The 57,671-nt window shown below is 49.7% G+C and carries 41 protein-coding genes and 2 tRNA genes (1 of these 43 cut by a window edge); 28 read left to right on the top strand and 15 right to left on the bottom strand.

What is annotated here, in order from left to right; translation table 11 throughout:
• Positions 1-22: 22 nt before the first annotated feature.
• Positions 23-1,831: an FAD-dependent oxidoreductase gene (locus HRI97_RS09130; protein ID WP_253725156.1), complete on the bottom strand. Its 1,809-nt coding sequence runs from the start codon at positions 1,829-1,831 to the stop codon at positions 23-25.
• Positions 1,832-2,032: 201 nt separating this feature from the next.
• Here HRI97_RS09130 and HRI97_RS09125 point away from each other — a divergent pair, with 201 nt between their 5' ends.
• From HRI97_RS09125 to dsdA, 4 genes are all read left to right on the top strand, one after another.
• Complete coding sequence (locus tag HRI97_RS09125) at positions 2,033-3,481, top strand: Na+/H+ antiporter NhaC family protein (RefSeq protein ID WP_253725155.1); 1,449 nt, start codon at positions 2,033-2,035, stop codon at positions 3,479-3,481.
• A 31-nt stretch (positions 3,482-3,512) separates the two neighbouring features.
• Positions 3,513-3,653 (top strand): hypothetical protein, encoded by a 141-nt coding sequence (locus HRI97_RS09120; RefSeq protein ID WP_253725154.1) that lies wholly within the window; start codon positions 3,513-3,515, stop codon positions 3,651-3,653.
• Positions 3,650-4,234 carry an alpha/beta fold hydrolase gene (locus HRI97_RS09115; RefSeq protein ID WP_253725153.1) on the top strand — a complete coding sequence of 195 codons (585 nt, stop codon included), beginning with the start codon at positions 3,650-3,652 and terminating at the stop codon, positions 4,232-4,234. Before HRI97_RS09120 ends, HRI97_RS09115 begins: the two co-directional genes overlap by 4 nt.
• Before the next feature lie 64 nt (positions 4,235-4,298).
• Positions 4,299-5,648, top strand: a complete 1,350-nt coding sequence (dsdA, locus tag HRI97_RS09110; RefSeq protein WP_253725152.1) for a D-serine ammonia-lyase — start codon at positions 4,299-4,301, stop codon at positions 5,646-5,648.
• 37 nt (positions 5,649-5,685) lie between these two features.
• Here dsdA and HRI97_RS09105 read toward each other — a convergent pair whose 3' ends face one another.
• Entirely contained in the window at positions 5,686-6,240 is a 555-nt protein-coding gene (locus HRI97_RS09105; protein ID WP_253725151.1) for a cupin domain-containing protein, read from the bottom strand.
• Between the two features lie 216 nt (positions 6,241-6,456).
• On the opposite strand from HRI97_RS09105, the gene HRI97_RS09100 reads away from it, so the two are divergent.
• The 5 genes from HRI97_RS09100 (at position 6,457) to HRI97_RS09080 (ending at position 13,478) form a co-directional block, all read left to right on the top strand.
• Positions 6,457-8,421, top strand: coding sequence for a TRAP transporter permease (locus tag HRI97_RS09100; RefSeq protein WP_253725150.1), 1,965 nt, complete (start codon positions 6,457-6,459; stop codon positions 8,419-8,421).
• A 328-nt stretch (positions 8,422-8,749) separates the two neighbouring features.
• A complete protein-coding gene (locus tag HRI97_RS09095) occupies positions 8,750-9,859 on the top strand; it encodes an IS110 family RNA-guided transposase (RefSeq protein ID WP_253725149.1) in 1,110 nt (369 codons plus the stop codon).
• A 47-nt stretch (positions 9,860-9,906) separates the two neighbouring features.
• Positions 9,907-10,893, top strand: coding sequence for a TAXI family TRAP transporter solute-binding subunit (locus tag HRI97_RS09090; protein ID WP_253725148.1), 987 nt, complete (start codon positions 9,907-9,909; stop codon positions 10,891-10,893).
• 151 nt (positions 10,894-11,044) lie between these two features.
• Positions 11,045-12,136: a leucine-rich repeat protein gene (locus HRI97_RS09085; protein ID WP_253725147.1), complete on the top strand. Its 1,092-nt coding sequence runs from the start codon at positions 11,045-11,047 to the stop codon at positions 12,134-12,136.
• A gap of 169 nt (positions 12,137-12,305) precedes the next feature.
• Complete coding sequence (locus tag HRI97_RS09080; protein WP_253725146.1) at positions 12,306-13,478, top strand: alpha/beta hydrolase; 1,173 nt, start codon at positions 12,306-12,308, stop codon at positions 13,476-13,478.
• A gap of 103 nt (positions 13,479-13,581) precedes the next feature.
• Here HRI97_RS09080 and HRI97_RS09075 read toward each other — a convergent pair whose 3' ends face one another.
• Positions 13,582-14,256 (bottom strand): Crp/Fnr family transcriptional regulator, encoded by a 675-nt coding sequence (locus HRI97_RS09075; RefSeq protein WP_253725145.1) that lies wholly within the window; start codon positions 14,254-14,256, stop codon positions 13,582-13,584.
• A 229-nt stretch (positions 14,257-14,485) separates the two neighbouring features.
• Here HRI97_RS09075 and hcp point away from each other — a divergent pair, with 229 nt between their 5' ends.
• From hcp to HRI97_RS09035, 8 genes are all read left to right on the top strand, one after another.
• Entirely contained in the window at positions 14,486-16,123 is a 1,638-nt protein-coding gene (gene hcp / locus HRI97_RS09070) for a hydroxylamine reductase (protein WP_253725144.1), read from the top strand.
• 186 nt (positions 16,124-16,309) lie between these two features.
• Positions 16,310-20,869 carry a 2-hydroxyacyl-CoA dehydratase gene (locus HRI97_RS09065; protein WP_253725143.1) on the top strand — a complete coding sequence of 1,520 codons (4,560 nt, stop codon included), beginning with the start codon at positions 16,310-16,312 and terminating at the stop codon, positions 20,867-20,869.
• A gap of 20 nt (positions 20,870-20,889) precedes the next feature.
• Positions 20,890-22,251 carry a DUF8515 domain-containing protein gene (locus HRI97_RS09060; protein WP_253725142.1) on the top strand — a complete coding sequence of 454 codons (1,362 nt, stop codon included), beginning with the start codon at positions 20,890-20,892 and terminating at the stop codon, positions 22,249-22,251.
• Positions 22,252-22,388: 137 nt separating this feature from the next.
• Positions 22,389-24,485: an elongation factor G gene (locus tag HRI97_RS09055; RefSeq protein ID WP_253725141.1), complete on the top strand. Its 2,097-nt coding sequence runs from the start codon at positions 22,389-22,391 to the stop codon at positions 24,483-24,485.
• 188 nt (positions 24,486-24,673) lie between these two features.
• Complete coding sequence (locus HRI97_RS09050) at positions 24,674-25,135, top strand: hypothetical protein (RefSeq protein ID WP_253725140.1); 462 nt, start codon at positions 24,674-24,676, stop codon at positions 25,133-25,135.
• A 207-nt stretch (positions 25,136-25,342) separates the two neighbouring features.
• Positions 25,343-25,756: a hypothetical protein gene (locus tag HRI97_RS09045; protein ID WP_253725139.1), complete on the top strand. Its 414-nt coding sequence runs from the start codon at positions 25,343-25,345 to the stop codon at positions 25,754-25,756.
• Positions 25,757-25,896: 140 nt separating this feature from the next.
• A complete protein-coding gene (locus HRI97_RS09040) occupies positions 25,897-26,580 on the top strand; it encodes an HAD family hydrolase (protein WP_180485405.1) in 684 nt (227 codons plus the stop codon).
• Positions 26,581-26,629: 49 nt separating this feature from the next.
• On the top strand, positions 26,630-30,901 hold the full coding sequence (locus tag HRI97_RS09035) for a SpiroCoCo family coiled-coil protein (RefSeq protein WP_253725138.1): 4,272 nt from the start codon (positions 26,630-26,632) through the stop codon (positions 30,899-30,901).
• A 98-nt stretch (positions 30,902-30,999) separates the two neighbouring features.
• Here HRI97_RS09035 and ispF read toward each other — a convergent pair whose 3' ends face one another.
• Together ispF and HRI97_RS12645 are read right to left on the bottom strand one after the other, a co-directional pair.
• Complete coding sequence (gene ispF, locus HRI97_RS09030) at positions 31,000-32,181, bottom strand: 2-C-methyl-D-erythritol 2,4-cyclodiphosphate synthase (protein WP_253725137.1); 1,182 nt, start codon at positions 32,179-32,181, stop codon at positions 31,000-31,002.
• Positions 32,182-32,207: 26 nt separating this feature from the next.
• Positions 32,208-33,254, bottom strand: a complete 1,047-nt coding sequence (locus HRI97_RS12645; protein WP_366793970.1) for a CarD family transcriptional regulator — start codon at positions 33,252-33,254, stop codon at positions 32,208-32,210.
• Positions 33,255-33,552: 298 nt separating this feature from the next.
• Between HRI97_RS12645 and HRI97_RS09020 the strand changes: the two genes are divergently transcribed.
• Positions 33,553-35,634, top strand: a complete 2,082-nt coding sequence (locus HRI97_RS09020; protein WP_253725136.1) for a DEAD/DEAH box helicase — start codon at positions 33,553-33,555, stop codon at positions 35,632-35,634.
• Between the two features lie 45 nt (positions 35,635-35,679).
• Here the strand turns inward: HRI97_RS09020 and HRI97_RS09015 are convergent, their stop codons facing one another.
• Positions 35,680-37,131, bottom strand: coding sequence for an NFACT RNA binding domain-containing protein (locus HRI97_RS09015; RefSeq protein WP_253725135.1), 1,452 nt, complete (start codon positions 37,129-37,131; stop codon positions 35,680-35,682).
• Positions 37,132-37,170: 39 nt separating this feature from the next.
• Positions 37,171-38,484 carry a cyclic nucleotide-binding domain-containing protein gene (locus HRI97_RS09010; RefSeq protein WP_253725134.1) on the bottom strand — a complete coding sequence of 438 codons (1,314 nt, stop codon included), beginning with the start codon at positions 38,482-38,484 and terminating at the stop codon, positions 37,171-37,173.
• A 141-nt stretch (positions 38,485-38,625) separates the two neighbouring features.
• On the opposite strand from HRI97_RS09010, the gene HRI97_RS09005 reads away from it, so the two are divergent.
• From HRI97_RS09005 to ilvB, 3 genes are all read left to right on the top strand, one after another.
• A complete protein-coding gene (locus HRI97_RS09005) occupies positions 38,626-39,795 on the top strand; it encodes an ISAs1 family transposase (RefSeq protein ID WP_253725133.1) in 1,170 nt (389 codons plus the stop codon).
• Positions 39,796-39,871: 76 nt separating this feature from the next.
• The gene (locus HRI97_RS09000) at positions 39,872-42,007 is read left to right on the top strand and encodes a methyl-accepting chemotaxis protein (protein ID WP_253725132.1); all 2,136 of its coding nucleotides are present in this window, start codon (positions 39,872-39,874) and stop codon (positions 42,005-42,007) included.
• Between the two features lie 9 nt (positions 42,008-42,016).
• Positions 42,017-43,759 carry a biosynthetic-type acetolactate synthase large subunit gene (gene ilvB, locus HRI97_RS08995; RefSeq protein WP_253725131.1) on the top strand — a complete coding sequence of 581 codons (1,743 nt, stop codon included), beginning with the start codon at positions 42,017-42,019 and terminating at the stop codon, positions 43,757-43,759.
• Positions 43,760-43,826: 67 nt separating this feature from the next.
• Here ilvB and HRI97_RS08990 read toward each other — a convergent pair whose 3' ends face one another.
• On the bottom strand, positions 43,827-45,167 hold the full coding sequence (locus HRI97_RS08990; RefSeq protein WP_253725130.1) for a GntP family permease: 1,341 nt from the start codon (positions 45,165-45,167) through the stop codon (positions 43,827-43,829).
• A gap of 77 nt (positions 45,168-45,244) precedes the next feature.
• On the bottom strand, positions 45,245-46,069 hold the full coding sequence (locus HRI97_RS08985) for an MBL fold metallo-hydrolase (RefSeq protein ID WP_253725129.1): 825 nt from the start codon (positions 46,067-46,069) through the stop codon (positions 45,245-45,247).
• 173 nt (positions 46,070-46,242) lie between these two features.
• Between HRI97_RS08985 and HRI97_RS08980 the strand changes: the two genes are divergently transcribed.
• The 4 genes from HRI97_RS08980 to HRI97_RS08965 all read left to right on the top strand — a co-directional run bounded on the left by HRI97_RS08980 (position 46,243) and on the right by HRI97_RS08965 (position 50,246).
• Positions 46,243-47,310 carry a methionine ABC transporter ATP-binding protein gene (locus tag HRI97_RS08980; RefSeq protein ID WP_253725128.1) on the top strand — a complete coding sequence of 356 codons (1,068 nt, stop codon included), beginning with the start codon at positions 46,243-46,245 and terminating at the stop codon, positions 47,308-47,310.
• Complete coding sequence (locus tag HRI97_RS08975) at positions 47,307-48,011, top strand: methionine ABC transporter permease (RefSeq protein WP_253725127.1); 705 nt, start codon at positions 47,307-47,309, stop codon at positions 48,009-48,011. The genes HRI97_RS08980 and HRI97_RS08975 overlap by 4 nt, the downstream gene beginning before the upstream one ends.
• Positions 48,012-48,115: 104 nt before the next feature.
• Positions 48,116-49,039, top strand: a complete 924-nt coding sequence (locus HRI97_RS08970; RefSeq protein ID WP_253725126.1) for a MetQ/NlpA family ABC transporter substrate-binding protein — start codon at positions 48,116-48,118, stop codon at positions 49,037-49,039.
• 13 nt (positions 49,040-49,052) lie between these two features.
• Entirely contained in the window at positions 49,053-50,246 is a 1,194-nt protein-coding gene (locus HRI97_RS08965; RefSeq protein ID WP_253725125.1) for a M20 metallopeptidase family protein, read from the top strand.
• A 59-nt stretch (positions 50,247-50,305) separates the two neighbouring features.
• Here HRI97_RS08965 and HRI97_RS08960 read toward each other — a convergent pair whose 3' ends face one another.
• From HRI97_RS08960 to HRI97_RS08945, 4 genes are all read right to left on the bottom strand, one after another.
• The gene (locus HRI97_RS08960) at positions 50,306-51,676 is read right to left on the bottom strand and encodes a GntP family permease (protein WP_253725124.1); all 1,371 of its coding nucleotides are present in this window, start codon (positions 51,674-51,676) and stop codon (positions 50,306-50,308) included.
• 349 nt (positions 51,677-52,025) lie between these two features.
• Positions 52,026-53,027 carry a 4-hydroxythreonine-4-phosphate dehydrogenase PdxA gene (gene pdxA / locus HRI97_RS08955; RefSeq protein WP_253725123.1) on the bottom strand — a complete coding sequence of 334 codons (1,002 nt, stop codon included), beginning with the start codon at positions 53,025-53,027 and terminating at the stop codon, positions 52,026-52,028.
• 113 nt (positions 53,028-53,140) lie between these two features.
• Positions 53,141-54,436, bottom strand: a complete 1,296-nt coding sequence (locus tag HRI97_RS08950) for a four-carbon acid sugar kinase family protein (protein WP_253725122.1) — start codon at positions 54,434-54,436, stop codon at positions 53,141-53,143.
• 13 nt (positions 54,437-54,449) lie between these two features.
• Positions 54,450-55,220, bottom strand: coding sequence for a DeoR/GlpR family DNA-binding transcription regulator (locus HRI97_RS08945; protein WP_253725121.1), 771 nt, complete (start codon positions 55,218-55,220; stop codon positions 54,450-54,452).
• A 223-nt stretch (positions 55,221-55,443) separates the two neighbouring features.
• Between HRI97_RS08945 and HRI97_RS08940 the strand changes: the two genes are divergently transcribed.
• Positions 55,444-55,695 carry a GlsB/YeaQ/YmgE family stress response membrane protein gene (locus tag HRI97_RS08940; RefSeq protein ID WP_253725120.1) on the top strand — a complete coding sequence of 84 codons (252 nt, stop codon included), beginning with the start codon at positions 55,444-55,446 and terminating at the stop codon, positions 55,693-55,695.
• Positions 55,696-56,234: 539 nt separating this feature from the next.
• On the opposite strand, the gene HRI97_RS08935 is transcribed toward HRI97_RS08940, so the two are convergent.
• Positions 56,235-56,308, bottom strand: a tRNA-Val gene (locus tag HRI97_RS08935).
• A gap of 131 nt (positions 56,309-56,439) precedes the next feature.
• On the opposite strand from HRI97_RS08935, the gene HRI97_RS08930 reads away from it, so the two are divergent.
• Together HRI97_RS08930 and HRI97_RS08925 are read left to right on the top strand one after the other, a co-directional pair.
• Positions 56,440-56,525: transfer RNA gene (locus tag HRI97_RS08930), tRNA-Leu, on the top strand.
• A gap of 9 nt (positions 56,526-56,534) precedes the next feature.
• Positions 56,535-57,398, top strand: coding sequence for a TatD family hydrolase (locus tag HRI97_RS08925; RefSeq protein ID WP_301338884.1), 864 nt, complete (start codon positions 56,535-56,537; stop codon positions 57,396-57,398).
• Between the two features lie 85 nt (positions 57,399-57,483).
• Here HRI97_RS08925 and HRI97_RS08920 read toward each other — a convergent pair whose 3' ends face one another.
• A protein-coding gene (locus HRI97_RS08920) for a hypothetical protein (RefSeq protein WP_253725118.1) crosses the window boundary here: on the bottom strand, positions 57,484-57,671 show its final stretch. Its footprint extends 1,060 nt past the window's final position; 188 of the gene's 1,248 nt are visible here — the last part of the coding sequence; the start codon falls outside the window, past its right edge; its stop codon occupies positions 57,484-57,486.

Here is a 57,671-nt window from a genome sequence, read left to right as displayed (position 1 = left end):
ACAGAGCGTATTTTCGGATTATTTATTTACCTGCGTTTTTTGCAGCGCTTTCACCCGCGATGCGTCCCGAACCGATCGCCCATGAATTCATCATCGCGGTCATCGAGTCGCGGCCGTTTGCACCGCCTACAACGCTTCCGGCTCCGTATAAGTTTTTAACGGGTTTTCCGCCTGAGAGCAGCTGCATGGAAGCATCGGCTTTTAAACCGCCCAAGGTCGTGGAAAAGCGCGGACGCTGTTCTACGATGTAGTATGTGCCGCCCGATGCAAGAGCGACGGGGTTTTTCTTGCCGAATTCGGGATCGGCTCCCTTTGCACAGTTGTCGTTGTATGTTGCGACGGTTGTCTGCAATGCTCTTGCGTCTATGCCCATAGTTTTTGCCAGCTCGTCAAGATTTGCGCTCTTTGCGATTACGGGTTTGCCGTCGTTTGAAATATTGTACCAATTGTCGATATCGCTTTCGGATGCGACGAGTTTGTCTTCAAGGCTCTTTGCCACGTATGCGCGGTATGCATCTTCGTCCATTAAGAGATACAGGATTTTGTCGCTCTGCGCTACGGTCGCTTCCGTCTGTGCCGCGAGCGTTCCCGTTTCATTTACGACGCGAACACCCTTTGTATTTACGTATATCGTTCCGTGCCCGTTGGAAGCGGCCGTAGAAGATGCCGTCGCCGCAAGCGCTCTTCCGGGAGTTGTTTCTACGCCCTGTGCGTAGACTTTTACGCAGTCGAGGTTAATCGTATCTATGCCGATCGCTTTTGCCATCGTAAAACCGTCTCCCGTGTCCGTACTGCGTCCGTAAAACATATACCCCGTGAGGGTATTCGGAAGAAGCTTCGCGTTCGCTCCGTAACCGCCCGAGGCGATAACGGTGGAAGCCGCTTTGATCGTAATTTTCGCGCCCGATTTGTCGCTTGCCGTAACGCCTTTTACTTCTCCGTCTTCGAAGATGAGGGATTCACCTTTTGTTTCCAAAAGCAATGTTCCGCCGAGGTTTTCAAAATTTTTTTGCATTGCGGCAAAGAATGCCGGAGAGCGTCCTACAACGCCGATCTGTCGGTTAGCCGAATGATCGGGGTATTGTGTTGCGGCAACGTTGTACGGCACTTTCATGTCGTCGATGAGCCAGTCTACCGTTTTGCCGATGGTTTTGGTGATCATGGAAACCAAAACGGGATCGTTTACGTTTTTTCCTATACGCATGATATCGCTGTATGCCAGTTCCGGAGAATCTTTGGTTTCTTTTAACTGTTCTCTTTGGAATTTCGAACCGGTCGCGATGAGCGTGCCCGCATTCAGAGCGGTGTCGCCGCCTACCTGTCCGTTCTTTTCGATGAGGATAACCTTTGCTCCCAGCTCTTGTGCCCGTGCAGCCGCGGTTATACCGCCGCCTCCTGCTCCGATGACGACGACATCGCATTCGAGCGTTTTGTCTCCCTCGTTTGCTTTGGAAACCTCTTTAGCGTAATTGCTCGGCTGTCCGCCTGCCTGTTCGATCGCGTTCTGTACGGCCGTTTTAATTGCATAAGAAGTGATCGTCGCGCCGCTTACGGAATCGACGTTTGTAGAATTGTTTTTTACGATCGCTTCGGAAACTTTTGCGATAGCGTTTTCACTTACGCCTGCCGTTTCAGTGTGCTGCGTTACGGCTACCGACGTGATGGCGCCTTTTACAAAATCGACTTCGACGGTGAGCGGGCCGTTGTGGGCGATTGCGGTGCCGGTATAAGTGCCGTCTTTCGCCATGCCTTTTTTTCCTCCGCAGGATGATAAGGCCGCCGCTAAAAATACAATGCCCGAAATACAGGCAATGATACGGAATTTTTTCATATAACCTCCAATAAAAAATAACTATATCTATGAATTATAAAAGATTTCAATAACCGGTACAATCAATTTTTTATTTCCCCTGTTGAAAAAAATATTTGTTGACAATCAATAAAACACGTGTTAATCTATACTTGACGTTGTTAAGTATTACTCGTTTTGCAAAACTTGCTTATACATGAACATTGTAAAGGAGGATTTTCTATGAGTGAGAAGAGGCTTGAATTCATCGGCGGAAACGGAATTTCTTTATTACCGTTTATCGTATTTATCGTAATTACGATAGGATTATCGTTTGTCAATGCAGCAGATCTCAATATGATGATTGCATCGGGGGTAATCGGTTTAATCATCGGTATGTTGTTCTGTAAAAACAAAGATATGTATTGGGAACGAATTCTTGTAGGTTTAGGCGATAAAATGGCAATGACAGCCGTTTTAATCTGGCTTATCGTCGGTATATACGGTACGATTTTGCGAAAAGGGCAGTTGGTAGAAGGACTTGTATGGTTGTCCGTCAGGCTCCATTTGTCCGGTTCCGCATTTTGTGCCACTGCATTTTTATTTTCTGCAGCTTTTGCTTTAGCGACAGGAGCCGCTTTCGGAACGGTTGCCGCAATGACACCCATTTTATATCCTGTCGGAGTGATCATGGGATGTAACCCTGCCGTGCTCGGCGGCGCGATTATTTCCGGTGCCTTATTCGGGGATAATATTGCACCGGTTTCCGATACGACAATCGTTTCGTCTACAGGACAGCTATACAGTAAACGCTCAGGATCCGCTGAAATCGGCGGGACAGTACGAAATAGGGTAAAATATGTAATTCCTGCGTTTATCATTTCGATTATACTATATTTTATTTTTGGAGGGGCGGTCGGTTCTTTAAGAATCGGTACGGCTGTTGCAGAAACGCTGGTGGCAAGTCATCAAAACCCTGCAGGCCTTTTAATGTTGATACCTACGGTTATCGTTATCGGTATGGCTGTCAAAGGGCATAACTTATTTGTTACGCTTCCCGTCGGAATCATTGTTGCAACCGGAGTAGGATTGATCGCAGGTCTTTTTGGATTCAATGATCTGTTCAGTATTCAGAACGGAATCGTTTCCGGTGCCCTTCCTGCAGGGGTTGCCGGAATGTTGAATGTTTGTATCCTTCTTATGGTTATCGTTTCAATGGGAGATTTATTGATTTCAAGCGGCTATATGGAAGAACTTGTTGAAAAATTGTCAAAGAATATTAAAACAACAAGACAAGCGGAATTTTTAATATTTCTATTTTCAACCGCTTTTTCGGTTTTAATCAGCGCCATCAATACGATACCGAATATCTGCGCTTCGCCGTTGGTCAATGCGTTGGGCCAAAAAGCAAAATTGCATCCGTATCGCAGAGCAAATTTTTTGGCTGTTGCCTGCGATTCATTTAATGCATGTATGCCTTTCGGCGGTTCCGTATTGCTTTTATTGGGCTGTATCAAAACGCTGTCGGCCGATGCTTCATACATTACCGTTCCGGCACCGAGCGATTTTTTGGCAACTTGTTTTTATCCGTGTATTTTATGGGTCGTCATGTTTGTTGCGATTTTGACCGGCTGGGGTCGTATTTACGAAGGCGAAAACGGCGAGCCCGTTAAAACTATGCCGAACGACTAATCCGAATTATGAGAACTATGAGGAGCGTTTTATGATCAAAGCAAAAATTATAAACAGCCGCGGACAAGATATGGTTTGTTTGATTGAATATAAAAATGAAAAAGATAGGGGTAAAAAAACGATCATTTACAAGCACGGTTTTTGCGGAATAAAATTACTCCTCATAGAATGATGGTAAATCTCGGGCATGATCTCGTGGAAGAAGGCTACACCGTCGTTCGTTTCGATTGTGCCGGTGCGGGCGACAGTGAAGGCGATTGGACATACATGACAATTTCCGGTGAAACCGAAGACTTCAAGAAAATTCTTCACTGGGTAAAAGACGTATTGACTCCGGAAAAAACAATGATACTCGGATATAGCATGGGCGCTCTTGAAACCGCCCTTTGCTGTAGAGAAATTTTGCTGGACGGAATATTATTTTGGAGTCCTGTCAGCAGAGCATACGAATGTTTTATGCATTTGCTCGGAAAAGAACGATTTACCTACGGTATGGCGGGGAATAATGTGGATTTTATGGGTGATAGAATCGGAAAAGAATTTTTTCGAGATATAAAAGACAATCCGTTGGACGGCATAGCTGCAATTAAGGATTTTGAAAAGCCCGTATATTTTATTCACGGTGATGCGGATACCGATGTTTTACCCGAAAATTCCGAACGCTATATGGAAGTGCTGCCGCATGCCGAACGTAAATTCGTGCGGGGCGCGGGACACGGTTACGACGGTTGGGAAAAGCAAGACGACCTTTAGAAATATTCGAAAGAGTATATCCGTAGAATTATGAAATAAACTATAAACATCAACAGGGATCGACATGGACATTACGGAATTAATTAAAAAAAATCCTATCATAAAAAATATCTCCGAAGGGGAAGAAGTCTGCTGGATTAATCCAAATGCAACGAATTTCAAATCGGCAATAGAAAACCTTTCAGTACATGAGGCCGATATAGACGATGCGGAAAAACGCTTACAGAGATTTTCATCGTTTATTCAAACATGTTTTCCGGAAACTGCCGAAACGAACGGACTGATCGAATCTCCGTTACAAGAGATCGGTGCGATGAAAAAAAGATTGCATTGCGATTACGGCGTTCGAATTTACGGAAAATTGCTGCTCAAAAGGGATAGCGATTTGGCTGTTGCCGGTTCCGTTAAAGCGCGAGGCGGTATATACGAAATTCTTAAATATGCTGAAGATCTTGCCCTTCAGCACAATAAGATACACGTAAACGATGATTACTCGAAATTTGCCGATTCTGCGATGAAAGCCTTTTTTTCAGAATACACAATCCATGTCGGTTCCACCGGGAACTTAGGTCTTTCTATCGGAATTATCAGCGCAGCGTTAGGCTTTACCGTTTTTGTTCACATGTCTGCCGATGCGAAACAATGGAAAAAAGAACTCTTGCGCTCGAAAGGCGTCAATGTTATCGAATATGCAGGAGACTACGGCAAAGCTGTCGAAGAAGGAAGACGACGCGCCGCTTCCGATCCGAAAAGCTACTTTGTCGATGACGAAAATTCAAAAAACTTATTCCTCGGTTATGCGGTTGCGGCAAAAAGACTAAAAAAACAATTGGAAGAAAAAAACATAAAAATGGATTCGGATCATCCGCTTTTTTTGTTTATTCCCTGCGGCGTCGGAGGCGCTCCGGGAGGACTGACATTCGGGATAAAACATATATATAAAGATAATGTCCATGTTTTCTATATTGAACCGACCCAAGCATGCTGCATGTTGCTGGGATTGATAACAGGTATGCACGATCGAATCTGTGTTCAAGACGTACATCTGTCGGGTAAAACGGAAGCTGACGGCTTAGCTGTCAGCAGACCGTCAAAATTCGTCGGTAAAACAATATATAAAATGGTAGCCGGTGAATGTACGGTAAAGGATGAAAGACTGTACCGATACATGAAAGCGCTGTCGGATACCGAAAATATTTTTATCGAACCGAGTTCCTGTGCGATATTTGAAGGCGTAGTTCAGCTGGCAAAATCGTCTGTTTTTCAAGATTACCTCGCAGAACAAAGATTATCCGATAAAATGGAAAACAGTATCCAAATTGCATGGGCAACCGGAGGACGTCTCGTACCGGAATCGGTTAAAAACGAATACTATAAAAAAGCATCCGATTTGGAACATCGATCAAAAAGTTAAAAAAGGCAGCTGCATAAAGCGCATCCGGTCTAAGTTTTTAAAACGACGGTGGTGAAACGGCAAAAATGACTTCCACTTTTTTGTCGCTTTGATTAAACCATTTGTGACGGGTTTGCGGAGGAATACGAACGGCATCTCCCGAATGAAGCTGATAGCTTTTTCCGTTTATATATACCGACACGCAGCCTTCTATGATATATGCCGTTTCTTCTCCTTTATGCGAATATTCCTTATCCGACGAAACCGTTTGGGGAGGAATCGTCATAAGTACAAATTCGATCATTCCGCGCGTATTCGGTGTCAATAATCGATAATCGACTTCCTCGCCTTCTTTTCCGATTACATGGTAATTTCCTTTTCTTACGATCAGTTCATCTTCCATCGAAGTATTTTCTTGAAACAATGCATAGAGTGGAAAATCTAATGCTTCTGCAATTTGTCGGAGCGTATTGATAGAAGGATTGACGTTATTATTTTCTATCTGACTAAGCATAGAAGCCGTAACACCGGTACGGGAAGCCAATTCCCGCAAACTTATGCCCTTCATATTTCTGTACTCTTGGATTTTTATACCGAAATTAAAATCTTGCATACATTCCTCATCTGTTTTCAAAATATAATACATTTTATAAGAAAAATTAAGACCAGAACATCTGTCCTTTCACATCGTAAGAATTGCGGAGCGGCATTATGTGTACGGCATCGTATAGGCGCGTGCCGCGTTTTCAAGATTACGCGTTTTCAAAATCATTGACTTTTCCGATGTATGTTTATACAATCGACCGCATACAAACTTTTAGGAAGGCGTATGCCGAAATCGACCGAAGCTGCCCTTGCGCAAAAATTGCTTGAAGACACGGATACCGATTCCCGAACCAGAGTGTATACCGGTCCGACGGAAAAGATCATTACGGTTTTGCTCTGCGTTTGGGTCGTCTTTCAGCTCTATTTCAATACCGTCGGAGTGATGAGCGCCGTAAACCTGCGCGCGTTTCACAGCATCTTTTTACTTTTGTTCGCGTTTCTGTTATATCCTGCAGCAAAAAAAGAAAACAGAAAGCGCCGCTTTCCTCCCGTCGTCGATTTTTTTCTCATCGCTTTTGCTCTTTTTACGTTCGGTTATTTTATACTTCACTATACGGCGGTCGCTCGAGGCGGCGGCCGCGTTACGCCGTTTCAAATTGCAGTTGCCGCTCTTGCGCTTGCCGTCGTTTTTGAAGCGGCCCGCCGCACTTCGGGAAATCTTGCCTTTCTTGCGGCGCTCTTTCTTGCGTATAATTTTTTCGGGAAATATATTCCGGGGCAGCTCGGACACAACGGCTTTACGATAAAGCGCGTACTGGTCACGCAGTTTTGGGGCACTCAGGGAATCTTGGGCGTCGGAGTCGGTGTGTCTGCGACGTATATTTTTTTATTCGTCGTCTTCGGCTCTTTTTTAAAGCACAGCGGTTTTTCAAAATTCATCAATGATTTTTCTTTGACGCTCGTCGGGCGTACGCCGGGAGGGCCTGCAAAAGTCGCCGTCTTAGCCTCCGCCCTCATGGGCATGATAAACGGATCGGCCGTCGCAAACGTCGCAACAACCGGTACGATTACGATTCCGCTTATGAAGCGGACAGGCTATAAAAAAGAATTCGCCGCGGCGGTCGAAGCGACGGCGAGTACCGGCGGCCAATTCTGTCCCCCGATCATGGGCGCCGTCGGCTTTGTCATGGCGGAATTTTTAAACATAAGCTATACGACCGTCATGCTCGCGGCGATCGTGCCCGCGTTTTTGTATTACTTGGGAATTCTGCTCGCCGTTCACTTTGAAGCGAAGCGCATGGGACTTCCCGGTCTTTCGAAAGAGCACATTCCCGATGCCGTAAAAGTGCTGAAAGAGCAGGGGCATCTCGTGCTCCCGCTCGTGCTGCTTATCGCGATGATGGCGAAGGGATTTACGCCGCTTCTTTCGGCAGTCGCTGCGATTTTCGCGGCCGTCGGCGCGAGCTGGCTCCGAAAAGACACTCGCATGACACCCGATAAAATAATCGCCGCCTGCGTCGAAGGCGCGAAGGGTGCCGTCGGAGTGGGTGTGTCCTGCGTTATCATCGGTGTCATTATAGGAACCGTGACGCTGACAAGCCTCGGCCTAAACATGGGCTACGTGATTTTGAACGTCGTACCGAACAAGAGCATCTATTTAACGGGGCTCCTCGTCATGGTTATGTCGACGATATTGGGGATGGGTGTTCCGGGCGTGGCGGCCTACGTCATCGTGCAGGCTGTCGCCGTTCCCGTTTTAATAAAAACAGGCGTACTTCCGATAGCGGCGCACTTGTTTTGTCTCATCTATGCATGCCTTTCGAATATCACGCCGCCGGTCGCAATCAGCTGTTACGTTGCAGCCGGCATCGCAGGTTCGGATCAGCTTAAAACCGGACTGCTTGCCGTGCGGATAGGGCTGGTCGGATTTTTGATTCCGTTTTTCTTTTTGGCAAATCCGGTGTTGCTCATCGGAAGCGGAAGCGCGCCTCTTGCGATGAGCCTCTGGTCTGTGTTTACGGCATCGGTCGGAACGGTCACGCTCGTCGCGGGGCTTGAGGGATGGCTTTTGCGCCGCGCATCCCTTTTCGAACGGCTCTCTCTCATCGCGATCGCCCCTCTTTTGCTCTATGCGGGCGTCGTCTCCGATGCGATCGGTTTTGCGCTCCTCGCTGCGGTGAGCATTTATCAATATGTAAAAAACCGAGTGCCGGCGAAAAAGATTTCCGATTCGGAAAAGCGCTCATAAGCGGAGTTGCTTAAGAATACGGTTACGCGGATGATAGTGCGCTTGCATGTGTTCTGCAAAGCGCGCGGTTGAATTTTTTGAAAATTTTTTGGTTTTTTATAGGAGGTATGATAAAAAGGAAAACGAACAAGTGGTAATGTGATAAGCTGAACAAAGAAAGAGTTCAGCGGGAACCAGGCAAGAGTTCGACATATTTAGTGGAGGCTATGACCTTCGGTTAGGAGAATGAAGAGCTATTGCCGCACCATACGATAGTCGTAAGAGACTGAATGGGAGAATGGGACACATTACCGAATAGACTTTCCGCTGAGTGAGAACGGAGGTCAAGATGACAGTTTACATTGGCGTTGATTTGCACAAAACACAGTTTACCGTGCATGAGCGGACAGAGGAAACGGTTGAAAGCTTTGAGCAGATCAAACAGTATCCGACGACAGAAGTTGGGTATGCGGCATTTCTTGCGAGAATAACGGAGTACAAGATAGGCGGTTTCACTGTGAAAATCGGAGTTGAATCAACCGGCAACACAAGATTCTTCAAGGCTCAGGTAGAAAAAGTGGGAGCGCACGTGACGGTAATCAATACGTTGAAATTCAAGGTAATCAACGAATCGACGAAGAAAACCGACAAGCATGATGCTTCGACGATTTCAGAGTTTCTATCAAAGGATATGCTTCCGGAAAGCTATCTGTGCAGTAAGGGAACGGAAAACTTGAGACGGCTTTTGAAATCAAGGGAGCGGCTGGTTCATTCGATTGTCGGACAAAAGAATGAAATTCATGCGCTTCTGGTGAGTATGGGGCTACAGGATGAAAGTCGAAGCCTCCAAAGTAAAAAAGGGCGCCAGGAAGTTCTGGACACCCTGTCGTCGCGTAGCGACCTCGTGCTCGAAGCACAATCAGTAAAACTGATGATTGAAATTATAGAGCAGATGAGCCAATCGGTCAAGCTGATTGAAAAGCAGTTAAGCGAATTAACGAAAGACGATGAAATGGTTAGTCGTCTTATGACGATTCGAGGCTGCGGAAAAATCACGGCATGGATAATCCGCTCGTACACAGAAGATATAGGTAGGTTTGCCAGTGCGAAGAAATATGCGGCCTTTTGCGGGCTTGTGCCATGGGTACAGGATTCAAATGAAACGGTGAGACATGGCAGAATAACCAAGCGCGGTCCTCAGGAATTGAGAACGGCGTACGTACAGTTGGTGTTGGGAATTCGTCGTTGCAAGGATACTTCGGGATGGAGGATCATGCAGCGACTGGATTATATGAAAAAGAACAAAGGCAGCGGCAAATCGATTGTTGCAGCTGCAAGGAAGATGGCAGAAATCGTGTGGGCGTTGCTCACGGAAAAACAGGACTTTGATTCAACAAAGATGATGGGCAGATATAAACCTATGAGTCTTGCTGAACAAGCCCTCGTTGCCATGAATTAAACAGCTTAGAAAGTCACCTTGTTCATTGACTTTTTATGGGAGTTGTTATGAAAAACGTATCTATGAAGATCGGTTTTGTTGTAATTTTTGCGGCTGCCGTACTTGCAGGCTGCAGCGGGAAAAAAACTGCGGCGGGCGGACACGAAAAAGTGACGATTAAATTTCCGACGGCATCCGCGTCGGGCGCGCTCTATGCGGTAGGAGCCGCGATCACAAACGTGTGGGACACGAAGATCGATTTTGTGAGCGCGTCGAGTCAAGCGTCGAACGGCGGCATCGACAACCTCAATCAGATCGCCGACGGAGAGTCGCAAGTGTCGATCGCCGTGAGCTCGAACTGCTGGCAAAGCTATAACGGCACCGACAGCTTCGATGGCGCTGCGAATAAAAATCTCCGCATCATTGCGGGTTTGTACTTTAATCCGAATCAGGTCGTCGTTACAAAAAAGTCCGGCATCGCATCTCTTTCCGATATCAAGGGTAAACATTTTGCCGTCGCCGCTGCGGGATCGAGCGTTGAAGGCGAATGTAAAAACCACTTTACCGCGGCGGGCTTGAATTATCCGTCCGATATTCAAACCGAATACATCGCGTTCGGAGATGCTGCCGATATGCTCCAAAACGGTACGCTCGACGGCGCATGGATTATGAGCGGCATTCCCGCAGCCGCCGTTTCTCAGGCCTGCTCGTCGGGATGCAATCTCGTCGGAATCGAAGACGATATTTTGGAAAAGCTTCGTTCATCTTATCCGTGGTATGCGCGCTATACGATTCCCGCGGGAACCTATCCCGGACAAAACGCCGATGTCGGAACGACGGCTATTAAAATGTTGATGTTTTGCAATTCGACGCTCGACGATGAAACGGTGTATATGCTTACGAAAACCTTTTGGGAAAACGTCGACGAGCTCGGAAACGCGCAGCGTAATTTAAAAGGCTTGACGGCGCAGGATGCGGTAAAAGACATTGCAGGGTTGCCGCTGCACGAAGGCGCGAAGCGCTATTACCGCGAAATCGGCGTTTCCGTCGATTGACGGGACGGCGAGATATAAGCATACATTGATACAACGTACGTTTGCAAAGCATTTGGAAAAAAATTAAAAATGCGTTATATTATAAAAATACGATACGGCGCCCGTAAAGCGGGTGTGTTATCTACATTCAAAACAATACCAGGAGGTGTTTATGAATACGAAAAATTCAAGACTGTATACAAAGGTATACAAGGGTTGGGTATTGCTCGGCAGTATCCTGTTGGTTCTATGCGCGTTGACCGGCTGTAAAGGCCCTTCTGACAGCGAGGGCGGCACACCCGTTGTGACTTATTACCATGTAATGACGGATGCCCAAAACGGTACGCTTACGGCGGTGCCCGCAATCCCTTCGGACGGCAAAGTTTTGAAAAATACGGAAATCGAATTTACTGCGGCTCCTAATCTGACTTACGAAGTTCGTTCATGGGAAATTTCGGGCGGACAAAAAATATCCGGCGGAGACCCCGGTGATGTTAAAGCGAAGATAAAGGTTACTTCGGATGTTACGGTACGCGTTATAATCGGTAAGGCGTATACGAGAGTTGCATACAGCGATTTGGCGACACATCTTGCAAGCGCTTCTTCGACCGAAGTCAACTATATCGAAATAACGGGAACCATACCGGCGACGGATTTAAAAGGCAGTTTCGATACAGTTGACGATGTTGCCGTACACGGTGAATTAGGTAAACGATTGAAGGATTCCGGTAAAAAGATCGCTCTTAAATTGCCGGCAAATATTGCGGCGGGGACATCCATGGAATACTGTTTTGGGGGGTGCACGAATCTGGTTTCCGTTGAAAATATTCCCTCCGGTGTTGTTAATTTGATGGGAAGCTTTGAAGGTTGTACAGAGTTGACGGGAGCGCCGAGCATTCCGAACGGTATTACAACGATGCAGGGTTGTTTTAAGAAGTGTATCAGTTTGACGACGGCACCCGCCGTACCGGAAAGCGTTACGATTCTCAGTTTTTGTTTTATGAAATGTACGGAATTAAAAACCGCGCCCGTCGTTCCGGCTGCAGTCAATACGATGTTTCACTGTTTTAACGGCTGTTCGAAGCTCCCATCCGTTACACTCAAATGTAATTACCATGCAGGAAAGTTCAACGACGCCTTTTATAAGTGTCCCGCTTTGGGTGTGGGCAGTATTACCGTACCGAAAGGAAAGCTGAGCGCTTATACCGCCGCCGCTTCGGTTATGGGGACGACTGAGGACAAATTCAAAGAAGCGGCCGACTGAACGCGGCTGAAAACATAGTTTACAAAATCGCGCGGCATCGGAGTTCGAAACTTCAAACGCCGCGCGATTAAAGATTTTGGGCATCTCAAAAAACCGCCTTGAGCGATTTTTTTCGAAAATTCGGCATCGATCGATTCCTTTGCGAACCGGTCGGCGTTTGGGAGAAACTGTGATTCAATTTAAAGTCGGTTTATATAATTTAAACAATGATGCAAACTATAATTATCAGCTTAACAGGCTTATCAACTGGGACGGAGGCGACTTGGACGAAACGGCTGCGGTGTCACACGACATTCGTACGCACGACGACTGGAAACATACGCTCATCCGCTTGGGAGACAATGCGCTCAAAGAAGGCAGAACCGAAAACGCGATCGCTTATTACCGCATGAGCGAATTTTTTATGTCGGACGGAGACGGCGACAAGCTTGCGTATTATAAAAAAGCCGTCGATTTGTTTTACACGTACTATGCCGATTATTTTTCGTCGGGTACGGTTGAACGCTTCGACGTTCCGTTCGGTTCGATCCGTCTTCCGGTTATGCATGCAAAAGCCGGCGTGGACGCTTCGCATAAAACTCCGAAAGGGACGATACTTTTGCACGGCGGAAACGACAGTTATTTTGAAGAGCTGTTTTTTCCTATGCTGTATTTTGCCGAAAACGGTTACGATGTGTATCTTTTTGAAGGGCCGGGGCAGGGCGGCGTTTTGCGCGTGCAGGGAGCGACTTTTACGCACGAATGGGAAAAACCGGTTACGGCGATCGTCGATTATTTCGGCTTGGACGACCTTGTTATCGTCGGCGCTTCGTTGGGAGGGATGCTTGCGCCCAGAGCCGCCGCATTCGAAAAACGCATTAAGCAGGTTATCGCATGGTCGGTGTTTCCGAATTTTTTACACGTATCTCTCTCCGATTTACCCGATACGATGCAAAATTTTTTTAAAACGCTGCTGCGTCTTCGCTTAAAGGGCATTATAAACGCCGTCTTGTACGGCCACGCAAAAAAAGATCCCGCTTTACAATGGGCGCTCAATCACGGCATGCACGCATACGGCGTAAAAAGCCCGTACGAGTGGATACAAAAAATGAACGATTTTCAAATGCTCGATATTGCGGACAAAATCGATCAGGACGTATTGATTTTGCAGGGCGCAAAAGACCACTTTATCGATTGGCATTTATACCGAGAAGAAATCGATGCGCTCACCGGTGCAAAATCGGTAACGTTCAGGCTGTTCACCGACAAAGAAGCGGCGTCGAACCACTGTCAATGCGGAAACACCCGCCTCGTGCTGGACACTATGCTGGGCTGGCTGGAAACCGTACGCACATCAGGATGAGTCTGTTCCGCCTGTATTATCTTCCGTAAGGTGCGCCGATCGATTCCTTTGCGGACAGGTCGGCGTTTTTTGCGAAAACGGAATTCGCGTTTTAGAATCGCGTTTATTTTCCCTGTGACTTCGTTTTGTTCAGCACGAAGTGATTTTTTCGAAACGTGATGAGACCGTCGTTTTGCATTTTTCCGAGTTCTTTCGAAAGCGCCGTCCGTTCGAGGTTGAGATAGTCGGCGAGCTGCTGTCGGTCGAAGGGAATGTCGAATTCGGTGCTTTTCTTTTTCAGTGAAATGAAATTCAGATACGACAGGAGTTTTGCGCGGCTCGTTTTGCGCGCGGTGTGAAAACTCCGCTCCGACAGCGCGATGTTTTTGCGGACGGAAATCGCAAGGAGATTCGACAAAAGTTTTACGAGCCACGGCTCTCCGCTTGCCGCCATGCTCCGTACGGCACCGATTTTAAAAAATACGATACTGCTGTCTTCGTTTGCGCACGCATCGACGAGGAGTACGGTGTTTTCCAAAAGCGCATAGGTTTCGCCGAAAAACTGTCCCTTGCCGATGTAACCGAGTATCGTGCGGTTGCCCCACAGATCGTTGTTTTCGATGATGACGCTTCCCGAAAGCACCATGCCCATCGTATCGGTCGTCTTTCCCGCATGAAAGATGATTTGGCCTTTTTTATATGCGCGCTCGCATACGCCCAGCGCCTCGGCCGCGCGCGCCGTTTCTTTTTCGTCCATGCCGTTGAAGATTTTCAGCGAACGAAGCATCGCCGTATCCACTTACGTCTCCTGCGCCGTATTTCCCGATAAAATCAATTTCGAGTTTAATAAAACTCGCCGTTCAATCCGGTAAAATCGATATAAAACCGGCGTGGTTTTTACCACATCATTCCGCGCCCCATTTTAGTATACTCGAACTGTAAACGCAAGCGTTTGGACTGTAAGGCAGGGCAACCGCAGCGGAAATGTGTATGTACGAAATTATACAGAAGAACAAGGAGTGTCTTGTATGGATGCTAAGATGTTTTGTTTCCAATGTCAGGAAACTGCGGGCGGCAAAGGCTGCACCGTTTCGGGTGTCTGCGGTAAAAAGCCCGATGTGGCGGCGATGCAGGATTTGCTTATCTATGTGACGAAGGGGCTTTCGTGCGTAACGACGAAGATGCGCCAAGCGGGGCTTCCTGTAAGTAAAGACGTCAATCATCTCGTAACGCTCAATTTATTTACGACGATTACGAATGCGAACTTCGACAGAGAGTCGATTATTAAGCGGATCGAAGAGACGCTTGCTGTGACCGAGCGTCTTTTGCCTTCAGTATCGGGCGGGGAGGGTCTTCCGGAAGCTGCGACATGGAAAGGCGATGTTTCGAGTTTCGATGCGAAAGCTTCGACGGTCGGCGTTCTCGCTACGAGCGATGAAGACGTTCGCTCTCTGCGCGAACTCATCATATACGGTTTGAAAGGGCTTTCGGCGTATTCGAAGCATGCGAACGCGCTCTTGCAGGACGACGAAGAAGTCGATGCCTTTATTCAAAAGGCGCTTTCGAAAACGCTCGATGAAAGTCTTTCGGTCGACGATCTCGTCTCCCTTACGCTTGAAACGGGAAAATACGGCGTTCAGGGTATGGCGCTTTTGGATAAAGCGAATACGGGCGCGTACGGAAATCCCGAAGTGACGACGGTCAATATCGGTGTGCGGAAAAATCCCGGCATTTTGATTTCGGGGCACGATATGAAAGATATGGAAATGCTTTTGGAACAGACGCAGGGGACGGGCGTCGACGTGTACACGCATTCCGAAATGCTTCCGGCGAATTACTATCCCGCATTTAAAAAATATCCGCACTTTGTCGGAAACTACGGAAACGCGTGGTGGAAACAAAAAGAAGAATTCGAAAAATTTCACGGACCCGTTTTGATGACGACGAACTGTGTCGTGATTCCTCCCGACAGCTACAAAGATCGCTTGTGGACGACGGGCGCGACGGGTGTTCCCGGCTGCCGTCACATTCCCGGTTCTTACGGCGAAAAAAAAGATTTTTCGGCGATCATCGAACAGGCGAAAAGCTGCGAGCCGCCGGAAGAGATCGAAAGCGGAACGATCGTCGGAGGATTCGCGCACGAGCAGGTTTTTGCGCTTGCCGATAAAATCGTCGCTGCGGTAAAATCCGGTGCGATCAGAAAATTCATCGTGATGGGCGGCTGCGACGGAAGGATGAAGTCGCGCGAATACTATACCGAATTCGCAAAGCGGCTTCCGAAAGACGTCGTCATTTTGACGGCGGGCTGCGCAAAGTACAAATACAATAAATTGAATCTCGGCGATATCGGCGGCATTCCGCGAGTTCTGGATGCGGGGCAGTGCAACGATTCGTATTCGCTCGCGCTCATCGCGCTCAAGCTCAAAGAGATTTTCGGTCTCGACGATATCAATAAACTGCCGCTCGCGTTCAATATCGCGTGGTACGAGCAAAAGGCCGTCATCGTACTCCTTGCGCTTTTGTACCTCGGCGTAAAAAACATTCACGTCGGGCCGACGCTCCCGGCGTTTTTGTCGCCGAATGTTTTGAACGTGCTTGTAAAGAATTTCGGTCTTGCGACGATCGGCACCGTCGACGACGATTTGAAATTGTTTTTGGGCGAATAAATCGAATACCGTGCGATTCGCTTGCGCCTTATGCGCGCGGCGGATCGCGCGGATCTTTTTCGGTACCGTATGGCGCATAGGATCGCACCTGCCGTCAATTTGTAAAATCGTTCAACTTGCCTATTTTATGCTTTACTACTATTATAATAGAGAGAGCTAAAACGGGAGAGAATTAACAAGGAATTTATGGCAGTAACACAAAGTGCTTTACATAATGAATTGCTTCCGATCCGTATCGGCATCGATGTCGGCTCGACGACCGTAAAGATCGCCGTACTCGACGACGACGATACGCTCATATACAGCGCCTACGAACGTCACCGTGCCGATATCCGCAGTACGATCATATCCGTCGTAAACAAAGCTCTCGATTTTCTCGAAAAAAATATCGCGGGAGGAGCGGAGCGGGCGGTTACCGTCAAAGTGACCGGTTCGGGAGGATTGTCCGTGTCGCAGTGGCTTTCCGTTCCGTTTATTCAGGAAGTTATCGCGGCGACGACTGCCGTCAAAACGATTATACCGCTCACCGATGTCGTCATCGAACTCGGCGGCGAAGATGCGAAGATTACGTATTTTAAAGGCGGGGTCGAGCAGCGCATGAACGGTACGTGCGCGGGCGGTACCGGCGCCTTTATCGATCAGATGGCCGCTCTCCTTGAAACGGACGCCGACGGTCTCAATACGCTTGCAAAAGACGCGCACACGATCTACCCGATTGCCGCACGTTGCGGCGTTTTTGCGAAAACCGACGTGCAGCCGCTCATCAACGAAGGCGCCCGCCGCGAAGATATCGCCGCATCCATTTTTCAAGCCGTCGTCAACCAAACGATTTCCGGTCTTGCGTGCGGAAAACCGATACGCGGTCATGTCGCGTTTTTGGGCGGCCCGCTTCACTTTATGGATCAGCTGCGTGAACGCTTTATCGTTACGCTGAAATTAAAAGACGACGAAATCATCGTCCCGGAAAATTCCCAGCTTTTCGTCGCGCAGGGCTGCGCGTATTCGGCCGACCGCCGCTATTCGGGTATGCCGGATTTTGCTTTTCCGACGGTTGCCGATTTCAGAAGCAGCCTTTCGAACCTCGTCGGTGCGGAACTGAGCGAAGTGCAGCGCTTGGAGCCGCTGTTTAAAAGTCAAAGCGATCTCGACGAATTTGTCAATCGGCATGCAAAAGAAAAAGCGAAGCGCGGTGATTTGGATTCTGTCAAAGGTCCTGTTTTTCTCGGCCTCGATGCGGGTTCCACGACGACCAAAGCCGTGCTTATCGATCAGGAAGGAAGGATCCTGTGGGATTTTTATGCGGCGAACGCGGGCAATCCCGTAGACCTTGCCGTCAAAGTTTTAAAAGGCTTGTATGCGCGGCTTCCGAAAGACGTGTACATCGCGCGTGCGGTTTCGACCGGTTACGGAGAAGCGCTCTTTCAGGCGGCGCTCAACGTCGATGCGGGCGAAGTCGAAACGATAACGCATTTCCGCGCGGCGGACTTTTTCGTGCCGGGCGTCGAATTTTTGCTCGACATCGGCGGGCAGGATATGAAATGCCTTCGCATGAAAGACGGCGCCATCGTTTCCATTCAATTGAACGAAGCCTGCTCTTCCGGCTGCGGCAGCTTTCTCGACAACTTTGCGCGCACGATGGGTATGGATGTACGCGAGTTCAGCAAAAGGGCGCTGCTCGCCGAAAAGCCCGTCGACTTGGGAAGCCGGTGCACCGTATTTATGAACAGCCGCGTCAAACAGGCGCAAAAAGAAGGCGCATCCGTCGCCGACATCTCCGCGGGTCTTTCGTATTCGGTTATTAAAAATGCGCTTTTCAAAGTTATTAAATTGCGCAAGGCGAGCGACATCGGCACGAAAGTCGTCGTGCAGGGCGGTACGTTCAACAACGACGCCGTGCTGCGCGCGTTCGAAAATATTTCGGGCGTGCACGTATTCCGTCCCGATGTTGCAGGTCTCATGGGCGCTTACGGTTCGGCGCTCATCGCCTACGATCAGTGGCTCGACCTTTCGGCTCCGAAGCCCGAAGAAGGGCCGGACGCTCCTCGTCATGAAATCCGTTCGGGCATCGCCACGCTTTCGGATCTTGAGTCGTTCAGCGTCAAGCTCGATCTCCGCCGCTGCGGCAAATGCCAAAACAACTGCCTTTTGACGATCAACACGTTCTCTACCGGCGGCTTCGAGCGAAAGTTCGTAACGGGCAACCGCTGCGAGCGTGGAGCCGAACTCGACGGCAATGTCCTCGACGCGAGCAATAAAAAAGCGACGAATATCGAAGCGGGAAAAGAAGCGAAGCTTCCGAATATGTTCGCGTGGAAATACGCGCGGCTTTTTAACGATTACGTTCCGCTCCGCGCCGAAGATGCGCCGATGGGAGAAGTCGGTATCCCGCGCGTACTCAATATGTACGAAAATTATCCGCTGTGGTTTACGTTTTTCACTTCGCTCGGTTTCCGCGTGCGCCTTTCTTCCCGATCGTCGCGTACGGTTTACGAAAAAGGGCTTGAAACGATTCCGTCGGAGTCGGTGTGCTATCCGGGAAAGATTTCTCACGGACACGTCGAAAGCCTTTTGCAGCAGGGCATAAAATTTATTTTCTATCCCTGCGCGCCCTACGAACAGCAGGAAGATTCGACTGCGGGCAATCACTATAATTGTCCCATCGTCACAAGCTATCCCGAAGTGCTGCGCAACAATATCGATTCGCTGAGGCAGGACACTTCCATTTTGTACATGGATCCGTTTTTGCCGATTTACGATAAAGACCGTCTGGCCGTGCGCTTGGCCGAAGAGCTTATCCCGCACTTTCCGGAATTGACGAAAGAGCGCATCTCGCGCGCGGTCGACGAAGCGTGGGCGGAACAGGAAAAGTTTCGGCGCGATACGGAAGAAAAGGGTGTCGAAGCGATCGAAGAAACGATCAGGCGCGGCGCAAACGGCATCGTGCTCGCAGGCCGTCCGTATCACCTCGATCCCGAAATCAATCACGGCATTCCCGAACTGATAAACGATTTGGGACTTGCGGTCTTTACCGAAGACAGCGTCGCGCATTTGGGCAGCATCGAGCGGCCGCTTCGCATCATCGATCAGTGGACGTATCATAATCGATTATACCGGGCGGCTTCCTTTGTCGCCGGCATGCCGAATCTCGAACTCGTGCAGCTCACGAGTTTCGGCTGCGGGCTGGACGCGGTTACAGCCGATCAGGTTGATGAAATCATGCGCGCAAAGGGACGCATGTATACGCTTATTAAAATCGATGAAGGTGCGAACTTGGGCGCGGTACGCATCCGCATCCGCTCGCTCATCGCCGCGGTAAAGGAGCGCGAGAGGCGGCATCAAAAGCCCGTCGTAAAGAGCGCCGCGTACCGAAAGCAAGTGTTTACGAAAGAGATGAAGTACACGCACACGATCATCGCTCCTCAGATGTCGCCGATCCACTTCCGCCTCTTTCAAAAAGCCTTCGAATATTCCGGCTATAAATTCGTCGTACTCGATGCGGTCGATCCGCACGCCGTCGACATAGGTTTGAGATTTGTCAACAACGACGCGTGTTATCCGTCGATCCTCGTCACGGGGCAAATGATAGCCGCTCTCGAATCGGGCAAATACGATTTGAATCACACATCCCTCATCATTTCGCAGACGGGAGGCGGCTGCCGCGCGACGAATTACATCGGCTTTATCAGGCGCGCTTTAAATGATGCGGGCTGGGGTCACATCCCCGTCCTTTCGCTGAACGCGAACGGTCTCGAACAAAATCCGGGATTTAAAGTGACGCTTCCTCTCCTCGAACGGCTCATCATGAGTTCGATGATAGGAGATGTGCTCATGCGCGTTTTGTACCGGACGCGCCCTTACGAAAAAGTGCAGGGCTCGGCGAACGCGCTGTACGAAAAATGGAACGGCAGGGCGGAGATTCAGCTGCGCTCCCTTTCGGTCCGCGGTTTTCACAAACTTGTCAAAAACATCATCGACGATTTCGATGCGCTGCCGCTTTTGCCGATCAAAAAACCGCGCATCGGCATAGTCGGAGAAATCCTCGTCAAATTCCATCCGACGGCGAACAATCAGATCGTCGATACGATCGAGCGCGAAGGCGCGGAAGCGGTTATGCCCGACATGGTGAACTTTTTCCTGTATACGTTTTCGACCGGCATTTTCCGTCACGAAAAACTCGCGTTCCCGAAAAAGACCGAAACGATTGCGCGCCTTCTCGTGTGGTTTACGGAGTCGTTCAGAAAGCCGATTGAAAAATATCTCCGCAAAAGCCGGCGCTTCGACGCGCCCGAAACGATATACGAGCAGATGAAAAGCGTCGACGACATCGTCCAGCTCGGAAACATCACGGGCGAAGGCTGGTTCCTCACGGCGGAGATGGTCGAACTCATCAAAACGGGAGTGCCGAGCATCGCGTGTGTGCAGCCCTTTGCCTGTCTTCCGAATCACGTTACCGGAAAGGGTATGATAAAAGAGCTCCGCCGGCGCTTTCCCGGTGCGAATATCAGCGCGATCGATTACGATCCGGGTTCGAGTGAAGTCAATCAGCTCAACCGTTTAAAGCTTTTGCTGTCGAACGCGCCGATCGGAAAGCATCCCGACGAAAACGAAGAGGGTATGATCGTGATGAGTGACGGCTCTCTCGTAAAGCCCGAAATACGTTTTGCCGAAGGGGCCGTAAGCTTTACCGATTTCGAACCCGTTGCAGCAGGGAACCGTCCTCCGGTGCTTGCGCCGGTGCATGCATGAGGGGATATAGAGGAGGAGCAATGCGCAGTGCTGCCGGAAAATTATTAATTTTACTGTCATTCGTCTGGGGGGCGGTGAATGTGCTTTTCGCTCAGACTCTTGTCCCCGATTCGTCCGACATACGAAAAGAACTGCGCGAAACGTGGTTTGAAGCTCCGCTTTCATCCGTCAGAGAAAACCGTACCGAAGTGCGTACGGCAAAAGACGGAAACCGCTTTCAGATCCGCCTCGAAGAAACCGATACGACTTTTTCCGTCGTCGTCGCTCCCCGCACGGAAATGCCGGTCGACGTATACTCCGAAAGCGGCAAAACGACGGCGGTGCAGGACATCTATTCGTCGTCGGCGCCGGGCAGCTGGCTCCTCGTTCGGGATAAGCGTTCGGGAAATCCGATTTGCGTGCGCTGTTATTTTGCACCCGACAGCGGCGTGTACGTCCAATTTTCTCCGCACGGAAAAAGCGCGTACGGAGATTTTGTCATTTTCGGAAACTATTGCGCGTGTCAAGTTCCGACGGGTCTTCCTTTCGAGCGCTTTTACGCGATGTCGTTTTCCGATGTCGTAAATCTCACAAAGCATACGCTTCCGTGGCGCTATACCGTCCGGCGAGACGGCGCATACGATACGACCCTTTCGATGATACGGGTCATCCGTTCGCGCCTTGCGAATCTCGTCTATGCCGACGATGCGATGTACGACGAAAACGGAAATCCCGTGTCGATTTTAACCGGCGCGCCCCGCCGCATGCACGCCGAAGATGCGGGTAAAATGTCGCTCTCTTCCGCGGGCTTCGTCAAATGGATTGCCGACGGCATCGTCTATCCGATGACGAGAGGCGGACTCAAGCGGCGGCCGCTCCTCGAGCCGACGGTGAGCTGCGATCCCGTAGGTTTTCAAGGCATAGTTTCGGAACAATACAATATATCCTTTGCGCTCGACTGGACGCGCAATTTGGCTGCGGCAGTGTTTTCCGTCGCGACGGGCAAAACCTACCGGTATCCCGAATCGGGCGTCGATATGACCGAAGATCCGTTTGCCGCGGAGATGACGGCGGACGGCGTAAAGAATACCGTCGGGTACGTTAAAGATTCAGGCTATCCCGCGTCCGCACTCGCTTCTCTTTTGTACGTCTTTGCAGCCGAATATCCCGGTGAATGCTACCTCGCGGCGATTCGCGAAACCGATCGCAAAAGAATTCCCGAAGTGCACGCGTTCAATCAATGCGCGATTTTCTTTCCGTATTTCGACGACGCCGGAAAATTTCAGTGCGCCGTATTCCGAAACAATGCCGAATCGACGCTTGGAGAATTCTCGCGCATGTTTCAAGGCGATTTTATCCATCTCGTGCGCGTGCGTACGACGGCGACTTTCAATCCTCAGTAAGACCTTTTCGGATTTCAGCGCCGCCTCACAGTAAATCGTCGGTCTCCCGCAATCTCGATAAAAAAATTATTTGCGTTTTCACAAATACCGTAGTACAATATTCGTATATATTTATAAAAATTGGAGGAAAATGCATCATGAAGGTCTACACAACCGATAAGATCAGAAATGTTGCCGTTCTCGGACACGGGGGGGCGGGAAAAACGACGCTCGTCGAAGCGATGTGTTATTTGAGCAAATTGACGACGAGGCTCGGCCGCGTTGAAGACGGAAACACCGTCAGCGATTTTACAAAAGAAGAGCAAAAGCGCGGCATATCGATCAGAACGTCTCTCGTTCCCGTCGAGTGGAACGATTATAAATTCAATATCCTCGATACTCCCGGTTATTTCGATTTTTCCGGCGAAGTGGACGAAGCGATGAGCGTCGCCGACGGCGCGATCATCGTCGTGTCGGGTAAATCGGGCATCGAAGCCGGCACCGAAAAAGCGTGGGAACTGTGCGAAAAATATCATCTGCCGCGCATGTTTTTCGTAACCGATATGGATATCGACGACGTTTCCTACAGAAAAGCGATCGAAGATTTGACTGCGGTGTACGGCAAAAAGATCGCACCGTTCAATATGCCGATCCGCGACGACGGCAAGTTTACCGGTTACGTCAACGTCATCCAGCAAAAAGCGTTCCGCTATAAAGCGATCGGCGTCGTCGAACCGACCGACATACCCGATTATTCGAAAGAGCACTTGGCCGCCTATCACACGATTTTGATGGAAGCGGTTGCCGAAACGTCGGAAGATTTTATGGAACGCTTTTTTGCGGGCGAAGAATTTTCCGAAACGGAAATACGCGAAGCGGTGCGTCTTTCCATACAGGACGGCTCGATCGTACCGGTGTGCATGGGGTCGGGTACTGCGGTGCACGGCGTGTATAACCTCATGGACGATATCGAAAAGTATATGCCGGCGGCGGAAAGCCGCAAAGTGTCCGGCATCAATACGAACACGAACGAAATTTTCAAAGCTAACTTCGACGTGCTCAAGCCGAAGACCGCTTTCGTATTTAAGACGATTGTCGATCCTTTCCTCGGCAGATACAGCCTTATTAAAATCCGTTCCGGCATCTTTAAAACCGACGATCTCGTCTACAACGCATCGACGGCTTCCGAATTTAAAATCGGAAAGCTTTACATCATGCAGGGTAATAAAACGACGGAAATTTCCGAACTCCATGCCGGCGATTTGGGCGCCGTCGCAAAGCTGGGTGACGTAAAGACGGGCGACACGCTTTCGACGAAGGCGACGCCGATCCAGTATCCGAAACAGGATCTTCCCGTTCCGTATACGTACCTGCGCTATCACGCGGTCAATAAAGCCGACGTCGATAAAATCTCGCAGGCGATGGCAAAAATTTCCGCGGAGGATCCGACGTTTAAAACGGTCAACGATTCCGTCAACGGACAGATGCTCATGTACGGCATGGGAGATCTGCACCTCGACGTCATTCAAAGTATTTTGAAAGACGAATATAAAATCGATTTGCGGATCGAAAAACCGAAAGTCGCATTCCGCGAAACGATAAAAAAGAATTCCGACGTCGAACACAAATATAAAAAACAAACCGGCGGGCACGGGCAGTACGGCCACGTCAAAATGCGCTTCGCTCCGACCGGCGATTTTACAAAGCCGTACGCGTTCGATCAAAAAGTCGTCGGCGGCTCCGTGCCGAAAAATTATTTTCCCGCCGTCGAAAAAGGCATCGCCGAATCGACTGTTCGCGGTCCGCTTGCCGCTTACCCCGTCGTCGGCGTGCAGGCGACGCTCTACGACGGTTCGTATCATCCGGTCGATTCGTCGGAAATCGCATTTAAAACCGCAGCGAAGTTTGCGTTTAAAAAAGGCTTTATGGAAGCAAGCCCCGTGCTGCTCGAACCGATCGTCAATTTAAAAGTCGTCGTCCCCGATGCGTATACCGGAGACATCATGGGAGATTTGACGAAGCGGCGGGGCCGCGTGCTCGGTATGAATCCCGCTCCCGGCGGTAAACAGATCATCGAAGCCGACGTTCCGCAGATGGAACTTTTCGATTACTGTACGGGACTCCGCTCCATGACCGGAGGACGCGGAGAGTACAGCTATGAATTCGCGCGCTACGAACAGGCGCCTTCAGACATTCAAAGCAAAGAAGTCGCTGCGCGTGCCGAAAAAGCCGCAGCCGGATTCGCAGAAGAGTAGGGGATATGTACCGCCGCGTGCGGTATTTTCAGAAACGCAAACGGAAAAACCGTTTAGGAACTGTCCGAAAGTTTCGATTTTCGGACAGTTTTTTTACCGGAATCGGGCTTGAACATTACCCTAACGATAAAAAAGATGCTTATAAATAAGATAACTTTATCTGCGGCGGGAAACAATTCGGAGGAAAAATGAAAAAGCTTTTGTTATTGATTTTACTGGCAATCGGATGCAACGGCATCTTTGCCAATGAGTATGAACCTGAAAAAATATTTGCGGAAGTGAACAATGAAGTCGCCCTGTTTTTTAAAGACATGATCATAAAAGATCTGGGCATTACCGCCGTTCAAACAAACATCATCCCGAATGAAAATGCGGATTTAACAATCGCTTCGGCGAATAATAAAAAATTTCACATTACGGGATTAAAATGCACTTCGATGGTGCAGGCGCTTGACGCGAGCGGCGGCGAATTCGCATATACGGTTACTTTGTATAATGTAAAAAAATCGGCTCTGAAAAAATTGAACAATGCGATAAAAAAGAACCGTATACGGTTTTCAAAAATGCTCGACGTGATCGACGAAAAAGATCTTGATGCTGAAATGCACGGAACGCAGGAAGCTCCGGATCCTCAATGTTTTCTCGGCTGAGGAATGTGCAGGTGTACGATATTTTCGTGACGACCGAAGAAAATAAAGATGTTCATCTGCAAGTCTACGCGGAATATTTTCAAGATGCAAAAGATTTGTAAGGGTATTTTGCCGCATGACAATTTGTAAACAGTGTGCGATGTATGTGTGCGAGGTTTAAAATCGTATCGTGAAATATGAGTGTAATCGATTTAAGATTTTTGCAAGATGGAATTAATAATTATTATCGTAATACAGATCGTTTTTTACATGCTTACCGCTTTTGTTAAAGCAAAAAAACGGTCAAAAGGAAATATACGCAATGTGCTGCTCGGAGTGCTGCAAGCCCTTGTATTATACGTATCGATTTTGGTGATCGTAAAGATAATCGATATACGACTGGAACAAAGATTAAACTCGTTTGATTTGGACGGCGACGGTTTTTTCGGAGGCGCTGAAATAACTCCGGAACAGCAAAAAGCGATGTCCGATTGGATAAACGATACGGGGAGAAGTTTTGCGCCGTTCACGGGCGGCTTTTTAGCTCTTATATACATACCCGTTGCGATCGGAACGGAATATATCATCGATTTAATAATTAATAAAATGGGCGGATTGAAAAAGCTGCGGGAAAAGGAGTGATATATTGCTTTCGGTTTTGCGGTACGCCGAAAATATTTTCGGATCGTGTTTTTCGGATTATTTTTTTTATATCGGCCGTCTGCGCTTTCGCTATTGTTAATCGTCGAATTTTACGGTAAGCTTGGGTGAAGAGGTGCGGATTGCTTACAGCGAACATCGGAGACATACAGGCGGTTGCATTCGATATCGACGGCACATTATACAGGCCGCGCGATCTGCATGTGCGCATGATGTTTCATTTTTTCAGATTCAATCAATTCTTTTTGCAGTACGGGATCGTGCGCTCGAAGATTCACGATATGGGTGTGCTCGACGATTTTTATGCGGCGCAGGCCGAAATGCTTGCGAAGCGGATCGGATGCAGCGTCGATACGGCGAAAGAGCGGCTTGAGCGGATCGTGTACAAGGGACTTTCATCGCTTTTCGAATCGATTCCGCTGTGCGCTCACGTCGAAGAAACGTTTCAAGCGTTCCATGCTGCGGGTTTGAAAATTGCGCTCATGTCGGACTTTCCTCCCGAACAAAAAGGCGGCCTATGGGGACTTAAAAAATACTGCGATGTTTTGCTCGGTACGGAAACTACCGGTGCGCTGAAACCGTCGCCGCATCCCTTTCGCGTGCTTGCCGAAAAACTGGGCGTGGCGCCGGAGCATATTTTATATGTCGGAAACAGCGTCAAATACGATGTCGTCGGAGCGAAAAATGCAGGCATGAAAACGGCACATTTCGGACCGCGCTGGCGGAATCTTTTAGGTATGTCTTGTCGAAAAGCCGATATTTCTTTTTGCGACTATCGTCAATTGCGGAAAATTGTGTTACAATAGAAGATGTGATATAATCGATAAAGCGGTTTAGTCCGCGCGGGTGGGAAAAGTGGATATCGTCACAATTTTGATAGCGGCTGCTGTCGCTGCGGTAATCGCCGTCGTATTCAGAAAACTGGACAGCGATAACAACTCGATGGAAAAAGTCAAGCGGTATGCCGATAAGCGGCTCGAAGGCTTTGATGAGTATTTTAAAAAACAGGATGCGAATATAGCGGGTGCGGGCGCGGAGCTCGAAACGAAATATCTTCAGGCGACTGCAGGAATCAAACGCCTCCAAAAAGAACGCGACGATTTTTTGGCAGGCGCCGACGAGCTGCAAAAATATAAAAATGCGATCGCGGCCGCAGAAGCGAAAATCAACGGCTACGATAAATCGCTCGCCTCCCTTGCGGAGATGACGGCGAACGTCGAAGAAAATTTGACGAGGCTGAAAAAAGAAGCGCTCATCGTCGAAAAACTCGACGCGCGTATCGATGCGCAAAAAAACTCGATCGACGAAATCGAAAAGAGAATTCCGAGTATTGCCGGAGAGTTTTCGCAAAAAAACGGCGAACAGCTGAAACTGCTCGGAACGAAATTGCTGCAGGAATACGATGCGCGCTCGAAGGAACTCGCCGAACATATTGCCGAGCTCGGAAAGCAGGCTGACGATGCGCTTGGCCGCTTTCAATCGGAGATAGAAGGCGTATACGATTCGGCGGCAAAAAAAGCGGATGCGCTTGAAGATACCGCATTCCGTCATTTGAGCGAACAGGCGCAGGCGAGAAGCGATGCATACGTGCAGACGATCGAAGACAAGGTCGCCGAAATCGAAGCCATTGTTGACGAGCGTATCGATCGGGCGCAAAAAGAGATCGCGGCCAAAACGCTTTCAATCGATGCTGCGATCGGAAGCCGTACCGCAGAAATGATAAAAAAATACGACGCACAGTATATGCAGTTTACTGATGCGTATAAAAAGAAGCTTGAAGATTACGGTGCAAAACTCAATCAGCAGTATGCGCTCCTTTCCGAAAAGCACACGAAAAAAGCAGGCGAAACGGACGCTGCTCTTGCCGCGCAGTACGGAGCGCTTTCGGAAAAATATAAAGAGCTCGCGGCGAAAACGGACGCAGCGCTCGGCGAGCGGTACGCCGCTTTGTCCGAAAGCTATAAAGCGAAAATTGCCGAAATCGATAACGCCTTTACGCAAAAAACGTCCGAAACGGTTGCGGCGTTTAAAGATTCGACGGGCAATATCGTTTCGAATATTAAAAAGCAGCTTTCTTCTCTCGATGAAAAATACAAACAGCATATCGACGAATTCGCAAAGCGTTACGACGAAAAAATCGATTCGCTGCAGGGAAAATACTCGAAGCAGCTCGAATCGATAGACGGAAAGAACGACGGACGTATCGCTTCGCTCGATGCGAAATTCGATGAGCTCTTTTCAAAGCTGAACGCGTCATACGAAGAAAAAGCTTCGTTGCTTGAAAAACAGGCGGCATCGATCGCGGCGGCATACGACGAAAAAGAAGGATCGGTTGCAGCCGACATCAATAAACGCATCGATTCTCTCGGCTCAGAATACGCTTCGCAGATCGAAAAAATCAAAAAAGATCTTGCGGCATCGCTTTCGGAAGCGAAGGCGACGTCCGATTTTATTTCGCAAAACGTTTCCGGAAACGCAAAGAGCCTTGAAGGACTGCGTGCGATGCTCGAATCGGAAGTGAAAGATATCGAGTCGCGGTACAACAACCTCTTTGCGAACGCCGTTTCCGCCGCCGACGAAAAGGAAAAGGCTGCGTTCGAAAAATTCTCGGCCGTTTCGGGTGAACGTCTCGAAAAATATCAGGGGCAAGTGCAAAATAAAATCGACGCGTTCAAAACTTCTCTTTCCGAAACGCTTGTCGAAATTTCCCGCCGCACGGACGATTCGGTACGCGATGCCGAAGATGCGATCAAAGAGTTGCGCGCAGCCTGCGACGAAGCTCAGAAAAAGGCCGATGACGCGGAGCCCAAACTTGCGGAAAAGATTCGGCTCATCGATGAACGGATCGAGAAATTCCGCGCGCAGTCGGAAGCGAAACTTGCGGACTTTGACAAAACGATCACCGAATCGATTTACAAAATGGCGAAACAATGCGAACAGCAGCAATCCGATGCGCTCAATGCGATCGATTCTCAGTTCGGTTCGTATAAAAAAGATTTGGCGTATCAGTTTTCGAGGCTCGAAACGTCGGGCAAGGATATCGATTCGCTTGAAGCGAATTTGCGCAAAGCGATGGACGAAATACGAAAACGCGTACTTTCCGATTTCGATTCGTTTACCGCGGGTCAGCAAAAAGCGCAAAAGGAATTTTCGGATTCCGTACAAGCGGATTCCGAAGCGCTGCAATCGCAGCTGCAAGCTCTGGAACAGACCGTAGATGCGCTCAAAGAATCGGCGCTCGGAAACGTAAGTGCAAAGTTGAAAGATTTCGAAGAAGGCATCGACGACGATTTGAAAACGCGCAGCGATAAAATCGCCGAAGATTTGGCGGTGTGGAAAAATTCGTTTGACGGAAAACTCGCGCTGTTTACGGATGATTATGAAAACGACCGCCGTGCGCTTGAAATGAAGTACGGCGAAGATTTGAAGGCCAAGCTCGATTTTCTTCAGGAAAAAAACGACGAACAGCTTGCCCGCATCGCTTCCGGCATCAATGAGGCGAACGGTTCGCTTAGTGAGCGTATCGACGGCATTGCAAAGACGATCGACGGTTTTGAAGAAGAAACGCGGGAGCGTGTAAACAAAACGCAGACGATTTCGGACGAGTATTTAAAAACGGTCGCCGCCCAATACGAAGCGAAGATGAACGACGAGCTCGAGCGGGTACAGGCGGAATTGAGCGACGGATTGAAAAAAATCGAAGAAGCCGTAAGCGATCAACAGGAGACGAGCGCGTCCACGATCGATGCCGCACGTTCCGAAGTGAATACGTGGAAACAGCAGCTTAAACAGCAGCTCGACGAATCGCGCGCCGTTTTTAAAGATCAGCTCGATACGCTGAAGTCGTCTTCACAAAATAAAATCGACGAAGCGCGCGAATCGCTTCTCGCGGATTTCCAAAATTATTCCGCGGATATGAAAGAGCAGCAAGCCGCTCTTTCTTCTTCGGTCAGTGAGCTGCAAGCGAAAACCGACGAATCGCTCGATATGTATGAGTCGCGTTCCGAAGAAATGCTTGCACGTCTGCAATCCATGTACGAAGAAATGCTCAAAGATACCGAGTCTCGTGTGAGCAGACAGAGCGCCGATTCTACGAAAGCGCTGAGCGAGCTTCGCGGAAAAATCAATTCGTTTGAATCTCAAGCGAGCGAAAATCAGGCTAAGTTCGTGCTTAAAATGCAAAGCGATCAGGATGAAATGCAAAGCCGTTTGGGTGAGCTGAATCGTGAAATCCAAAACGTGCGTTCGCAAATGCAGCTCTATGAAAGAGCGGAAGCGATGAAAAAATCGTTGGACGAACGTATTTCGGCTCTCGACGAAGACTTCAGCCGGCTCGCATCGTACAATGAGACAGCTCTTTCTCTTGCCGACAATTTCAAAGCGCTGCATAAAATGTACGACGATATAAACGGACGTCTGAAAGAATTCGATGTGCAAAGAGCGCGTGTCGATTCGATCGGGCAAAAATACGAAAAGATGGTAAATCTCTCAGGGTCTATAGACGAAAAGATAAGCGGTTTACAGACGTCGTACGATGAGCTTCAAAACTTTGAAGTTGCGGTGCGTGATTTTCAGGAAAAGCTGCATTCGCTTACCGGTTCTTACGACAGGCTTGAACAAAAACAGACGATAATCGAGCGTGTGAACGAAGACGTCAACCGATCGTTCGATTCTTTGAAAACGCTTGAAGACAAATTGAAGCAGTGCACACGTCAAACCGAATCGCTTCCCAAAGAAATCAAAGATGTGCAAAAAGACGTCGACAAACTTTTGAAGAGCGGGCCGAAGCTTGCTCAGGCGGTGGCGAAGCTCGAATCTCTCGATGCGATTCTCGACGAAGCCGACAAACGCATGGATGCGCTCACGTCGGCTCGGCAGGGTATCGGCAGAAGCGAAGCGCGCCTTGAAGAGCTTAAAACCGATATCGAATCGAAGTTCAAGCTGCTCAATCAGCTGACAAAAAAAGATTTGGAAAAGCGTCCGGCAAAAGAGGATAAACGCCTGTCGCCGCAGGACAGGGACAATATCAAACAGCTTAAACAGCAGGGATGGACGGTAAAAGAAATCGCGAGGTCAATGAAGCGCACGCAGACGGAAATCGAAATGGTGCTCGAGATGCCCGAATAAAAAAACGCGCCGCATCGGTAAAGTGCGGCGCAGACAAAACGCGAACGGTAAGTTTTTCGAACCGAATAATGCTTCGACTTTTTGCCGTCGGCGCGTATTCAGTTTTTACCGAGAAAACAAGTGCACCACGCTTCTACGGTCTCTCCTTTGCCGACATCTCCGAGCGCTTCACCCGTTTTCGCTTTTACGAAAATAGAAGAGCTTTCGACTCCGAGAGCCTGTGCAATCGAATCGATTACCTGCCGGCGATACGGAAGAAATTTCGGACGTTCGAGTTTTATCACGCAGTCCATATTGATAAGGTGCCAGCCGTGCTTTTGTATTTTTTTCCAAACGGATTTTAATAAAAAAACGGAATCGGCGTCTTTCCATGCGGCATCTTCAGGCGGAAAAAAACTTCCGATATCGCCGAGCGCGGCCGCTCCGAGAAGCGCATCGGTTACGGCGTGGAGGAGGACGTCGCCGTCGGAGTGCGCATCTTCGCCTTTATCGAACGGGATGACGACTCCTCCGATCATCAATTTTCTTCCCGGAATAAGGCGGTGCATATCGTAGCCCAAGCCGGTTCGAAAGGCCGTCATCCGTATATCCTCCGTATAGGTGATCTTTTTATTTTCCGGCGAGCCCTGCACCGTCATAACGTCTCCTTCGTATTTTCCCCAAATTTCCGTGTCATCCGTATATGCTTCTCCGTCGTTTTCCGCTTTGCGGTGAGAAGCGAGCAGTCGAATAAAACCGAAAGCTTGCGGTGTTTGAACCGCAGCCATACGTTCCCGCTTGAGATGTTCGACGATAAAACCTTCGGCGTTGATAATTTTTTGCGTGTCCGTCGGCAAAACGGCAGGGACGGCTCCTCCGTGTTCGATTGCCGCTTGTGCGGTACGGACGATGATTTGTTCGGTGACGAAGGGACGGGCGGCGTCATGAATCAAAACGATACCGCCCGTAATTTTTTCTCCGGTTTTTTCAAGCGCGATTTTTACCGAGCTTTGCCGCGTCGTCCCTCCGCGGACGAAGACGGGTTTTGTTTTTTGCAAAAGCGTTTCGATTTCCGTATCCGCATAAAGCGCATCGCGTGCAAGAGCGCCGTCTTCATCGGAGGGGATTGCGATAACGAGAGAAGCGCAGTCGAGCGCTTTTAAAAACGGCTTAACCGATTCGGAAAGAACGGTGCCGCATCCGAGCGGCCGGTACTGTTTCCGCACTCCTTTACCCATGCGTGAAGAAGCGCCCGCCGCGACGATGATGACGGCGGCGGGGATTTTATGCTTTTTATCCATTTTTATGATGCTTTACTTTCAAAACATTAAAAGGAATCGTCGTCGTAGGACGAATCGTCATCGCCTGAAGAATCTCCGTCGTCCGATTCGTTCGAGCCGGTGTTCATATCGTCCATGAGGTTGTCGTCTTCGTCATCGTCGATGTTGATGACGTGCTTGACTTTGGGTGCGGATCCCGGCGGCTCAAGTTTGATATGGATAAGCGTTTCGACTTCTTTGAGCGATTTCCCCGTCGCAAACGAAATTTCATCTTCGAGCAGTTTGCGTGCGGAATCGTAGAGCTTTCGTTCGAGGATCGGAAGTTCTTTTACTTTGCTGCGGTTGTACAGGCAGCGCACGATCGTTGCGATGTCGTTGATGCTTCCTTTTTTGAGCAGGTCGAGGTTCATCTGGTAGCGGAGCTTCCAATCCGACGTGATCGGTTCGAAATCGTCGGAAAGCAGGTTGAGCGCTTTTTCCGCTTCGGAAGCGGAAACGATGGCGCGGATACCGAGTTCTTCGGCATATTCAACACGTGCCATGACGGTCATATCCGACGCTTCGATATAGATATTGTAATACGGCACCATTTCGCCGTTAAAAAGCTGGTCATTGATGGCGATGATTTTTCCGACGCCCTGACTGGGGTAGACGATCTTTTGATTTACGCGGAATCTCGAAGATTTCGATTTTTTTGAAGACGCTTTTCCTGCAGCGGATTTCGGATGAGCCGCCTTTGCGCCTGTTTTTGCTCCCGTCTTCGGAGATGTGCTTTTTGAGACGGCTTTCTTCGTCGTTAAAAGTTTCGATGCGGATTTTGCCGCTACTTTTGAAGATGCCGCCTTCGCGGGTTCTTTCGCTTTTGTCGATGCCTTTGCTTTTGTTTCGGATGTTGCCGATTTTTTTACCGCAGTTTTCGTGCCCGTTTTTGCCGAGCTTTTCGCCGCCGGCTTTGCAGCGGATTTTCCGCTTTTTTTTGCACCGGTTTTGGATGCGGCTTTTGCAGACTTTTCGGGAGCTTTTTTCGCTTTTGCCGATGTCTTTGCTTTTGCTTCGGATGTTGCCGATTTTTTCGGATTCGTAGTTTTTGCCATATCGCTGCAGTATACCACAGGGCGGCAAAAAAATCAAACCGGATGCCGTAAACCGGATGCCGTAAAGCGTTTCTAAAAAACGGTAATATATGCGAACTATTTCAAATTATATCACGATTTTCACTTGTAATTGTTTGTTATTTACGCTATTGTGTCATTATGTGTGCTGTGTCTGATGGACGCATGCGCGGCATATAAAGCCGCATCTGTCGATTTTCCGGATCCTGTATAGTGCTTCCTGTCAGTCCCGTCACACAAATCAGGGGCGGGCGTTTGCCCGCAGGGTACAGGTATACACATGGATTCAGAAGACATCTCTTTCGAAGACCTCGGTCTGGACGAACAGACCCTGGCCGCAGTAGCCCGTAAAGGCTTTGTCACTCCTTCTCCGATTCAAGTTCTCGCAATTCCGCGCCTTTTGGACGGAGACGCAAATGTCATCGCGCGCGCGCGTACGGGAACGGGAAAAACTGCCGCATTCGGTTTGCCGCTCGTGCAGCGCTTGAGAGGCGGAAGCGATCACGTCAAAGCGCTCATCCTTGAGCCGACGCGGGAACTTGCCGTTCAGACGTGCACCGAAATGCAGTCCTTCGCCGACGGAAAATTTCCGCGCACCTGCGTCGTTTACGGCGGCGCGTCGATGCTGTCTCAGATACGCGATTTGAAACGCGGCGTTGAAATCGTCGTCGGCACTCCCGGCCGCATTCAGGATCACATCGAACGCGGTACGCTCGACATCGGCAAAATCGATTATTTCATCCTCGATGAAGGCGATGAAATGCTCGATATGGGTTTTATCGAAGATATCGAAGCGATTTTCGAAAAAGCCAATCCCGCAAGCCGCATCCTGCTTTTCAGCGCGACGATGCCTGCTCCGATTCTCAAAATCGCTTCTCAGTTTATGGGCGAATACGAAATCGTCGAAGAAGAAGGCGTCGTCGACGAGCCGCTGCTCATCGAACAGAAATTTTGGGTGCTCCGCGAAAGCGAAAAGATAGACGCCCTCGTGCGCCTCATCGATATTGCCGACGATTTTTACGGTCTCGTCTTTACGCAGACGAAGATGGACGCCGACACCGTCGCGCGCCAGCTCGACGAACGCGGCTATGAAGTCGCAGCTCTTCACGGAGATGTTGCGCAGAGCCAGCGCGAAAAAATCCTCGCGAGATTCCGCCGAAAAAAAACGCGCATCCTCGTTGCGACCGACGTCGCCGCCCGCGGCATCGATATCACAGGTCTCAGCCACGTCGTCAATTATTCCCTTCCGTTCGACGGTGCGACGTACGTGCATCGTATCGGACGCACGGGCAGGGCGGGAGCTGCGGGAACGGCGATCACCTTTGTTCGTCCCGAAGAGCGGAAGCGCAAACTCAGCTATATGCAAAATGCGATCCGAAAAAGCACGAAGGGAGAGCTTAAAGAAGAAGCCGTTCCGACGATCGAAGAAGTCGTCGCAAAAAAACGGGAGCGGCTTTTCGACAAACTTAAAAGCGATATCGGCTTGTCTTCGCGGCACGATCGCGTTTCGGAAAAAAGCGATGCCGATAAATTAATAATTAATAATTCCGATGCACAGACGGATATCTCCGCTTCGAATGACGAAAGCGATATGTACGGTGTGCCCGATGCGGAGGGGCAAAACGATGTGTCCGTTGAGGCTGCGGCATCCGACGCGAACGCAAAGGACGATACGGAAGTACAGAGCGATGCGGATATGCGGGGTGATACGAATCTTCAAAAGCCCGCGCTCATCAAAGCCGATGCTCAGTTTGCGGAAATGGCGAAAGAGCTGTGCAAAGACAACGATGCCGAAGACGTGCTCGCGGCTGTTATGTCCGTACTCTACGGCACATCGCTCGATGTTTCCCGTTACGGAAAGATTGCACGTCAAAAAGGCGAAGCGGGTCGAAACCGCGTTTCGTTCGGAGGGGCGGGCGATCAAGTGCGCCTCTACGTACAGATGGGACGGCGCGACGGATACGGGCCTCGCGAAATTGCGGATTATTTCAGCGATCTCCTTCATATTCCGGGGCGCTTTGTCGACCGCATCGATATGGCCGCGAATTTTACGCTTTTGAGTCTTCCCGCCGATTCGGCAAAAAAAGCGCTCGAACTGTCCAAAAGAGGCGGCGATGTTCCGCACATCCACGTCGATTCGAAGTCCGGCGGCTTTGAAAAAAAATCACGTTCATCGTTTCGAGGCGACGGCGAATCCTTCGGCGGAAAAAAGAAAGCGGGACGTTTTGAAAGGAGTGCGGGCGGCTTCAACGAAAAAAAATTCAGAGCGCACGGTAGGCCGAACGTACATACGCCGACGGAGCGGAGCGGAAGCGCGGGCCTGTATCGGCGTAAATCCTCCGGAAGAGCCGAACGCTTTTAGGTCGCTCGTCGAGTTTCGATTTCGGCTTTGCGTTCTCTCGGTGTTTTATTGCATTAATTCCCGCCGGATATCGTCCATGCGGTCGAGCCGCCCCTGATCGAGTGCGACGAAAATATTTTTTTCCTGTGTCGGAAGCACGAGGCCTTTCGGACCGTTTTTCGCACGTCGGAGATATTTTACTTTCGTATAATAGACGTCGGCTTTTCCCGCTTTGCGCCCTTTCGAATAGTAGACTGCAAGGTTTGCCGCGTCGAGCAGCACATCGCGCGGTACGGTTTTTCCCGGCCGGTTTTTAATAAAAACGTAGCCTCCCGGAAAGTCGCGCGCGTGCAGCCACATATCTTCGCCTCGAACGTGGCGGCGTAAAAGTTCGTCGTTTTCGTTCGCGTCGCGCCCTGCGATGATGTACCAGCCGTCGACCGTGTAATCGAGACCCGGATGCGCTTTTTTCTTTTGCTGTTCCGGTTTTGTGTTTTGTCTGAGCAGCTGTTCTATCTTTACGGGATTTTGTTCGCGCACGATGTCGCCGTAGCGTTTGTCGAGCGCTGCGATCTCCTTTTTTTCGATTTCGATATCGTGAATGAGCTGTTCCGCTCCCCGCGTTTCTTTTCGATACCGTTCGTAATATGCCGCCGCATTTTCCTGCGCGTTTTTTTTCGGATCGATTTTGATCCGCACCCTTCCGCCGGTATCGTAATCTTCACATTCGAGAAATTCGCTTTTGCCGTCGAGCAAGTGTCCGAAAGATAATATCAAATCGCCCTGATGTTTGTATTGTCCGGCATTTTTAAAAGATTCCCGTTTCGCTTTCAGCCGTTCGAGAGAGGCTTCTCTTTTCGATTTTTGTGCGGCATACCATTTTTCCGCCTGCGCCAAAAGCGCCGCGCGCGAAAGAGAGCGGGCATGCTCACCGTACCACATATCGACTTTTTCGTTAAACGAAAGAGGTGCTGCGTCGGGATGCTCTTTTGCATAGCGATCTTCGACATCGCCGAAGGTGCGGACGGGATGCTCTTTTTGCAAAAACGCTTTTTCGTTTTCGGGAAGCGCAAAGGTACCGCCCGCGATTTCGCCCTTTGCAGGACGGCGATACATCGTATCGAGGATTATGTTCGATTCCGTACACAATACGATATTTGCAGCTCCGCTCCACAAACGTATATACATGATAAAACTTTCGTCGGCGTGCGTAAGCGTCATTTTAATAATGCGCTCAAAACCGACTTGTGCGCAGGATGTAATCCGGGAGCCTTTTATGCGCGATTTTAAAAATTCCATAAAGCGCAGCGGCTTATCGTTCCGCGTGATTTTCCGTTTCGTCTCGTGTATGCGGCACGAAGCGTGTGCAGTGCAGATAAAGAGCGTGAGCGCCTTTCCGTTTTTATATGTGCAGAGCGCAAGCGTATCGTAGCCGGGCTGGATAATGTCTTGGATAAAAGCGCCTTCGAGATCGAGTTCCGCAAGGATTGCGTTTATTTCGTTGCAGTTGAGCGACACGGTATTGTCTCCGGTGATACGGCAGTGTAATTCGAAAAACTATTTTTTGTCTTCCTGCCGTTTTGCGATCTGTGCGTTCAGCTCGATTGTCCGGTGCGTTTGTTTTTCAAGCCGCTGTGCAAGCATTCGTGAAAGGAATAAGCCGTAGTGCGGATTTTTCCGTATCATCTGGAGAAAATCTCCTTTCGGAATTTTAATAAGTTTGCAGTTGCCGACGGCGAGAATCGTTGCCGAGCGTTTGTCGTTGAGCAAAAACGACATCTCTCCGATAAACACGTCGTTCGGCGACATGACGGTGACGAGCTTCCGTCCGGAATAGACCGCATAGCGTCCCGATACGATAAAGAAAAGATCGGTCGTCGGTTCGTTTTGGCGGCAGACGATTTGTTTGTCGGTGTAGGTCACCGTTTCGAAATTCGACATGACTTGCGGTACCGTATTCGATTCGTCGATCCTGTTATTGATTTCGAATACGACTTGATTGCCTTTTTCGTTGTACGCGATTTTCGAAACGAGTTCCGCCGCGATACTAATGCCTCTGCCGTGCAACGCTCCGTCACCTTCGTTTTTTTTGCCGATGTATTTCCGCCAATCGAACCCGTCGCCTTCGTCCTGAATCGATACGGTCGACTTATGCTTGCCGATCGCATACGTGATCGTAATCTGTTTGTTGGCGTATCGCGGGTCGGCGGCACGTTCCGTGATGAGGCTGAATATATCTCCGTGCGTTTCCATCCATTTTGTTTTTTCTTCATACGAGATATGCAAGTTGCCGTGTTCGAGCGCGTTTGTCAAAAGTTCGGTCAACGTCATCTGGAGATCGTTACGGTCGTCGCTGTTTATTCTGTTCGTGCTGTATAAATAATTAATAAGGAACGACGTGTAGAATCTGATGTCGAGAGGATCGTTGCCGCAAACGAAAGTACCGTTTTCTTCGCCTCCGAAATCTTCCTGCATACCGCGGTTGAAAAGAAATTTTTGATTTTGCCACAGGATGCGCAACAGATGAATAAAGTGGAATGAAAAGTCGTTTATCGTTTGAATTGAAAGGATATTGGAGTCTTTCAGCTCTTCGAGCTCTCGCATCTGTTTTCTGTCTTTACAAACCGCGATGATACCGCCGTAGTGCAGCCACGGATCGGTGTTCACTTCTGAAAGGATTTTGCCGCAGTCGATATTTTCGGAAGTGTAGTCGAGTATCTTGATTTCCGGCAGTTCGTAATTGATGTAACTTATGATATCGTCGGCATCCGTTCTGATATCCGTGCCGAAATCGTCTGAAAATGCGGCACAGCCTTCCCGCACCGTATCGATAATTTTTTTATTCGATGAGACGAGCAATATCTTTTTCATATCAATAGTATAACAGATATCCGCTTTTTTTCATAGATCTTTTTTTATACATACATATACGAAAATATCACATATTTGATACACGGAAATCAATTTTCAAGCCCCCTATTTAAAAAGTCGATAAAATGCTAAAGTAAGAGCATGAGGTGGGAAACATTAGAAGATGCACTTGCAGTGCTTGAGACGGAACGGGAATACGACGGGTATTTTTGCAGCGTACAAGATGCGGTTATCATCGTGATTTTGGGAAGCCTGTGCGATTTGCAAAGCGTAAAGAAAATCCACGAGTGGGCAACAACCGAACATGTCAGAAAGTTTCTGGAAGAAACCTTCGGGATCAAACGGATACCGTGCTATTGGTGGCTTTTGAGTCTGCTTGCAATCATACGGCCTGAATCACTGAATAAATGTATGAAACAATGGGTAGCTTCGGTTGTACCGAATCTTGCAGCAAAACTTGAGACGGAAGAGGAAGAACAAAGCAAGAAGAAAAAGAAGCAGCCGTTGACGATAGCCATAGACGGAAAAGCTATCCGCTCAACGGGAAAGATGAAAAAATACGACAATCCCTTGCATATCATCAGTGCACAGATAGGTGAATTGGGGCTGACACTTGCCCAAAGAACAGTCGAATCAAAGAGTAATGAGATTCCGGCTGTACCGGAATTGATAAAAGAGCTTGAAATTAAGGGCTGTATGGTGGTCGCGGACGCAATGAACTGTCAAATAGAGACTGCCGAAGCGATAATTGGGGCGGAAGCGGATTATTTGTTAAGTGCGAAGGGCAATCAGGAAGCACTTATGAACGATATCGCGGAGTATGTTCAGGATACAAAGCTGAGAGCGACGATGGACAGCATCACGCAAACGGAAAGAGGACATGGGCGGAAAGAAACACGGAGTGCATATACGAGTGATGATGTTTCATGGCAGCCGGGAGGACGAGTATGGCCGGAACTCAAATGTATTGGAGCAGTGCATACGCGATTTGAGACGAACAAAGGGGTGACGGAAGAATGGCATTATTATATTTCAAGTAAAGCGTTACGAGCGGAAGAGCTGCTCCATCATGCAAGAGAGGAATGGTCGGTGGAATCGATGCATTGGCTGTTGGATGTACATTTTGACGAGGACAGATGCAGGGTGCAGAGTAAGAACGTACAGCAGAATCTCAATATGCTGCACAAGTTTGCGCTGAACATAATCCGCATACACAAGCGGGAGACACAATCGAAGCTGCCGTTGAACGGTATTATGTTCCGTGCTCTTATGAATCCTCAAGCATTATTACCGCTTTTGGGCAAAACTTGATTTCCGTGTATTTGATATATATATAATTGACAAACGCTTCATAATACGTAAATATATAAATTTAGGAGTAAACACTATGACACAAACCTCTTTTTTCTATAAACTCCCTAAACTCCCTGCCGTAAAAAAACAATCGTCTCTCGTACGCAAACTCAGCAGCGTCAACAGGATCACGGTTTTTTTTACAGCGATCGTCTGCGGACTTGCGCTTGCCGTTTTCTTTTATCGCATACTGACCGCACAGCACGAGCAGTCGACGAAAGCGAGCGTTGCGGGTTTTCAGCTTTTGCTCGACGACTTCGGGTCACGTGCGGAGGGAGCGGCCGCATCGATCGCAGGTCGTCCCGATGTCGTGCAAGCCGCTCGCAGCCGCAGTCACGCCGATGCGTATAAAATCCTTGCCGAACTCATCGGACAGATGCATGTCGATTTTATCGTTTTAACCGACACGCGAGGCAATATCATCGCGCGGGGACACTCGGAACGCTTCGGTGATAACATCATCAATCAAAACGCCGTCAGGGAAGCGGTCAGAGGCCGCGCGACGTATTCGTATGAAAAGGCGGTGCTTGTTCGTTTTGCGATCAGAGCGGGATGCCCCGTATACGACAGCGAACGAAGGGTTATCGGAGCGATCGTTTCGGGATTCAACGTATCGTCCGCCGATTTTTTGAAAAAGGCGCACAAAATCTTCGGCTGCGACGTCATGCTTTACGACGGTACGGAAGCGGTCGCATCGACGATCTCGGACGAAAAAAACGACATACTTGCCGCTGCGGTCGGTGACGATTGCTCCGAAGCGGTGCTCGTGCGGGGCAAAAGTTATGCCAAAATGGATACGATCGGAAAGAGCCGGTACTACGTCATCTATTGGCCGGTTTTCGATGTCGCAGGTAAGCCTGCAGGCATGTGGGCGCTTGCAAGCAATTTTTCCTCAGCAAGAACGGAGCTCGCAAAAACGATCGGCATCAAGATGATCGAAATCCTCGCGGCGGTCGTCGTATTGCTCGTCATCCTCGTTTCGATTATCGCAAACCGCGTGTTCGGTTTGGTTATGCGGCCGCTTCAAAAAGTGTCGCAGGCGTTTATCGCGCTGTCGGAAGGAAACGCAAATCTCGCCGTCAAGATCGACGCGCCGTCGGACGACGAAATCGGCTTGCTCGTCACGGGATTTAATAAATTTATTCAAAAGCTGTATGCGATCGTTAAAGACGTAAAAGAAAGCAAAGCGACGCTCGTTACGGCCGGTGAAGATATGACCGGCAGCGCGGACGATACGTCGAGCGCGATCACGCAGATCATTGCGAATATCGGCAGCATACATACTCAGATGGACAAACAGGAGGCGAGCGTAGCGCAGACTGTCGGCGCCGTCAACGAAATAGCGACGAATATCGACTCGCTTGAACAGATGATTCAAAATCAATCGAGCAGCGTGACCGAGGCGTCTGCCGCGATCGAAGAGATGATCGTCAGTATCGCATCGGTCAATCAATCGGTCGATAAGATGGTCACATCCTTTTCAATGCTGCGCGATAAAGCGCAGGACGGTTTTATGAAACAGACCGACGTCAACGCGCGCATCGAGCAGATCGAAAGTCAATCCAATATGCTGCAGGACGCGAATACGATAATCGCGGACATCGCAACGCGAACGAATCTGCTTGCGATGAACGCGTCCATCGAAGCCGCCCATGCGGGTAAAGCGGGAAAGGGCTTTGCCGTCGTTGCGGATGAGATCCGTAAATTGTCGAAATCCTCCGCGACTCAGTCGAAGCGCATCGGCGAAGAACTCAGCAACGTACAGCAGGCGATCAGCAGCGTCGTCGGCGCTTCCGCCCAATTGAGTGAAGTGTTCAAATCGGTTTCCGACGAATTGAATGTTACGAATCGGTTCGTGCTGTATATCAAACAGGCTATGGAGGAACAGAATGAAGGTTCGAAACAGATAGATGCATCGCTGCGCGTCGTAAACGACAATACGACGAACGTACAGAACGCATCGCGCGAAATGGCGTCCGGCAATAAATCGATTCTCATCGAAATCAATAAATTGCAAAACAATGCGTTCGGCATGAAAGAAGGCATAAATGAGATGGCGACGGGCGCACGGCAGATAAACGAAACCGGTTCCGCGTTGGAAAATATTTCGGTGCGGATGAAAGAGGCCATACAAAAGATCGAATCGCAGATCGATCAGTTTGAACTGTAATCGACGTTTATGAAAAAGACGGGAAGCGAAATAATCGTCAAGCTGCTCGAAACGGAAGGGATCACCGTCGCGGCGGGAATCCCCGGCGGTTCGATTTTGCCGCTGTACGACGCGCTTGCGAAAAGTTCGATCCGCCATGTGCTCGCCCGTCACGAACAGGCTGCGGGTTTTATCGCGCAGGGCATGGCGCGGAGTACCGGAAAGCCCGCCGTTTGTTTTGCGACGAGCGGGCCGGGTGCGATGAATCTCCTTACCGCCGTCGCCGACGCCCGAAGCGATTCCGTTCCGATCGTTGCGATTACGGGGCAGGTGAATACGAGCCTTATCGGTACCGACGCGTTTCAGGAGGCGGATACTTTCGGCCTTTCCTTTCCGATTGCAAAGCACAGTATCATGGTAAAATCTCCGAAAGAGCTGCTCGTCGCGATTCCCGAAGCCTTTGCGATCGCGGTGAACGGGCGGCCGGGTCCGGTACTCGTCGACGTTCCGCGCGACGTACAGCTTTCTTCGTGTGAATTCGATTCGTGGCCCGATATCGCATCCGTTACGATACACGATATACGCTTTCATACGCCGCCGTCCGAATACGCTTCGAGTATGGATCGCATAACCGATGCGCTTGCCGAAGCTCGGCGTCCGGTACTCTTTTGCGGAGGGGGCTGTAATTCGGAAGCGGCGGCAAAAGAACTGCAAAAATTTCTGAAAAGTTATCGTCTGCCGGTAGTGACGAGTCTTATGGGAATAGGCTGCGTGCCTTCCTCTTTTGAAATGTTTGCCGGCATGGTCGGTATGCACGGTTCTTACGCGGCAAACGTCGCTATGCACGATGCCGATCTCGTCATCGCCGCGGGTGTCCGCTTCGACGACAGGGCGACGGGCGTCGTGTCGAAGTTTTGTCCGAAAGCGCGCGTCGTGCACATCGACGTCGATGCGGCTGAAGTCGATAAAATCATCGACGCCGATATTTCGGTTGTCGCCGATGTCGGATCCGTCTTTCCGATCCTCGTGCAGCTTGCGTCCCGAAAGCAGGAGCTTTTCGCATCGAATTGGCAAAACGCGGAAGCGCGCGCCGTGTGGCTTGAAAAGATCATAAAGCTAAAAACGGAAACGTTTTCACCCCTTTGCGGTGCGGCAAAAAAATCGTCCTACGGCAATCCCCGCGAGTGTATCGCTTCGATTCCGCTTTTCGCTGAAAAAGCGGGTATGAGGCGCGACAAACTCATCGTTACGACGGATGTCGGTCAGCATCAAATGTGGACGGCTCAGTATTATCCCGTCGAAAAGCCGAGAACATTTCTTACGTCGGGCTCGCTCGGTACGATGGGATTCGGACTGCCCGCCGCAATCGGAGCCTCTCTCGCGCACCCTGAATGCCGCGTCGTGTGTGTTTCGGGCGACGGTTCCATCCTCATGAACATTCAGGAGCTTGCAACGCTTTCCGAGCAAAACCTTGCGGTGACGGTCATCGTTTTCGACAACGGTACGCTCGGCATGGTATATCAGCAGCAAAAATATCTTTTCGGCGGAACCTACGCTGCAAGCGAATTTTCTCATCGCGTCGATTTTGTTGAAATCGCACGAGGTTTCGGCATAGAGGCGGTCGATGCGGCCGAAGATGAAAAGTGGTACGAAAAAGCGTTTTCTCCGAAGCGGGAACGAAAGCCGTTTTTAGTGCGCATCGAAATCGATTCTGCGGAAGATGTACTGCCCTTCGTTTTGCCGGGCAAAGCGAATATCGATGCGCTGCGATAAGATCTGCACGGAAGGGGGCAGTCTCAAAGACGGTTACTTTTTCAACAGCCCCTTCATCATAATAATATTAATGCACGAATAACGAAACGATAAATACGACGATGATCGTCGTGATGCCCTGTACGAGCGTTACCCCCGTTTGACACTTATACGCCTGCTGCGTGTTCATGTCGGAAAACTGCGAAACGACCCAGAAGTACGAATCGTTTGCGTGGCTCACCGTCATCGAACCCGCGCCTATCGCCATGATCACGAGCACTTTGCCGATTTCCGATGTAAAGCCGAGAGCCGGCATGAGCGGCGCGACCATTGCAGAAGTCAAAATCATCGCGACCGTGGATGCGCCCATCGCGGATTTTAAAATCGCCGCGATGATGAAGGGCAGGAAAACGCCGACGTGCATCTGTAAAAGAGAGGAGCTCAACGCATCCGCGAGCGGAAGCGATTTTAATATTTCGCCGAATGCGCCGCCTGCGCCGGTGATCGCGAGGATGCCCGCCGAATTAGTCACTCCGTCGGTGACCCACGAAAGCGTATTCTTTTTTTCCGATTTCGGAATGAGCGTCGTCGCAAGGACGATACCCAAGAGCAGCGCGATGACAGGGTTTCCGATAAACGAAAAGCACATCTTTACGGCACCGGTACCGAAGGGGTGCGACGGAAAATCGCCGATGCTCTTCAACGCGATGAGGATGATCGGTACGAGGATCGGAGCGAAGGAATGCAGCGCACCCGGAAGCTTGCCGTATTTTTCTACGAGCTCGTCTACCGTATATTCGGGATTCGCCGGAATATCGATTTTGCCTGCTACTTTGTTTGCATACAGGATACCCATAAAGGTTGCCGGCAGCGAGATCAAAAGACCGATCCCGATGACCAAACCGAGGTTCGCATTGAGCGTGCCCGCCATTGCGATGGGGCCCGGCGTCGGAGGGACGAGACAGTGTGTCGCATACAAACCCGCGCTGAGCGCCGTCGCCATAACCGCAAGCGATTTGTTCGACTGCGCCGCAAGCGCGCGGCTGATCGGCGAGAGGATGACGAAGCCCGAATCGCAAAAAACGGGGATACCCGTTACGTAACCCGTCAATCCCATTGTGAGAACCGACCGCTCTTTGCCGACGAGTTTCAAAATAGTGTTCGCCATCGTCAGCGCCGCGCCCGTCTTTTCGAGAATCGTGCCGATGATCGTACCTGCGAGGATGACGATACCGATACTCGCTAAAATGTTCCCGAAACCGGTTTTTACTTTGACGATAACGTCTTCCGTGTTCATTCCGCACAGCAAACCGACGGCGATCGCAATGACCGTCATCACGATAAACGGATGAATTTTCAATTTGCTGATCGCGAGAATCATGGCTATTACCGCAACGATAATAACCGCCAACATGTACGCACCTGACATTTAAAGCCTCCTGCTTATTAAATATTTCAAAATTATTAAATGCGATACGGTTTAATAATTTTGATAATGCTCTGCGATTACAGTACGACGACACTGCCGGTCGCAAGGCGGCAGTCGGTTACGGCGTTCGTCTCTGCGATGATTTCGTGGACGCGGTTTCCGCTGCAGTGACAGAACCCCGTTTTTCGTACGCCTTTTTTTTGCAGTTCTTCGATCGTTTTTCGGATACGTTCGTCGTCGGCTTCGACCAAATGCGATCCCCCGTAGACGGCGGATACGGGTTTGTCGAAGTGTGCGGCTACCGATGCCGTCATATTGAGTATACCCGGATGCGAGCAGCCGACGATGATCGTAAGCGATGAGCCTCCGTCGTATACGAGACAGACTTCGTCGTCGAAAAAATCGGGAACGGTATTGCCGACGACTCCTTTTACGAAGCGTTCGGGAATCGTTTCGAATGCATGCGTACGGGCGAACCCCGAAAAAGCGTACAGCGAATCGCTCAACTGCAGGCAGCCGTCGCATGTTCTGTGGGCGATACCGCAGCTGTCGAGCAGCGCTTTATCGAAACTCGCGCCGAGGTACGTAAACGCACCGTTTAGAAAATTGTATTTCGGAAGAAAAAAATCGGGACCGGTAACGAGTTCGCGTACGCGGTATGTTTCGACAAAAGAGGCAAAACCGCCTGCGTGATCGTAGTGCGAGTGACTTATGACGACGCACTCCACGTCGTCGAGCGGGACGTTCATCAATCGTGCGTTTTCGGTAAAGATGCCCGTCGCGCCCGTGTCGAATAAAAAAGATTTATCGTCGACGCGGAGCAAAAGGGAAAGACCGTGTTCGACTGAAACCGATTTCAGTTCAGCCTGCGTGTTTTCGAGCAGCACCGTAAGACTGTTCATAGCTTCTCCGTTTTTGAATATAATAATATTGTACATCGTCATTTTCAAAAGTCAAGTTTTTTAAGCGATCCGGCGGCGCGGAAGGTATGCGATTTTTCGTTTTCGCCTGCGGTCTGTTGACCGTGCTTGTGAAATTATATATACTAGTATTTTAGTAGGTTATTAGTGTTATTATGATTGTCTTACAAAACGTCAACAAAACGTATCGTCTCAAAGATGCACGCGTTGAAGCGATCAAAGACGTGTCGCTTCGGATTCGCGACGGCGAGATCTTCGGCATCATCGGCTATTCCGGTGCGGGAAAATCTTCGCTCGTCAGATGTATCAATTTACTCGAAGTCCCCGACAGCGGTTCGATTTCGGTAAACGGAACGGACATCACGCGGGACGAAGGCGGAAAGTTCAAACGGCTTTCGAATCACGAAATGAAAAAAGTGCGTAAAAAGATAGGCATGATTTTTCAGCACTTCAATCTGCTCGACCGTTCGACCGTGTTCGGAAATGTGGCATACCCGCTTGCGTATTCGGGGCTTGCAAAAGAGGAAATCCGCTCCCGTGTTTTCGAACTGCTCGAACTCGTCGGCCTCACCGATAAAGCCGCTGCGTATCCGTCGCAGCTTTCAGGCGGACAAAAGCAGCGCGTAGCTGTTGCGCGCGCTCTTGCAAACAATCCGAGCGTGCTGCTTTCGGACGAAGCGACGAGTGCGCTCGATCCCGAAGCGACCGAATCGATTCTTTCGCTTTTGAAAGAGCTCAATAAAAAATTAAATCTTACGATCGTTCTCATTACGCACGAAATGTCGGTTATCAAATCGATATGCCATAAAGTTGCGGTGATGGAAAACGGTCGCGTGGTCGAAGAAGGGGATGTGTATTCCATTTTTGCATCACCCGTTCAGGAGATTACAAAGAAATTTATCGCGTCTCAATCTTCTCTTTCAAAAATCGATATGCTCGCATCGGGCGGTGCTCTTATCGGCACGCAAGGCGGCGGTACGCTTGTTAAATTGCAGTTCGAAAAAGATGCCGTCGGAGATGCGCTCATTTCGGAAGTGTCGAGAAAGTTCGGCGTCAATTTGAATATCGTACTTGCAAACGTCGATGTCATTCAGGGCGAACCTCTCGGTGCGATTATCGCCGCAATAAAGGGGGATGCGCAAAACGTCGCCGCCGCTCTTTCGTATTTCCGAAGTAAAAACGTAAAAGTGTTTGAAAATATCATTCACGACGGAGGCAAATGATGGAATTTATGGAACGATGGTTACCGAACCTGTATTCCTATTGGTATACATTTCTTGCCAACTGTGCGTCGACATTTCAAATGTTTATCATATCGGGTACAATCTCGTTCGTGTTCGGTATGATTTTCGGCGTACTGCTTATCGTGTTCAAAAAAGACGGCATAAAAGAAAACAAGCCCTTTTACACGGTCGTCAGTATTTTTATTAATTTATTCCGATCGATCCCTTTCGTCGTGCTCCTCGTATTTTTGATTCCGTTTACGAGGGCGCTCGTCGGAACGGCCATCGGAGTGAAGGGTGCGATCATTCCGCTCATTTTCGGAACGGTGCCGTTTTTTTCGCGCCAAGTCGAAACCGCCCTTGAAAACGTCGATCCCGGAAAGGCGGAAGCGGCGCGCAGTATGGGAAGCGGTACGTTCGGTTTGATCTTCCGCGTGTATCTTCACGAATCGGTGCCGGAACTCATTCGCGTAACGACGATCACGGCGATTTCTCTCGTCGGCCTTACGACGATGGCGGGCGCCGTCGGCGCGGGCGGGCTCGGCGATTTTGCAATCAATTACGGACAGGGATTGAATCATCAGGATATCATCTATGCGTGTATCGTCGTACTGCTGCTGTTTATCTGCCTTTTGCAGTTTACGGGTTCGTTTTTTGCAAAAAAGACGACGAACCGCGAGCTCGTTAAAAAACACTATTGATCGTTTTTCCGGAATCGGGCGAAACGGAAAAACAAAGGAAACGATGGCCGTTTCAAAAGTCGCTCACTTTTTCGACAGTTCGATAGCATGTACAGGAGAATCGTATGAAAATTATTAAGAAATTGGTAAGTGCCGTTTTTGCAGGCGCTTTGATTGCAGGCGGCGCTTTTGCGCAAAAGAAGGGCGCGGCGACGGTAAAAGTCGGCGTATGCGGATCGTCAAACGATCAGTGGAAAGCCGTGCAGTATGTGCTCGACAGCGAAAAATCAGGTATCAAAATCCGGCTCGTCGAATTCAGCGCGTACAATCTTCCGAACGAAGCGCTCAATTCCGGAGACATCCATCTCAACGCATTTCAACACAAAGCCTATCTCAATAACGATGCGTCGAAAAACGGCTATAAAATTACGGCTGTCGGCGATACGCTCATCGCGCCGCTGACGCTGTATTCGAAAAAATACAAAAGCGTCGACGATATCAAAAAAGCCGCCGGTATGAACGGAACGAAGGCGGTTCGGAAAAACGCGCTTCGTCTTGCCATCCCGAGCGACGGAACGAATTTGAGCCGCGGTATCAAACTGCTTGAAACGGCGGGCTTTATCGAAGTGAACCCCGCCGCGGGCTATACGCCCGAAATGAAGGATATTACGAAGCTCGTGTACAACGTCGAAGTCGTGCCGCAGACCGCAAATACGCTGCCGCAGACGCTGAACGATTATGCGGGTGCGACGATCAACGGCACCTATGCGATTCCGGCGGGCTTCGTTCCCTCGCGCGACGGATTGATAATCGAAAAGCAGTCTTCTTCGGGCGACAATCCCTACGTCAACGTCATCGTCGCCCGCACGAAAGATAAAGACAACGCGCTCTATGCGAAGATTGTGAAAGCCTATCAATCGCAGACGGTTGCCGAATATATTCTTTCAAAGTACAAAGAATCGTATTTTCCGGCATTTGCATACGGTACGATCGATGCGAATACGGCAGCAGCGACGGTAAAAAAAGTCGACGCTGCAGTCCGTTGGTAAAAAGAATACGCGTATGGATGAAGTCGAAAAGCACTTGACGGCTGAAATACAAAACGATCATCGGTATGTCGTCGGTTTGCGGCGGTACTTCCACATGCATCCTGAAATCGCACGGGAAGAATTCAATACCGCAAAAAAGATCGAAGACGAACTCGACGCCGTCGGCATCGCGCATAAGAGAGTCGGCGAAACGGGTGTGTATGCCGAAATCAGGGGAACGAAGCCGGGTAAAAAGACGATAGTGCTCCGAGCAGACATCGACGCGCTTCCGATTCAGGAAACGCACGCTTGCGAATACATGTCGACCGTTCCGGGAAAAATGCATGCATGCGGACATGATGCGCATACGGCTTCTCTCATCGGTGCCGCGCGTATTTTGGCTTCTCATACCGATGCCTTCGGCGGTACGGTGCGCTTGACCTTTCAGGCGGGTGAAGAGATCGGATACGGCGCGCGCATCTTCGTCGACGGCGGCTTCCTCGACGGAGCCGACCGCACGTTCGGCATCCATGCGGCCTCAAACGTTCCCGTCGGTTCCGTTGTCGCAATGGAAGGACCGAATAACGCGAGCGTCGATTGGTTTAAAATAAGCGTGCAAGGCTATCCCGCGCACGTATCGACGCCCGAACTCGGAGTCGATGCCGTCTATATTGCAAGTCACATCGTCGTCGCTCTGCAGGCGCTCGTTACGAGGCGTACTTCTCCGATGGACAACGTGCTCATCGGCGTCGGAAAGCTTACGGCGGGGGATGCATACAATATAGTCGCGCAAAAAGCGGAACTCGAAGGGACGATCCGCGCGCTCACTCCGGAGACGAGAAAAGCGGTAAAGGGGCAGCTTGAAACGCTCGCGTCGAATATCGCTTCGTCGTTCGGCGGGACGGTGAAAATCGAATGGAAAGATTTTACGTCTCCGCTTATCAACAGCCGCGAAGCGGCTCTCGAAGTGCAGCGTCTCGCATCCGATATTTTCGGAAGCGATAAAGTGATTACGCAGCGAAAGCCCTCTCTCGGAGGCGACGACTTTGCCGAATATATTATTAAAGTGCCCGGAGTCTACGCCTATGTCGGAACCGGAAATCCCGAAAAAAAAGAAACGATCGCCGCTCATCACGATTCGATGTTCGATATCGACGAAGAAGCGTTGAACGTTGCGGTGTCTTTATATACGTTTTATGCTATACGATTTTTGAACGGCACGGTGTAAGCGAAAGAATGCAAACCCGTAAGTGCGTATGTGCGATTACGGGTTTGTGCATTGAAAAATCACATAAAGATATCGAGTATGAGCAGGGCGGCAAAGCCGACCGCCCATGCGATCGTCGTTGAAATCGACCACACGCGGATCTGCTCTTTCGTATCGGTGATGCCGCTCAAACGGTTTACGACCCAATAGAAGCTGTCATTGAAGTACGAAAAGAAGAGCGAGCCGACCGTCGCCGCGAGCGCGCCGAGTACCATATTGCCGCCTGAGGCCGCAACGATCGGAGCGGTGATTCCCGCAGCGGTGATCATAGCGACGGTACCCGAACCTTGTACGAAGCGCACGAGCGTCGCGATGATAAAGGGCAGGAGGATGACGGGAATGTGCGTCGCAGCGATTCCCTGTGCGATGTAATTTCCGACGCCCGCATCTTTGATAACCTGTCCGAGCGCGCCGCCGCCGCCGGTTACGAGTATGATGATGCCTGCACTTTTGATGCTCGCCTCAAGCGTGTTGATAACGGACTCTCTGCTTTGCCCGCGCGTCAGCGTAAAGATCGCAAGCAGCGTTCCGATCAGCACCGCGAAAATCGGCGTACCGACGACGAAAAAGAACGTCGCGATCGGTCCCGTCGCTTTCAATGCGGAAAGAACCGTATTTAATAAAATGAGTACGACCGGCAGGACGATGGGCATGAACGAGACAAATGCGTTCGGCAGTTTTTTCGCGTTCGCACCGCCGTTTGTATCGTATTGCGGTTTTTGATATGGCGGACGCTGCCATTCGCCTTCTTTGTCTCCCGGGATCTGATAAATCTTTTTACCGAGCCATTTGCCGTAAAACATAACCGCGAGCGTCATCGGGATGGATACGACGAGTCCGAGCAGTAAAAAATTACCGACATCGATTCCGAACGTTCCTGCGACACCGAGCGGACCGGGCGTCGGCGGTACGAGCGAGTGCGTGATGACCAAGCCGCCTGCGAGCGCGACGCTCAGCGACACCATCGATTTTTTCGTTTCTTTTGAAAGCGCGCGTGCGAGCGGTGAGAGGATGACGAATCCCGAATCGCAAAAGATCGCGATCGAAACGACGTATCCGGTAACGGCCATTGCAAATTCTTCCCGTCCCTTGCCGAAGAGTTTAAGAAAAACCCTTGCCATGCGCTCCGCAGCTCCCGACGCTTCGAAGATCTGTCCCATCATGACGCCCAAGCCGATGATGATACCGATTCCGCCGAGCGTTCCGCCGAAGCCCTTCGTGATCGTCCCCGCGATCGCCGTCGGCGCCATGCCGCCTGCAAGTCCGATGATACACGATGCGATAATCAACGCGATAAACACGTGGACTTTCGTTTTGAGAATGAGCAGAATCAGCACTAATAGTCCGATCCCGAGTCCTAAGAGCATCTGTGCTCCCGAAATGTCTCCCATACTTCCTCCTATAAAAACTTTTGCAGGAAATATCAATTTCCGAAAAAGTTTTTAGCCGTGCGCATAAGCGCACACGTTTAATAGTCGAGTTTGCAAATACAGTGTATTGTACTCATACGATTTTTATCGAGATAGCACTTATACACGGCTTCTGCAAACATCCACGCAAACTCGAGATAAGAACGCTGCGATTTCGAGCAATGCACAGAAATCGCGAGTGTTTCCGATAAAAGAAAAACGCTTCAGTGTTTTTCGGCTCTAGACTCCAGCGACGGCGCTATTTCGGACGGCGCTTTTTATCGTACCTCCTATAAAACGTTGTTATGTTATACGGCTCCAATCCGCATAATCACCCGTTAATAAAATTCGGCGAATACTTTACCGCGAGGCGGATCGCTTCTATCATACTCACCGCACTCGCCTTTCCCGTGCCGGCAATGTCCATTGCAGTGCCGTGATCGACGGACGTGCGGAGAATCGGCATGCCGCCGGTAACCGAAATCGTACGCTCGAAATCGAGCGTTTTCGTCGCGATGTGTCCCTGATCGTGGTAGAGCGAGAGGACGCTGTTGAATTTGCCGGTGAGCGCGAGATGGAAGACGGAATCCGCTCCGACGGGGCCTGCGACGGGATAACCCTCTTTTTGGAGCGCTTCGACCGCAGGCGTTACATCCGTCACTTCTTCGGTTCCGAACAGTCCGTGTTCGCCCGAATGCGGATTCAATCCCGCGACGGCCATCGTGCCTTCGGTCACGCCGAGTTTTTTGAGCGCGTCGAGACAGCGCTTTACGTAATCGATGATGCGCTCTTTTTTTACCATCTTGCACGCTTCGATGAGAGATACGTGCCGCGTCAAAAAGAAAACGCGCAGGCCGCGCACTTCGAACATCGTAAGCGGATCGCTCGTGTGCGTCAGCGCTCCGAAGATTTCCGTGTGGCCGATAAAGGGTACGCCTCCCGCTTTGAGCGCTTCTTTGTTGATCGGAGTCGTAGCGACGGCCGCGACTTTATGTTCCATCGCGAGCGAAATGCTTTTTTCGATATAATCGTATGCGGCTTTTCCGCACATGCCGTCGACTTTACCGATTTTAAACCTTGCCATATCGATATTGTCGAAGTCGATGAGGTTGAGTACGTTTTCGCGGTAGTCGCCGTCTTCGGGATTTTCGATGCAGCGTATCGAAAGCGGCACTTTGGTAATCCGTATCGCGCCTTCCATGATTTTTTTGTCGCCGATCACGACGCATTTTGCCGCGGCACACGTGTCTTTGTCCGCGACGGCTTTCGCAACGATTTCCGGCCCGATACCTGCGGGGTCTCCGATCGGAATCGCAATAAAAGGTCTTGCCATAGTATTTTCCCCCTTAAAATTGTTTTCAAATTAATAATTTCTCTACGGCTGCACAACGCTGCAGCTTTCCGAAGATGCGCCCGATCATGCCCGATGCGCTCAGGCGGCACCATTTAAATATGCGTAGTCAAATACGCGATGCAGTCTTTGAGCGCATATTTATCGCCGGCCATGCCGCCCTTTGTAATCACTTTCAAACCGTCGAATTCTCCCCCGCACAGTTCTCCGTAGGCGGCAAGCGGCAGCACTTCCGTATGCAGCTTGATGCTCGATACGCGAAGCGCATCGTAGACGGCGAGCGTTATATCGCCTCCGCTCGTGTAAAGCGCTTTGACGTCGTTTTGCCGTCGCAAAATTCCTGCAGTCATAGCTGCGAACGACGAGTTGACGATATCCGACAGTTCGTCGGACGTACGATTCGTCAGCTTTTCGTATTTTGTAAAATCGACTCGCTTGTCGGGATCTATACCCTCTCCGATAAGCGCGTAGATGCGGAATTGCTGAGCGGCCGCCGCAATCGATCGTATATTGCGCTCTATTTCCGCTTGTCGTGCTTCGTCGCTTTTTATAAGTTCTTCGATCTTTACGAGCGATACGAAGATATCGCGCGACGGAAGCACTTCGTCGATCTGCGTTTTTGCTACGGCGTTTACGCTTCCGATTACGAGCAGTACGGATCCGTCTTCATTTTTTGTCCGGGGGACGACGGTACTTTTGACGAGCGCCGCGGTAAACGGTCCCGGGCCGACGCTTATAAACGGAATGCCCGCAGCGATTCCCGCACCGGCGATCAGCTCCAAATCGTCGTCGGTGATGCAGTCGAACAGGATCGTACGTATACCTTCTTTTGCAAGCGCCGTTATGCGCTCGGCGACGTATGCTTTGCCTTTACGTAATTCCCCCAAATCGACGGACGCGACGGGATATTTCGACTGCCTGCGAAATATGTCTTCGACGCGGGACGTATCGATCGGGTTTTTCGGATCGACGGCCGCGCTCGTTTTATGGAGCGGTACCGAATTGACGAGCATATATCCGCCGCAGACGATTCGTCCGGACGACGGAAAACTCGGAGCTACGAGGGCGGTGTAGTTTCCTCCGAGCGCGTCGAGCATCGCATCCGTTTCCCGGCCGAGATTTCCCCTGAGCGTACTGTCGATGCGTTTGGCATATACTTTCGTATCGACGCTTTTTAATTTTTTTGTCGCTTCGAACACGCGCCGGTACGCTTCTTCACTCGTGCGGCTTCTGCTGTTTGTCGGATACAGAAGGCAGTCGCATTCATCCTGTATGCCTTGCGCTCCGTCGAGCTGTAAAACGGTGTATGCGCTGTAGCCCGCTTTATGCAACAGCACGCCGGTCGCGTTTGCTCCCGTCAAATCGTCTGCTATGATTAAACACTGCGGCATAATTCCTCCCTCATTATACGGCGATCACGCTGATGCGTTTTTTGCGCAGCGCGATCAGCTCCTTTTCCGTGAATTTTTTATCGGTGATGACACCGGTATAGTCGGCAAGCGTATTGATTTTGATCGTCGCCCGCTTATCGAATTTTTCTTTGTCCGCGACGAGATACGAGCGGTCGCTGTTTTCGACAATCTTTCGCTTCAGCGCGACTTTTTCGAGCGTCGGCGTACGTACGGTAAAATCTTCGTCGATCGCAGCCGTTCCGATAAACGCCGCGTCGATAAGAAAGTTTTCGATTATCCGTTCGGCAAACATACCCATCACACATCCGGTCGTCTTTTGAATATATCCGCCGCAGACGTATACGTTTGTCCTGCTCTGCGACAGCATCATCGCGATCTGTAAGTCGTCGGTGATGACCGTTACGTCTTCTCTGTCGGCGATGAGCTGTGCGATTTGATACGTCGTCGTTCCCGCATCGAAAAAGACGGTATCGTTCGCCTTGATGAGCTTTATCGCCGCATTTGCGATTCTGCATTTTTCGGCGGCGTTGGAAACTTTTTTGTTGTAATACGGCGTTTCCTGTTTGATGATCGCCCCTCCGTGGCAACGGTTGATGAGGCCGCGCGTTTTTAAACTCGTCAAATCTCTGCGAATTGTCATCGCGCTTACGTCGAGCTCTTTTGCGAGAGAATCCACTTGAACGGAGCCCGCCGTTTTGATTTTATCCAAGATATAGCGTTCCCGTTCTATTTCCAACGTTTTTACTGCATTTTTTTTCATCATTTTGTACGTTTCTTGTTGTTCGATTATGTTCGAACTTGTTTGATTATAAACCTGCCGTCAAAACCTGTCAAGGATTTTTTTACTGTATTTTTTTTGCTGTATTCAGCCGGTCTATGCGTGCTGATCGCTTTGTCCGCTCAAATTGCATAGCCTCTTTAATCGACTCTTGCGGTGGAATAGCCGAAAATCCGATTATATGCTATACTGAGCACGAGGTATTGTTATGGCAATGATAATTATTTTTACGATTGTAATCGGCGCGCTTATCGGATGGCTTGCCGGAATTTTTATGAAAAGCAAACACGGGTTTTGGATGAACTGTCTGATCGGCATCATCGGTTCGATTGTCGGTTCCGCCGTTGCGAATGCGCTTAACATCGGCGGAGGGGGATTCGCTTCTTCGATAATCATCGGCGTTGCAGGTTCGTGCATCTTTATCGCAGCTGTCCGCGCGATCATGGGTAAAAAATTCTAAACGTGGAAAAGTTTAAACGAGCCGCTGAAATGGCGCGTCTCGTTTAACTTCGAGTTTTCTTGCAGAAAACTCGCGGATGTACGTGTGCGCGCTCGCGCACCAATTCAACAGTCTCCAAAATTGATATTTTGTTCGACTGTTGAATTTTAAGGAAGGTTTAAACGAGCCGCTGAAATGGCGCGTCTCGTTTAACTTCGAGTTTTCTTGCAGAAAACTCGCGGATGTACGTGTGCGCGCTCGCGCACCAATTCAACAGTCTCCAAAATTGATATTTTGTTCGACTGTTGAATTTTAAGGAAGGTTTAAACGAGCCGCTGAAATGGCGCGGCGCTTTTAACTTCGAGTTTTCTTATGAAAACTCGCTCATATACGTGTGCGCTCTCGCGCACTAACGCGGCATTTTCGAAAATTGATATTTTCTGCAATGCCGCATTTCAAAGAAGGTTTAAAAGCGCCGCTGAAATAGCGCGGCTCGTGGATACGAACTTATCGAAACGCGCCCGCTATCGACTCGGGAAAATAAAAATACCGCTTTCCGATGCGCGATACTAGAATCGAACTAGTGACCCCAAGCGTGTCATGCTTGTACTCTAACCAACTGAGCTAATCGCGCACCTGAAAGCGGTGTAGTGATTACTCTATCGGATATCGAATGTTTCGTCAAGATGCGGATTTATTTTATCCGGAATTCAATCGGGTTATTTACAAAAATCGGCATACAAGTTATAGTGGAGCGCATGTGTCGCCAGGATGGTGGAATTGGTAGACACAAGGGACTTAAAATCCCTCGGCAGTTAAATGCCGTGCCGGTTCGATTCCGGTTCCTGGCAAAAGCCTTTATGTTTTCGGATACTCATTTTCATTTTTTCAAAATGTGCGAACGCACGGGCAGCGACGGCGCGGAAATCCTTTCCGAAATGGCAAAGCGCAATTGTCTTTTTGCGCTCGACATCGGTACCGAAAGCGGCGATTTGTCTGCGCGAAAAGCCGCACTGGAAAAAGCGCTTTCACTCGTAAGCGGAGAACTGCAAAAAAATGCCCGGCGCATGCTGCATTATACTGCGGGCTTGTGGCCTTCTTCCGACGCGATTATGCATCGGAAAGAGATGACGGAAACGCTCGAAAAAGATATCGCTTCGTTTTCCGAAAAGATCGCAGCTATAGGAGAGTGCGGCATCGACCGGCATTGGAATCCGTCCGCCGGCGGAAAATATGAAAGCGATTCCGATCGGGCGATGAGGGAAGGGGAGTGCGAGCTTTTTGAAATGCAGATCGAGCTTGCAAAAAAACTCAAGCTTCCGATTGTCGTGCACAGCCGCGACGGTTTTGAAGATACGTATCGGTGCATAAAAAATTCGAAATACGACAGAGGGATCATCCACTGTTTTTCGTACGGCATCGAAGAAGCGCGCGCCTTTCTCGACTGCGGCTGGTACATCAGTTTCAGCGGTTCGGTTACGTACGCAAAGCGCGGCAAAGCGGACGAAATGCAAAAGCTTTTGAGCTGCGTTCCCTCGGACAGGATCCTCTGCGAAACCGATTCCCCGTACCTTGCTCCCGTTCCGTATCGCGGCAAAACGAATACGCCGCTTTTTGTCGAACACGTTTACCGCTATGTCGCAAAAGCGCGAAACCTAAGTCCCGAAGCGCTGAGTGAAATCGTCGATGAAAACTGCCGCCGTCTCTTTGTGCTCGAAGGATAGGCAGCGCGGGACGATATCGCTTTTGTCGTATTTTGCGTTGCGTGCAGTAGTTTAAGTCCGACGTTTGCGCGGTAAAGACGACCGATTATTTTATCTGCATATTGTTCAATAAATCGATGTATCTCGATACGGATTCTTTATAAAAACCTTCGGCGGAATCAAGCAGAATGATATGTATAAGTTCCCCTTTATAACGATTAAATTCTTTTTTGAATGGCAAAATATGAAACCCTTGGGCATCTCCGGATGAGCTTGCTTTAAGCGGTTCTTCTA

Origin of the sequence: Treponema socranskii subsp. buccale (genome assembly GCF_024181585.1) — a bacterium.
In the GTDB taxonomy this organism is placed as follows: Bacteria; Spirochaetota; Spirochaetia; order Treponematales; family Treponemataceae; genus Treponema_D; species Treponema_D buccale.
Note: the sequence above shows the minus strand (reverse complement) of the source record. Positions and strands in the feature narration are given on the sequence as shown.

Excerpts from the sequence above, each read along its gene's own strand:
- HRI97_RS09120 (WP_253725154.1), top strand. The coding sequence starts at position 3,513 with ATGATCAAAGCAAAAATTATAAACAGCCGCGGACAAGATATGGTTTGT.
- HRI97_RS09000 (WP_253725132.1), top strand. The coding sequence starts at position 39,872 with ATGACACAAACCTCTTTTTTCTATAAACTCCCTAAACTCCCTGCCGTA.
- HRI97_RS09100 (WP_253725150.1), top strand. The coding sequence starts at position 6,457 with ATGCCGAAATCGACCGAAGCTGCCCTTGCGCAAAAATTGCTTGAAGAC.
- HRI97_RS08945 (WP_253725121.1), bottom strand. The coding sequence starts at position 55,220 with ATGATGAAAAAAAATGCAGTAAAAACGTTGGAAATAGAACGGGAACGC.
- hcp (WP_253725144.1), top strand. The coding sequence starts at position 14,486 with ATGGATGCTAAGATGTTTTGTTTCCAATGTCAGGAAACTGCGGGCGGC.
- HRI97_RS09050 (WP_253725140.1), top strand. The coding sequence starts at position 24,674 with ATGAAAAAGCTTTTGTTATTGATTTTACTGGCAATCGGATGCAACGGC.
- HRI97_RS09045 (WP_253725139.1), top strand. The coding sequence starts at position 25,343 with ATGGAATTAATAATTATTATCGTAATACAGATCGTTTTTTACATGCTT.
- ilvB (WP_253725131.1), top strand. The coding sequence starts at position 42,017 with ATGAAAAAGACGGGAAGCGAAATAATCGTCAAGCTGCTCGAAACGGAA.
- HRI97_RS09130 (WP_253725156.1), bottom strand. The coding sequence starts at position 1,831 with ATGAAAAAATTCCGTATCATTGCCTGTATTTCGGGCATTGTATTTTTA.
- ispF (WP_253725137.1), bottom strand. The coding sequence starts at position 32,181 with ATGGATAAAAAGCATAAAATCCCCGCCGCCGTCATCATCGTCGCGGCG.
- HRI97_RS08990 (WP_253725130.1), bottom strand. The coding sequence starts at position 45,167 with ATGTCAGGTGCGTACATGTTGGCGGTTATTATCGTTGCGGTAATAGCC.
- HRI97_RS09060 (WP_253725142.1), top strand. The coding sequence starts at position 20,890 with ATGCGCAGTGCTGCCGGAAAATTATTAATTTTACTGTCATTCGTCTGG.
- HRI97_RS09055 (WP_253725141.1), top strand. The coding sequence starts at position 22,389 with ATGAAGGTCTACACAACCGATAAGATCAGAAATGTTGCCGTTCTCGGA.
- HRI97_RS09090 (WP_253725148.1), top strand. The coding sequence starts at position 9,907 with ATGAAAAACGTATCTATGAAGATCGGTTTTGTTGTAATTTTTGCGGCT.
- HRI97_RS08985 (WP_253725129.1), bottom strand. The coding sequence starts at position 46,069 with ATGAACAGTCTTACGGTGCTGCTCGAAAACACGCAGGCTGAACTGAAA.
- HRI97_RS12645 (WP_366793970.1), bottom strand. The coding sequence starts at position 33,254 with ATGGCAAAAACTACGAATCCGAAAAAATCGGCAACATCCGAAGCAAAA.
- HRI97_RS08975 (WP_253725127.1), top strand. The coding sequence starts at position 47,307 with ATGATGGAATTTATGGAACGATGGTTACCGAACCTGTATTCCTATTGG.
- dsdA (WP_253725152.1), top strand. The coding sequence starts at position 4,299 with ATGGACATTACGGAATTAATTAAAAAAAATCCTATCATAAAAAATATC.
- HRI97_RS08925 (WP_301338884.1), top strand. The coding sequence starts at position 56,535 with ATGTTTTCGGATACTCATTTTCATTTTTTCAAAATGTGCGAACGCACG.
- HRI97_RS09005 (WP_253725133.1), top strand. The coding sequence starts at position 38,626 with ATGAGGTGGGAAACATTAGAAGATGCACTTGCAGTGCTTGAGACGGAA.
- HRI97_RS08980 (WP_253725128.1), top strand. The coding sequence starts at position 46,243 with ATGATTGTCTTACAAAACGTCAACAAAACGTATCGTCTCAAAGATGCA.
- HRI97_RS09065 (WP_253725143.1), top strand. The coding sequence starts at position 16,310 with ATGGCAGTAACACAAAGTGCTTTACATAATGAATTGCTTCCGATCCGT.
- HRI97_RS09020 (WP_253725136.1), top strand. The coding sequence starts at position 33,553 with ATGGATTCAGAAGACATCTCTTTCGAAGACCTCGGTCTGGACGAACAG.
- HRI97_RS08965 (WP_253725125.1), top strand. The coding sequence starts at position 49,053 with ATGGATGAAGTCGAAAAGCACTTGACGGCTGAAATACAAAACGATCAT.
- HRI97_RS09010 (WP_253725134.1), bottom strand. The coding sequence starts at position 38,484 with ATGAAAAAGATATTGCTCGTCTCATCGAATAAAAAAATTATCGATACG.
- HRI97_RS08940 (WP_253725120.1), top strand. The coding sequence starts at position 55,444 with ATGGCAATGATAATTATTTTTACGATTGTAATCGGCGCGCTTATCGGA.
- HRI97_RS09125 (WP_253725155.1), top strand. The coding sequence starts at position 2,033 with ATGAGTGAGAAGAGGCTTGAATTCATCGGCGGAAACGGAATTTCTTTA.
- pdxA (WP_253725123.1), bottom strand. The coding sequence starts at position 53,027 with ATGGCAAGACCTTTTATTGCGATTCCGATCGGAGACCCCGCAGGTATC.
- HRI97_RS08950 (WP_253725122.1), bottom strand. The coding sequence starts at position 54,436 with ATGCCGCAGTGTTTAATCATAGCAGACGATTTGACGGGAGCAAACGCG.
- HRI97_RS09085 (WP_253725147.1), top strand. The coding sequence starts at position 11,045 with ATGAATACGAAAAATTCAAGACTGTATACAAAGGTATACAAGGGTTGG.
- HRI97_RS09105 (WP_253725151.1), bottom strand. The coding sequence starts at position 6,240 with ATGCAAGATTTTAATTTCGGTATAAAAATCCAAGAGTACAGAAATATG.
- HRI97_RS09095 (WP_253725149.1), top strand. The coding sequence starts at position 8,750 with ATGACAGTTTACATTGGCGTTGATTTGCACAAAACACAGTTTACCGTG.
- HRI97_RS08970 (WP_253725126.1), top strand. The coding sequence starts at position 48,116 with ATGAAAATTATTAAGAAATTGGTAAGTGCCGTTTTTGCAGGCGCTTTG.
- HRI97_RS08960 (WP_253725124.1), bottom strand. The coding sequence starts at position 51,676 with ATGGGAGACATTTCGGGAGCACAGATGCTCTTAGGACTCGGGATCGGA.
- HRI97_RS09115 (WP_253725153.1), top strand. The coding sequence starts at position 3,650 with ATGATGGTAAATCTCGGGCATGATCTCGTGGAAGAAGGCTACACCGTC.